General features: G+C 38.2%; 79 protein-coding genes, 5 tRNA genes and 1 pseudogene (1 of these 85 running past the window's edge). 2 read left to right on the forward strand and 83 right to left on the reverse strand.

Features of this window, described 5'->3' with window-relative positions; genetic code table 11:
* Positions 1-143: 143 nt before the first annotated feature.
* The 28 genes from AB5903_RS08375 to AB5903_RS08510 form a co-directional block, all read right to left on the reverse strand.
* Complete coding sequence (locus AB5903_RS08375) at positions 144-1,115, reverse strand: hypothetical protein (protein WP_272710892.1); 972 nt, start codon at positions 1,113-1,115, stop codon at positions 144-146.
* Between the two features lie 12 nt (positions 1,116-1,127).
* Positions 1,128-1,484, reverse strand: coding sequence for a hypothetical protein (locus AB5903_RS08380; RefSeq protein ID WP_272710893.1), 357 nt, complete (start codon positions 1,482-1,484; stop codon positions 1,128-1,130).
* 65 nt (positions 1,485-1,549) lie between these two features.
* Positions 1,550-1,909 carry a hypothetical protein gene (locus AB5903_RS08385; RefSeq protein WP_272710894.1) on the reverse strand — a complete coding sequence of 120 codons (360 nt, stop codon included), beginning with the start codon at positions 1,907-1,909 and terminating at the stop codon, positions 1,550-1,552.
* Between the two features lie 104 nt (positions 1,910-2,013).
* Positions 2,014-2,850 carry a hypothetical protein gene (locus tag AB5903_RS08390; RefSeq protein WP_272710895.1) on the reverse strand — a complete coding sequence of 279 codons (837 nt, stop codon included), beginning with the start codon at positions 2,848-2,850 and terminating at the stop codon, positions 2,014-2,016.
* Positions 2,851-2,912: 62 nt separating this feature from the next.
* Positions 2,913-3,839 carry a hypothetical protein gene (locus AB5903_RS08395; protein ID WP_368117762.1) on the reverse strand — a complete coding sequence of 309 codons (927 nt, stop codon included), beginning with the start codon at positions 3,837-3,839 and terminating at the stop codon, positions 2,913-2,915.
* Positions 3,840-3,861: 22 nt separating this feature from the next.
* Positions 3,862-4,029 (reverse strand): hypothetical protein, encoded by a 168-nt coding sequence (locus AB5903_RS08400; protein ID WP_272710898.1) that lies wholly within the window; start codon positions 4,027-4,029, stop codon positions 3,862-3,864.
* Positions 4,030-4,224: 195 nt separating this feature from the next.
* Entirely contained in the window at positions 4,225-4,599 is a 375-nt protein-coding gene (locus AB5903_RS08405; protein ID WP_272710899.1) for a hypothetical protein, read from the reverse strand.
* 257 nt (positions 4,600-4,856) lie between these two features.
* A complete protein-coding gene (locus AB5903_RS08410) occupies positions 4,857-5,555 on the reverse strand; it encodes a hypothetical protein (protein ID WP_272710900.1) in 699 nt (232 codons plus the stop codon).
* Between the two features lie 24 nt (positions 5,556-5,579).
* Positions 5,580-6,449 (reverse strand): AraC family transcriptional regulator, encoded by an 870-nt coding sequence (locus AB5903_RS08415; RefSeq protein ID WP_272710901.1) that lies wholly within the window; start codon positions 6,447-6,449, stop codon positions 5,580-5,582.
* A gap of 12 nt (positions 6,450-6,461) precedes the next feature.
* Positions 6,462-7,595: an energy transducer TonB gene (locus AB5903_RS08420; RefSeq protein WP_224200162.1), complete on the reverse strand. Its 1,134-nt coding sequence runs from the start codon at positions 7,593-7,595 to the stop codon at positions 6,462-6,464.
* Positions 7,592-8,563 carry a hypothetical protein gene (locus AB5903_RS08425; protein ID WP_368117763.1) on the reverse strand — a complete coding sequence of 324 codons (972 nt, stop codon included), beginning with the start codon at positions 8,561-8,563 and terminating at the stop codon, positions 7,592-7,594. The genes AB5903_RS08420 and AB5903_RS08425 overlap by 4 nt, the downstream gene beginning before the upstream one ends.
* Complete coding sequence (locus tag AB5903_RS08430; RefSeq protein WP_368117764.1) at positions 8,509-10,023, reverse strand: energy transducer TonB; 1,515 nt, start codon at positions 10,021-10,023, stop codon at positions 8,509-8,511. Before AB5903_RS08430 ends, AB5903_RS08425 begins: the two co-directional genes overlap by 55 nt.
* Positions 10,024-10,121: 98 nt before the next feature.
* The gene (locus AB5903_RS08435; RefSeq protein WP_272710904.1) at positions 10,122-12,131 is read right to left on the reverse strand and encodes an energy transducer TonB; all 2,010 of its coding nucleotides are present in this window, start codon (positions 12,129-12,131) and stop codon (positions 10,122-10,124) included.
* 1,147 nt (positions 12,132-13,278) lie between these two features.
* The gene (locus AB5903_RS08440; protein WP_368117765.1) at positions 13,279-13,638 is read right to left on the reverse strand and encodes a hypothetical protein; all 360 of its coding nucleotides are present in this window, start codon (positions 13,636-13,638) and stop codon (positions 13,279-13,281) included.
* Positions 13,639-13,917: 279 nt separating this feature from the next.
* Entirely contained in the window at positions 13,918-14,394 is a 477-nt protein-coding gene (locus AB5903_RS08445; RefSeq protein WP_368117766.1) for a hypothetical protein, read from the reverse strand.
* Between the two features lie 36 nt (positions 14,395-14,430).
* A complete protein-coding gene (locus AB5903_RS08450; protein WP_368117767.1) occupies positions 14,431-14,622 on the reverse strand; it encodes a hypothetical protein in 192 nt (63 codons plus the stop codon).
* A gap of 248 nt (positions 14,623-14,870) precedes the next feature.
* Complete coding sequence (locus AB5903_RS08455; protein ID WP_368117768.1) at positions 14,871-15,578, reverse strand: DUF2829 domain-containing protein; 708 nt, start codon at positions 15,576-15,578, stop codon at positions 14,871-14,873.
* A gap of 11 nt (positions 15,579-15,589) precedes the next feature.
* Positions 15,590-15,949 (reverse strand): hypothetical protein, encoded by a 360-nt coding sequence (locus AB5903_RS08460; RefSeq protein ID WP_368117769.1) that lies wholly within the window; start codon positions 15,947-15,949, stop codon positions 15,590-15,592.
* Positions 15,950-16,050: 101 nt separating this feature from the next.
* Positions 16,051-16,123, reverse strand: a tRNA-Asp gene (locus tag AB5903_RS08465).
* 357 nt (positions 16,124-16,480) lie between these two features.
* A tRNA-Cys gene (locus AB5903_RS08470) sits at positions 16,481-16,551 on the reverse strand.
* An 83-nt stretch (positions 16,552-16,634) separates the two neighbouring features.
* Positions 16,635-16,706, reverse strand: a tRNA-Asn gene (locus AB5903_RS08475).
* Between the two features lie 675 nt (positions 16,707-17,381).
* Positions 17,382-17,455 (reverse strand) — tRNA-Val (locus AB5903_RS08480).
* A 68-nt stretch (positions 17,456-17,523) separates the two neighbouring features.
* A tRNA-Ile gene (locus tag AB5903_RS08485) sits at positions 17,524-17,597 on the reverse strand.
* A gap of 47 nt (positions 17,598-17,644) precedes the next feature.
* Positions 17,645-18,436, reverse strand: coding sequence for a hypothetical protein (locus AB5903_RS08490; RefSeq protein ID WP_272198685.1), 792 nt, complete (start codon positions 18,434-18,436; stop codon positions 17,645-17,647).
* A 421-nt stretch (positions 18,437-18,857) separates the two neighbouring features.
* Positions 18,858-19,256, reverse strand: a complete 399-nt coding sequence (locus AB5903_RS08495) for a ribonuclease H (RefSeq protein WP_368117770.1) — start codon at positions 19,254-19,256, stop codon at positions 18,858-18,860.
* 193 nt (positions 19,257-19,449) lie between these two features.
* On the reverse strand, positions 19,450-19,986 hold the full coding sequence (locus AB5903_RS08500; RefSeq protein WP_272198687.1) for a hypothetical protein: 537 nt from the start codon (positions 19,984-19,986) through the stop codon (positions 19,450-19,452).
* Positions 19,987-20,207: 221 nt separating this feature from the next.
* Positions 20,208-20,525, reverse strand: coding sequence for a DNA mismatch repair protein MutS (locus tag AB5903_RS08505; protein WP_272198688.1), 318 nt, complete (start codon positions 20,523-20,525; stop codon positions 20,208-20,210).
* 363 nt (positions 20,526-20,888) lie between these two features.
* A complete protein-coding gene (locus AB5903_RS08510; RefSeq protein WP_368117771.1) occupies positions 20,889-21,212 on the reverse strand; it encodes a hypothetical protein in 324 nt (107 codons plus the stop codon).
* A gap of 396 nt (positions 21,213-21,608) precedes the next feature.
* Between AB5903_RS08510 and AB5903_RS08515 the strand changes: the two genes are divergently transcribed.
* The gene (locus AB5903_RS08515) at positions 21,609-21,782 is read left to right on the forward strand and encodes a hypothetical protein (RefSeq protein ID WP_272198690.1); all 174 of its coding nucleotides are present in this window, start codon (positions 21,609-21,611) and stop codon (positions 21,780-21,782) included.
* A 185-nt stretch (positions 21,783-21,967) separates the two neighbouring features.
* Here AB5903_RS08515 and AB5903_RS08520 read toward each other — a convergent pair whose 3' ends face one another.
* The 49 genes from AB5903_RS08520 to AB5903_RS08760 all read right to left on the reverse strand — a co-directional run bounded on the left by AB5903_RS08520 (position 21,968) and on the right by AB5903_RS08760 (position 48,496).
* Complete coding sequence (locus tag AB5903_RS08520) at positions 21,968-22,222, reverse strand: hypothetical protein (RefSeq protein ID WP_368117772.1); 255 nt, start codon at positions 22,220-22,222, stop codon at positions 21,968-21,970.
* A gap of 89 nt (positions 22,223-22,311) precedes the next feature.
* Positions 22,312-22,554, reverse strand: coding sequence for a hypothetical protein (locus AB5903_RS08525; RefSeq protein WP_060386642.1), 243 nt, complete (start codon positions 22,552-22,554; stop codon positions 22,312-22,314).
* A gap of 43 nt (positions 22,555-22,597) precedes the next feature.
* Positions 22,598-23,020, reverse strand: a complete 423-nt coding sequence (locus AB5903_RS08530) for a hypothetical protein (RefSeq protein ID WP_060386643.1) — start codon at positions 23,018-23,020, stop codon at positions 22,598-22,600.
* 14 nt (positions 23,021-23,034) lie between these two features.
* Entirely contained in the window at positions 23,035-23,493 is a 459-nt protein-coding gene (locus AB5903_RS08535) for a helix-turn-helix transcriptional regulator (RefSeq protein WP_082709346.1), read from the reverse strand.
* Positions 23,468-24,016, reverse strand: coding sequence for a hypothetical protein (locus AB5903_RS08540; RefSeq protein ID WP_060386645.1), 549 nt, complete (start codon positions 24,014-24,016; stop codon positions 23,468-23,470). Before AB5903_RS08540 ends, AB5903_RS08535 begins: the two co-directional genes overlap by 26 nt.
* A 192-nt stretch (positions 24,017-24,208) precedes the next feature.
* Entirely contained in the window at positions 24,209-24,862 is a 654-nt protein-coding gene (locus AB5903_RS08545) for a hypothetical protein (protein ID WP_368117773.1), read from the reverse strand.
* A gap of 312 nt (positions 24,863-25,174) precedes the next feature.
* A complete protein-coding gene (locus tag AB5903_RS08550; RefSeq protein ID WP_368117774.1) occupies positions 25,175-25,606 on the reverse strand; it encodes a helix-turn-helix domain-containing protein in 432 nt (143 codons plus the stop codon).
* 62 nt (positions 25,607-25,668) lie between these two features.
* Positions 25,669-25,908 carry a hypothetical protein gene (locus AB5903_RS08555; RefSeq protein ID WP_195639717.1) on the reverse strand — a complete coding sequence of 80 codons (240 nt, stop codon included), beginning with the start codon at positions 25,906-25,908 and terminating at the stop codon, positions 25,669-25,671.
* 35 nt (positions 25,909-25,943) lie between these two features.
* A complete protein-coding gene (locus tag AB5903_RS08560) occupies positions 25,944-26,447 on the reverse strand; it encodes an HAD domain-containing protein (protein ID WP_368117775.1) in 504 nt (167 codons plus the stop codon).
* Positions 26,428-27,108: a hypothetical protein gene (locus tag AB5903_RS08565; protein ID WP_368117776.1), complete on the reverse strand. Its 681-nt coding sequence runs from the start codon at positions 27,106-27,108 to the stop codon at positions 26,428-26,430. The genes AB5903_RS08560 and AB5903_RS08565 overlap by 20 nt, the downstream gene beginning before the upstream one ends.
* On the reverse strand, positions 27,086-27,349 hold the full coding sequence (locus AB5903_RS08570) for a hypothetical protein (RefSeq protein WP_368117777.1): 264 nt from the start codon (positions 27,347-27,349) through the stop codon (positions 27,086-27,088). The genes AB5903_RS08565 and AB5903_RS08570 overlap by 23 nt, the downstream gene beginning before the upstream one ends.
* A gap of 210 nt (positions 27,350-27,559) precedes the next feature.
* Positions 27,560-27,886 (reverse strand): hypothetical protein, encoded by a 327-nt coding sequence (locus AB5903_RS08575; protein ID WP_195639720.1) that lies wholly within the window; start codon positions 27,884-27,886, stop codon positions 27,560-27,562.
* Between the two features lie 2 nt (positions 27,887-27,888).
* A complete protein-coding gene (locus tag AB5903_RS08580) occupies positions 27,889-28,347 on the reverse strand; it encodes a hypothetical protein (RefSeq protein WP_368117778.1) in 459 nt (152 codons plus the stop codon).
* On the reverse strand, positions 28,344-28,616 hold the full coding sequence (locus AB5903_RS08585) for a hypothetical protein (protein WP_368117779.1): 273 nt from the start codon (positions 28,614-28,616) through the stop codon (positions 28,344-28,346). Before AB5903_RS08585 ends, AB5903_RS08580 begins: the two co-directional genes overlap by 4 nt.
* A 146-nt stretch (positions 28,617-28,762) precedes the next feature.
* The gene (locus AB5903_RS08590) at positions 28,763-28,966 is read right to left on the reverse strand and encodes a hypothetical protein (protein ID WP_306541418.1); all 204 of its coding nucleotides are present in this window, start codon (positions 28,964-28,966) and stop codon (positions 28,763-28,765) included.
* A 258-nt stretch (positions 28,967-29,224) separates the two neighbouring features.
* Complete coding sequence (locus AB5903_RS08595; protein WP_342979364.1) at positions 29,225-29,416, reverse strand: hypothetical protein; 192 nt, start codon at positions 29,414-29,416, stop codon at positions 29,225-29,227.
* A 2-nt stretch (positions 29,417-29,418) separates the two neighbouring features.
* A complete protein-coding gene (locus AB5903_RS08600; RefSeq protein WP_368117780.1) occupies positions 29,419-29,757 on the reverse strand; it encodes a hypothetical protein in 339 nt (112 codons plus the stop codon).
* A complete protein-coding gene (locus AB5903_RS08605) occupies positions 29,757-30,161 on the reverse strand; it encodes a hypothetical protein (RefSeq protein WP_368117781.1) in 405 nt (134 codons plus the stop codon). The genes AB5903_RS08600 and AB5903_RS08605 overlap by 1 nt, the downstream gene beginning before the upstream one ends.
* A gap of 246 nt (positions 30,162-30,407) precedes the next feature.
* The gene (locus AB5903_RS08610) at positions 30,408-30,632 is read right to left on the reverse strand and encodes a hypothetical protein (RefSeq protein WP_060386660.1); all 225 of its coding nucleotides are present in this window, start codon (positions 30,630-30,632) and stop codon (positions 30,408-30,410) included.
* A gap of 12 nt (positions 30,633-30,644) precedes the next feature.
* Positions 30,645-32,345, reverse strand: coding sequence for a DNA cytosine methyltransferase (locus tag AB5903_RS08615; RefSeq protein WP_368117782.1), 1,701 nt, complete (start codon positions 32,343-32,345; stop codon positions 30,645-30,647).
* Entirely contained in the window at positions 32,342-32,968 is a 627-nt protein-coding gene (locus AB5903_RS08620; protein ID WP_368117783.1) for a hypothetical protein, read from the reverse strand. Before AB5903_RS08620 ends, AB5903_RS08615 begins: the two co-directional genes overlap by 4 nt.
* Positions 32,969-32,974: 6 nt before the next feature.
* Positions 32,975-33,232 (reverse strand): hypothetical protein, encoded by a 258-nt coding sequence (locus tag AB5903_RS08625; protein WP_368117784.1) that lies wholly within the window; start codon positions 33,230-33,232, stop codon positions 32,975-32,977.
* A gap of 12 nt (positions 33,233-33,244) precedes the next feature.
* Complete coding sequence (locus tag AB5903_RS08630) at positions 33,245-33,511, reverse strand: hypothetical protein (protein ID WP_195526340.1); 267 nt, start codon at positions 33,509-33,511, stop codon at positions 33,245-33,247.
* On the reverse strand, positions 33,508-33,816 hold the full coding sequence (locus AB5903_RS08635) for a helix-turn-helix domain-containing protein (protein ID WP_060386662.1): 309 nt from the start codon (positions 33,814-33,816) through the stop codon (positions 33,508-33,510). The genes AB5903_RS08630 and AB5903_RS08635 overlap by 4 nt, the downstream gene beginning before the upstream one ends.
* 117 nt (positions 33,817-33,933) lie before the next feature.
* Positions 33,934-34,107, reverse strand: coding sequence for a hypothetical protein (locus AB5903_RS08640; RefSeq protein WP_165593236.1), 174 nt, complete (start codon positions 34,105-34,107; stop codon positions 33,934-33,936).
* 1 nt (position 34,108) lies between these two features.
* Complete coding sequence (locus AB5903_RS08645) at positions 34,109-34,477, reverse strand: hypothetical protein (protein WP_060386664.1); 369 nt, start codon at positions 34,475-34,477, stop codon at positions 34,109-34,111.
* A 14-nt stretch (positions 34,478-34,491) separates the two neighbouring features.
* Entirely contained in the window at positions 34,492-35,637 is a 1,146-nt protein-coding gene (locus AB5903_RS08650) for a hypothetical protein (protein ID WP_368117785.1), read from the reverse strand.
* A gap of 9 nt (positions 35,638-35,646) precedes the next feature.
* A complete protein-coding gene (locus tag AB5903_RS08655) occupies positions 35,647-36,633 on the reverse strand; it encodes a ubiquitin carboxyl-hydrolase (RefSeq protein WP_368117786.1) in 987 nt (328 codons plus the stop codon).
* 31 nt (positions 36,634-36,664) lie between these two features.
* Positions 36,665-37,123: a hypothetical protein gene (locus tag AB5903_RS08660; protein WP_368117787.1), complete on the reverse strand. Its 459-nt coding sequence runs from the start codon at positions 37,121-37,123 to the stop codon at positions 36,665-36,667.
* Between the two features lie 985 nt (positions 37,124-38,108).
* The gene (locus AB5903_RS08665; protein WP_368117788.1) at positions 38,109-39,377 is read right to left on the reverse strand and encodes a reverse transcriptase domain-containing protein; all 1,269 of its coding nucleotides are present in this window, start codon (positions 39,375-39,377) and stop codon (positions 38,109-38,111) included.
* Entirely contained in the window at positions 39,374-39,697 is a 324-nt protein-coding gene (locus AB5903_RS08670; protein ID WP_368117789.1) for a hypothetical protein, read from the reverse strand. Before AB5903_RS08670 ends, AB5903_RS08665 begins: the two co-directional genes overlap by 4 nt.
* On the reverse strand, positions 39,687-40,298 hold the full coding sequence (locus tag AB5903_RS08675; protein ID WP_368117790.1) for a hypothetical protein: 612 nt from the start codon (positions 40,296-40,298) through the stop codon (positions 39,687-39,689). The genes AB5903_RS08670 and AB5903_RS08675 overlap by 11 nt, the downstream gene beginning before the upstream one ends.
* 174 nt (positions 40,299-40,472) lie before the next feature.
* Positions 40,473-41,738: a hypothetical protein gene (locus tag AB5903_RS08680; RefSeq protein WP_368117791.1), complete on the reverse strand. Its 1,266-nt coding sequence runs from the start codon at positions 41,736-41,738 to the stop codon at positions 40,473-40,475.
* A gap of 31 nt (positions 41,739-41,769) precedes the next feature.
* Entirely contained in the window at positions 41,770-42,015 is a 246-nt protein-coding gene (locus AB5903_RS08685; protein ID WP_060386534.1) for a hypothetical protein, read from the reverse strand.
* Between the two features lie 26 nt (positions 42,016-42,041).
* The gene (locus AB5903_RS08690; RefSeq protein WP_368117792.1) at positions 42,042-42,728 is read right to left on the reverse strand and encodes a hypothetical protein; all 687 of its coding nucleotides are present in this window, start codon (positions 42,726-42,728) and stop codon (positions 42,042-42,044) included.
* A 10-nt stretch (positions 42,729-42,738) separates the two neighbouring features.
* Positions 42,739-43,014 (reverse strand): hypothetical protein, encoded by a 276-nt coding sequence (locus tag AB5903_RS08695; RefSeq protein WP_060386532.1) that lies wholly within the window; start codon positions 43,012-43,014, stop codon positions 42,739-42,741.
* 18 nt (positions 43,015-43,032) lie between these two features.
* Positions 43,033-43,491: a hypothetical protein gene (locus tag AB5903_RS08700; RefSeq protein WP_368117793.1), complete on the reverse strand. Its 459-nt coding sequence runs from the start codon at positions 43,489-43,491 to the stop codon at positions 43,033-43,035.
* 4 nt (positions 43,492-43,495) lie between these two features.
* Positions 43,496-43,726, reverse strand: a complete 231-nt coding sequence (locus tag AB5903_RS08705; RefSeq protein WP_368117794.1) for a hypothetical protein — start codon at positions 43,724-43,726, stop codon at positions 43,496-43,498.
* Positions 43,723-44,100, reverse strand: coding sequence for a hypothetical protein (locus AB5903_RS08710; protein WP_306541393.1), 378 nt, complete (start codon positions 44,098-44,100; stop codon positions 43,723-43,725). Before AB5903_RS08710 ends, AB5903_RS08705 begins: the two co-directional genes overlap by 4 nt.
* Before the next feature lie 223 nt (positions 44,101-44,323).
* Positions 44,324-44,776: a hypothetical protein gene (locus AB5903_RS08715; protein ID WP_195639731.1), complete on the reverse strand. Its 453-nt coding sequence runs from the start codon at positions 44,774-44,776 to the stop codon at positions 44,324-44,326.
* A complete protein-coding gene (locus AB5903_RS08720; RefSeq protein WP_195639732.1) occupies positions 44,773-45,090 on the reverse strand; it encodes a hypothetical protein in 318 nt (105 codons plus the stop codon). Before AB5903_RS08720 ends, AB5903_RS08715 begins: the two co-directional genes overlap by 4 nt.
* Before the next feature lie 11 nt (positions 45,091-45,101).
* Positions 45,102-45,779 carry a DUF4120 family protein gene (locus AB5903_RS08725; protein ID WP_368117795.1) on the reverse strand — a complete coding sequence of 226 codons (678 nt, stop codon included), beginning with the start codon at positions 45,777-45,779 and terminating at the stop codon, positions 45,102-45,104.
* A 6-nt stretch (positions 45,780-45,785) separates the two neighbouring features.
* Positions 45,786-45,968: a hypothetical protein gene (locus AB5903_RS08730; protein WP_306541396.1), complete on the reverse strand. Its 183-nt coding sequence runs from the start codon at positions 45,966-45,968 to the stop codon at positions 45,786-45,788.
* A 2-nt stretch (positions 45,969-45,970) separates the two neighbouring features.
* Positions 45,971-46,234, reverse strand: a complete 264-nt coding sequence (locus AB5903_RS08735; RefSeq protein ID WP_060386525.1) for a hypothetical protein — start codon at positions 46,232-46,234, stop codon at positions 45,971-45,973.
* A 9-nt stretch (positions 46,235-46,243) separates the two neighbouring features.
* The gene (locus AB5903_RS08740) at positions 46,244-46,498 is read right to left on the reverse strand and encodes a hypothetical protein (RefSeq protein ID WP_195526353.1); all 255 of its coding nucleotides are present in this window, start codon (positions 46,496-46,498) and stop codon (positions 46,244-46,246) included.
* Positions 46,498-46,746 carry a hypothetical protein gene (locus tag AB5903_RS08745; RefSeq protein WP_195526354.1) on the reverse strand — a complete coding sequence of 83 codons (249 nt, stop codon included), beginning with the start codon at positions 46,744-46,746 and terminating at the stop codon, positions 46,498-46,500. Before AB5903_RS08745 ends, AB5903_RS08740 begins: the two co-directional genes overlap by 1 nt.
* A gap of 156 nt (positions 46,747-46,902) precedes the next feature.
* Positions 46,903-47,037, reverse strand: a complete 135-nt coding sequence (locus AB5903_RS08750; RefSeq protein ID WP_368117796.1) for a hypothetical protein — start codon at positions 47,035-47,037, stop codon at positions 46,903-46,905.
* 95 nt (positions 47,038-47,132) lie between these two features.
* On the reverse strand, positions 47,133-47,666 hold the full coding sequence (locus tag AB5903_RS08755; protein WP_195526355.1) for a hypothetical protein: 534 nt from the start codon (positions 47,664-47,666) through the stop codon (positions 47,133-47,135).
* 203 nt (positions 47,667-47,869) lie between these two features.
* Complete coding sequence (locus AB5903_RS08760) at positions 47,870-48,496, reverse strand: hypothetical protein (RefSeq protein WP_195526356.1); 627 nt, start codon at positions 48,494-48,496, stop codon at positions 47,870-47,872.
* A 1,866-nt stretch (positions 48,497-50,362) separates the two neighbouring features.
* On the opposite strand from AB5903_RS08760, the gene AB5903_RS08765 reads away from it, so the two are divergent.
* Entirely contained in the window at positions 50,363-51,274 is a 912-nt protein-coding gene (locus AB5903_RS08765; RefSeq protein ID WP_195526358.1) for a hypothetical protein, read from the forward strand.
* Between the two features lie 148 nt (positions 51,275-51,422).
* On the opposite strand, the gene AB5903_RS08770 is transcribed toward AB5903_RS08765, so the two are convergent.
* The 6 genes and pseudogenes from AB5903_RS08770 to AB5903_RS08795 all read right to left on the reverse strand — a co-directional run.
* Positions 51,423-52,580, reverse strand: a complete 1,158-nt coding sequence (locus AB5903_RS08770; RefSeq protein WP_368117800.1) for a hypothetical protein — start codon at positions 52,578-52,580, stop codon at positions 51,423-51,425.
* 171 nt (positions 52,581-52,751) lie between these two features.
* A pseudogene (locus tag AB5903_RS08775) lies at positions 52,752-52,973 on the reverse strand (helix-turn-helix domain-containing protein); the annotation flags it as partial.
* The gene (locus tag AB5903_RS08780; RefSeq protein WP_195526360.1) at positions 52,970-53,158 is read right to left on the reverse strand and encodes a hypothetical protein; all 189 of its coding nucleotides are present in this window, start codon (positions 53,156-53,158) and stop codon (positions 52,970-52,972) included. The pseudogene AB5903_RS08775 and the gene AB5903_RS08780, both read right to left, overlap by 4 nt.
* A 35-nt stretch (positions 53,159-53,193) precedes the next feature.
* On the reverse strand, positions 53,194-53,379 hold the full coding sequence (locus AB5903_RS08785) for a hypothetical protein (protein WP_229127135.1): 186 nt from the start codon (positions 53,377-53,379) through the stop codon (positions 53,194-53,196).
* Positions 53,379-54,113 carry a DUF2400 family protein gene (locus AB5903_RS08790; protein ID WP_368117797.1) on the reverse strand — a complete coding sequence of 245 codons (735 nt, stop codon included), beginning with the start codon at positions 54,111-54,113 and terminating at the stop codon, positions 53,379-53,381. The genes AB5903_RS08785 and AB5903_RS08790 overlap by 1 nt, the downstream gene beginning before the upstream one ends.
* A 15-nt stretch (positions 54,114-54,128) precedes the next feature.
* Positions 54,129-54,269, reverse strand: partial view of a hypothetical protein gene (locus AB5903_RS08795; protein ID WP_060386516.1) — the final stretch only. Its footprint extends 447 nt past the window's final position; the window shows 141 of its 588 coding nt (coding positions 448-588); the start codon falls outside the window, past its right edge; the stop codon is at positions 54,129-54,131.

Below are 54,269 nucleotides of genomic sequence, written 5' to 3' on the forward strand. Positions count from 1 at the left end.
TTATTCTTTTATAATGTTAATATAACAACACCAAAGGTGTAAACAAGAGTCTTTTATTTTGTTTTATTTTATCTTTATTCATTTTCCTGTTGCGAAATATAATCGAGTCATACAGTTTTTTGTCATTCTTACATTATTTCTCTCTAATATAGCTCCACTAATTCATCACTGCCTTGTGGCATATAAAGGAGGATGAACTTATATGCTGTAACAGTACGCTCTTCAGGTGATAGTCTTTTCTCCTCCTCTGTGTCATAGAAACCAATCCGTAAAACATCATCGAGCTCAAATTTTCTTCTTAGATAAACCAATTTTCCATTTCCACAAACGACCATCTCATAATTTTGTATTGGTTCTGCAATCCAATCTATAGGATTGCATAAAAAACGGAATAAATAGTCTGAATCGATATATACTTTCTCCAAAGCCTCTTTTCCCAAATAATTCATATCCGTCAAAACCCATGTACTGGCAAGGCGCATTTTATTATACTCATAACAATTTCCATCAATCATCATTTGACGCACCATATTGTAATGGGCAAGAACCTTCTCTTCCAAATCGGGTATTGTCCGCAAATCCGTTGCTTCTGCAAGTATTCTTTTATGGTTAAAGGGGAGTGTGGCATTGAAGCTTATGGAATCAGTGTAGAGCGGGATTTTTTTCATCCCAATATCTGTCGGAGTGTCTAATTCCACCAATGTTTCAGGCATACCAACCAGTTTTTCTTTATAATGCACAACCTTAATATTTACACCGGCATCTTTGGTGACTTCCGTTTCTCCCGTTCGAGGATAGACCTGTATACTTACGGTATGTTTACCGCTTCCTAATAGCAAATCATTGATAGGATATAGCATAGACTCACCTTTGTCTTCTACAAAATGATACCCCACCGGAATGTCATTTACCCTGACAAGCAGTCTGCATCCTGTCTTGTTTACCTGTAGATAGTAGGCAGGTTTCTCCGGGTAGGTCTTCACCATTCCTAATCTCTCCTGTATCAGTTCTTCCATTTTCTTTATTTCCTGTTTCATATCTTTTTCTGTTTTTACTTGTGCATAGCTGTTGAAGCTGATTGTTGCAATGAGCAGGGCAAGAATCATTGATTTCATATTATTTTCATATTATTTTCTGTTTTCTTTTATCGTGTCATTGCTTGTTTCTACTTTCAATCGCTCATTTAAAATGGCTCTGTCTGTTGCATTGCTTATTTTTCGGGGTATTGACCGGGTATCTTCTATGTATTCTTCTACCACTTCGCCGAACACCTTGTACATATAAGACAGCACAATCAGTATAGCCAATACTGCCAATATCTTTTTTATCGGGTTATAGCGTCTAAACAGGAATATGACAAGTGCGGAGAGGATATAGGATATATACAGACCGGCCGTGTAGCGTGTCCTGATACTGTATTCATTGGCGAGTTCACGTATCTCTGCTTGCGTGTCCCATGCCTCGTCTGCATATTGGTACAGCAATACTTTTTGTATATATATCAGGCTGTCCTTGCTTGTTGTCGGTTGTGATGCGCAGGTAAGTTCTACTAGACATACTCCTTCTTCATTTGGGGATAGACGAACCAGTCGCAATAATAGACCATAGCGGACAGCGGAATGACAAGCAGTAGCCCGGCTGCCAGTTTACGGACAAATTCTTTCCATGTCTGTACTTTCAGTTTGTTAAAGGCGAACAAGGCGGCAATTCCTATGCTGTATGCTACCGAAGCCGTAAAAGCCGTTACTCCCAGTATGAAGAAGTATTTCAAAGCCTTGTATGTTTCCAAAACATCAAACACATTGTATTCGATTTTGTGGAATTTATCAACAAGCACAACAAAAGAGCATACAAACATAATGGCGAGCGTAATGATAAAATATTTGCTCAATTTCTTCAATATATCCATAATATCTTCAAAGGTTTAATTGTTATTTTATAGTTTCCGAATAAAGTTACTTATTTCATTGAATTGCAGTAATATATCCTATATTTTCCGTTTGATTTTTGTTTTTATTCCACATCTACATTTATGTACTTTTCATATTCAGGACCTTCGTACGGTGGGTCACCAGAACCTCGTGAGTTAATGGCAATATCAAAGTTTTCAATGTCATTACCATCTTCAGACTTCCTGATTCTATAGGTATAATATTCTTCTCTGCGGTGTATAGGCGCTTTGGTGTAGTCCCAGTCATACAAGTCACAGTAATAAAGCAGAGGGAACGGATTGTTATTGAATTTCAGGTTTGTTTTTTTCAGAAAATCATCCATGTGCATACCTCTGCCCAAAACTGCTCCACCGACAATCATTTTACCCGTAAAATACTGACGTGGGCAACGGTTCTTTAGCCATTTTAGGTCTTCATCGGTTATAAACCTGCTTAATTCTATATTCCAGTTAATCATTATTCTGCTTACAGGGGCACTGTCTTTTCCGCTTTCATCGTCTGATACCATAATGATTCCCATAGAATCCCATATAAATATTCCGGGTTCCGCAAGACGTTCGTAATGTCCGAATATCTCACACGGTTCTCCTATTGTTATTCCCGGCATGAACGGCTTGCCGTTGTAGGTCATTGTCGTATCTGTAAATACAAACAGGTGCTCCATATTCACCCCCTCTTTTTCGTAGTCTATAGGCGGTTCCTCCGGCAGATGTTCTTCCAAAAATCGGTCTGTCTTGGCCATCAGCGTATCTACTTTGCCCAGAATGTTATCGATGCTTCCCATCGCCTTTTCGTGGTTGTAGCTGCACCCTGTACACGAGCTGAGCGCGGACATACAAAGAAGTCCGAACAAAAAGGCTACGACTGCCGGAGCGGGTATGAATGGATGCTTGTTCATATTATTGTGATTTATAGTTTTACATTTACATATACATTCCAACATTATATTATGAGCTATATTTACCAAATATTAAAATATTCCATTTCTTCCTGTTGTGGCTTTTCCCTGTTCTTGAATTTCTCAAGTTCTGCCTTATCTACTACTTCTTCCTCCATATAGCGATGTATGAAGCGTGCAAGGCGCAAGGCTTCGTCGGTGCGGCCCGGCATCACGGAGATTCCATGCGGTAGTCCTGAGGGATTATAGATTTTCACCTCGTCAATCTTGCTTTTCATGTCGTGGTAATATGAAAGCTCCGCTTGGTCGTAGGGAATGATCTCTGTCTTGTTCATCAGCAGACTGCCGGGAATGGTTACGGTTTTGGCAGTACGGTCGAAGACAATGCGTTGCCGGGGATTCAGCAAGGCATAGGCCATTCCCCATGCCAATATAACGCCCATTTCTGCAAAAAGCAATGCGGAGCCGTAATCTTCTGGCGGAACAGTAGAGTCTGATAGGAATGACCAATAGATGAAAAGGCCAAACATGAAGGAAAATAATAGAAAAACGAGGATTCTTCCACTCGTGCTGTCGTTGTCGATAATGATTTGCCGGTCATCTACCCGGACCAGACATTCCGGTGGTATCGGGCAGGTAGCATCATCGTGCGTCAGTTCTCTGTATATCAGTTCTCCGCCCCGCCACAGCCAGTGTCCGTCGTTCTTCATCGGTATTTGGATGCTGAGGTTATAGGCGGGTCTGCAGAGTAGCCGCAGAAGCAGCCAGCATGCACCATTGAGGACCGCCAGCCCAACCGCCACATTGGCTGCGGTGAGCGGAATGTCGCTAACTATGATGAATAATATCAGCACGCTGAATCCCAGAAGAGCACCCGCTATGATGGCATGGTTTTTCCATTTGTATCGCTTTACCATGCTTCGATACTGTCTGTCATGGATGGTCTCTTCGTGGTGTCGCTTCTTATCGCTGTTTCTGTTCTGTTTCATGATTTTTGCTGTGAAGTTAATGTCAGTAAGTATAGCAAATATCGCCTTTTGCCACGCCCTGTGTGCGGACAAAGCGGTCGTACCATTCGCCGTCGAACACAAAAAAATAGCCTTCGGTACGGTTTCTGCGCTTGCCTTCACGTATTTCGACGGTGTTGTCTTCTTCATGATAGACTCTTTCGAGCTTCAATTCATTGTGCTCGTCAGTTTCGTGTATGGCAAACGTCAGCGTCCGGTCTTTCAGCTTCCATTTGTAAAGGCGGCAGGGGAACCACTCTCCGTCTCCCTGCTCAGGCTCTCCGTAACGCTTGGTGAGAAGGGTGATGAAACGGTCGCAGTCTTCCTTTGTGATGTTGCGATTACAGCCGCCGGCCGCGGCGATGCGTCATCCGTCGAGCGTAACGGCAAAATTGGCTGTGCTGAACGTATGCCCGCCCATGCTAAGAAGTTCGTCGGCATCGCAGGAACCCATCTGGCTATAAGTAATCCAAAAGGGATTACCATAAAAGTCTATGCAGGTTTCTTTTTGATATAGATATCCATCCTCTCCGTCCTTGGTGCTGGGGGTGGGCACCTGATACCAATCCTCTCCCCACTCGGTGCTTATATAGCGGTCGGGAAAAATGTCCGTAATGGGGGTAGAGAAATCGAAATCGTCGAGTTCGATTGTCTTTTCACCCAAAGGGCCGGGGCGTTGGTCGCAGCCGCCCAAACATGATGCACTGATAAATCCCATAATGATGAATGTTTTTAGCTTCATTTCTGTTGAATTTTAATTTACTTGATATATTTTACCTCATCCGTTTCACTGTCACATAGAATGCTTTTTTAATGGCTTGTTATCTATTTGTAATACAGCAAATATGGAAAATGATTCTTCAGTATGCTTATAGATGGATTTTTTTTCACCGGAATGTGTTGTAGAATATGTTTGAACATGCTTTCTCGCGGTGTTCTCGTATCCCACATTTTTGCCATTTTCATGTGATTTAAAATTAGCTTATTATAGCCTGTTTCTTATCTCTTGAATATTTTCTTCTTCCATTTTTGCAACTCTATTGTTGCTTCAATGTAAGGACCATTTACTTTGATGAGTAAATCTTCAAATTCTTTTTTTGCCCGGAAGAGCTTTACGATGTCCTCGCCTTCCATGAACAGTCCGATATATTCGTCATCCAGCTTCCAAAGATACACGGGTATGTTCTTGCCCTTTGATACCATCGAGTTTATCAGAATCTTTTTAAGTTCGTCTTTACCTGTTTCTGCTTTCTTCAGGGCAGGTTTGCCATATTTCTGTCTAACAGCCTTTACCAGTTCCTTGAAGCTTGTTTTGTTCATCTTCGTTTCGCAGGCCATCGATATTAATTTGCCTTGTGCATTGGTTACTAAATTCAGTTTCCCGAAGTCGGTATCACAAAAAGTTGCTTTCCTGGTAACGAGACTGTCCATACTTATATAATGTATTAAAATCAGATATCTCTCAGAAAACGAAACGTTCATGTTTTGTGTGTATTTCACATAGCGATAGTTTACTTCTTTGCTGGTCTCTTTGGGATTATCGAAATCAATATATGGAGAACATAAACGTTCCACATCGATGTCATAGTCCGGGTTATCCATGTTGATAATCTGTTTGTCTGATTGTGCATGGGTTGTTGCGCTGGATAAGCATAAAAATGCTGTCAGTCCCATAATGATAAGTGTTTTAATTTTCATATTCGTTCATTTTATAATAAATGGTCAGCTCCTGTTTCTTCGGATATTCACCGGGGTATCACCGAGATTCCGCTTGCAGAAATCAGACAGGTAAGACTGGTTCGCAAAGCCGCATTGTTCGGCAATCTCCGGTAATGGAAGGTGTGTAGTCCTCAACAGTTTCAGCACCTGCTCGGCACGTTTTTGCCGAAGCCACTGGGCTACCGGACAGTTAAACAATCTCAGGAATGTCCGACGGAAGGTAACGGTGCTGTTTGTTCCGCATAGTTCCGCCAGTTCTTCTGCTGTCTTCGCTTCAGTATGGCATTCCATCACTTTCTGAATGAAAGAATGGTCGGTATGGATACCGAGCAGTTCTTCCGCTTGCAAAATGATTTTACGGTTGATATGTTCGTAGGAGGCATCGAGCAGTTTGAATGATACCTCAATGCCTTCTGCCGGCTCGGAAGTGGAAGGCATTCCGCATTGTATTCTCGCTTCGCGGAAGTAGTAGAGCATTCTGTGATAGATGGCTTCCAGATGTTCTTCACGATGCCTTTGTAGCAATCGGCATAAGGTCAGTAACTCTTCTACGCGGCAATAATGCGTGTACCATATTTGCAAACGCATGACATAGCGGGTGGATTCTGCTTCACCGGCAGTCATGAACAGCTCCAGCCATCTCTCAAAGTCTGGCTGTTCATGGCTAATTGCTTCGGGAAGCCCGTTCATCCATCCGGCAATCATATTCATGAATTCCATGTCCGATGCAAAGGGACGCAGTTGCCGCTCTCTTCTCTCCTCCGGCATATCCTTGGATATGGTCACACAAAGCATACGCAAACGTGCTTCCTGGGGATCGTCCGGTTGCAGGCGTGAAAGGAGATAACCGCTTATTGAAAAGCCTTTGTCCATAGCAGAGAAAATTTATCGGTTTTCAAACCTGAGGGCCACCGTCATGCGGAATGCCACGGGTTTTCCGTTTTGGGTGGCAGGTATAAATTCGGGAAGTCGTTGGATGGTATATAGTGCTGCAACTTCCAGTTCGGACGATGTGGTCTCCCGGTTTTCCACCTTGGCATCCTTCGCTTTGCCGTCCTTTCCCACTGTAAAGGATACGCTTACATTCCCTTCGGGATTTCCCTGGTTCCCGAGGCCGGCATTATAGGCCATCCAATGGCGCACGGCAAGCCTGAAATCCGGGAATTTCGCGAACGGTCCTTCCTTGAACTTGGGAAGTTCTCCGTCCGGGATGTTCATATATCCTTTGGTGGTGTCAGGGACAAGATCTTCCTCTGTAAACAGCTCGCCGGTGTCGTATACGCCTGCTGCCGGATTGATTTCCATGCTCCGGACATCTGATGAGAGATCATTGAAATTGCACCAGTTACCGACGCTGATGCAGTCGATGAACGGATCATATTTCGTCTTTGTCACCATCAGGCACACTTCATACCAGGTGTGTGGCTGGCTGCCTCCGCCGACAATTTTCCGTTCTCCCTTTTCGTTCTCTTCAAGGTAAATCACGGCATCCTTGTGCTCCGGATTCGGCTTGCGTACATATAGTTGGATAGTCCGGTCATTCACATGCCATCCATAATTCCGATATCCGAAATACTCTTCTGTGACAAAGCATTGGGGACCGTACTTTCCTGCAATGGCATATAGCAGCGAATCCACTGCCGCCGCTCCGTCCAGCCTTCCCAGTGCCAGAATGCCGATCAGTTTTCCTGATTTGTCCGCCACCATGCCGGTATACGGGAATTCAAATTTCCCGAAGCGGGCAAGAACCTCTCCGTAATTTGTTTCTACCGAGCTGTATTCCTGAATGACCGCCTTTTTGCCTTCCTGGGTTTTACATTTCACTTTTTTCTTCATGAAATAGCGGAATGATTCGTCATAATCCCCGTCGTATAGCCTTGCCTTGGAATAATACTTGTCCACGTTCATTCCGAACACCACATTTTCCAAATCGTATGCACCCTCACCCCAGTATTGAGGCTGTGCGGCACTGATGCCGCAAAAGAAACTCAAGATTCCCATGATAAAAATCGTTTTCATGCTTTGCAATTTTTTGTTAATATTGATATACTGTATTCGAAACGGCTGGATGAACCTCCGCCTCCGGACGATCCTCCTCCGAAACTGCCTCCGCTACCGCCTGAGCCTCCCGAACGTCTGGAAGAGGTGCTGATTTTCGGTATTGTATAGCCTACAATGTATTCGGCATCGCAATGCATACATCGATGGCGAGCCTCCATCAGTCCTTCTGATAAAGTGGTGGCTTTAATAATAGTCCGATATTTTTCTTCCTTGTGCAGCGTCATGTACCTACAGGAGGGGCAGCATTCATAGCCGTCCTTTTCAAGCGGTATCCGGATTTTCACCTCTTCGCTGCAAGCGGAGCACCGGTAGATGCGGATGTATGCCGTCTTCAGTCCTGTTTCTTTGCGTTCGCTTTCAGTCAGCCGTTTCGTATCCTTTACCAACTCGTGCAAAGGAATCTCCCGGAGGGTTTCCCGGTTGCATTTCGGACATGTCCGGCTGCGCCTGAGGGTCTTTTGTTTCTGTATGCCGAAGTACCAGCAGGCAATACCCAGAATGGCGGGCCACACCGGTACCAGCCAGCACAGTCCGAGCAGGGTACGTACAGTAAAGGGGTTTCGGGTCGCCAGCAAGGTCAGAGCGGCCTCCGTCCCTTCGTCTTTTGGCGTCATCCTGCTTACTGCCGATTTCCATACCAGCCAGTTTATAAGTATCAGCATCAGGGCAAACACGATAAAGACCGGGGAAGGGGTGGTACGCCGGAACTTTTTTATCCATGCTTCCGGAGGTGCTGCCTGATAGTCACTTCCGTACAGACCTGCCGCCAGACAGCCTAATGGCTCTTTGGAGTCCTGCTTCCTTCTCCAAATAATCAGCCCAGTTATCAGGACCTGTAGTACAATCAGGACATATCCTTCCATGGCTTCATTCAGTAAAAGATGACCGGAAGCGAAGCGACAAAGGAGATAGCTTTTCCCTTCCATGTCGCCGGGACATACTTTATGCCGTAGAGGCAGTCGCAGACCGCTTTTTCCAATAGCGGGTGGGGATCTCCGTTTATTTTTACGTTGCTGGCAACGCCATCAGCCCCGATGGTTATTTCCGCCATCATTCTTCCTGTAATTCCTTGCTCGACTGCCTCTTCCGGCTTCCTGAGCAATTGTGTCAAGACCATGTTCCATTCGTCCGGCATTCCTGTCTGCGGGTTGATGGGCTTGGCTGGCTGGAAATCAGGACTGAAATAATCCACTTCCTCCATCTCTTCCGGTTCGGCCTGCTTTTTATTGTCCGGTGATTTTTCGGTGCACAACCATTCGATAAGTTCGTTGCATCGTTCGCGGTTGATTATTAACCGGGATGCTTCGCCTTCCAATGGGACAAATACGGTTATCTCTGCAATTTTCCGTCTCTTTTCGACCGGCATGTAGAGCAGCAGGCTGTCCCCCTGCAAGGCAATCCTGTAGTGTTTTCCCGTCACTCCTGCATCATCCGTACCGGTATCTTCTTCTGAAACTTCGTCTTCCATAAAGTATTTCAGGGTCTCTTCCAGGTTGTTAGGGTCGATGCCATTTTCTTTCAACCACTCTTCAAACGTGATTTTCCTTGTACTATTTTTCAGAATCTTGTCCAAATCTCCTGTTGTGGCTGTTGAAGAGGACGGCTCGTACCAGTTCCCGTCCCTGTGATAGAGGCGCTTCATGCCTTTCAGTTTGTCGAGAGTCTCTGCGTCTGCGGAAATGATGAAGCCGTTGTTGTCAACCTTTTCTATGGAAAAAGTCTTGCTGCCCCAAGTCACCTGCACCGGTTTGTCTCCAAAATCCTTTATGGGCACTGTGATGCGGTCGTATTCCTGAGGCATATAGAAAGACAAGGAGATGTGTCCGCCTGCAATTTCCTGATAAGGAACAGTCAGTGGTATCTGTAATCCGAACCATATATTCAACATGTCTTTGTTCTTGGCATAGTCGCCGCCCTCAAGCAAATAGATGTCTTTTTCCGGGTGTATATAGGCCGGTTTGCCCTGCTTATCCGTCAGATGAAGCTGCAAATCAGTCTCCAGGTCGAAGAAAAGTTCTTTGCAGAACCCCGTGAAGTTCCCGTTCTCATCCTCGTGATAATACTTTTCCCACAGGCCGGATCCTTGTCGACCACCGAAATATGAAGATACATTTTCTTCTTTACCCCTTAGCATGAGGTTGCAGAAGATAGGAGAATCCTTGTCCGGCTCTATGAATGCCTTGTCAAAGCACATGAATAGTCTTGACAGACTCTTTTTAAAGCTCTTGTGCTTGAATTTGTCCGCCCATTTTTCCCAAGGGAGCATATCCTGTTTGAACTCTTGGTTTTCTGCCAATGAATCAAGCCCGCTGAATGCCGTCCCTGTCTCGAACTGATAGAACACTTCAAGTTGCTCCATGGCCTCTTTTTTCTCTTCTTCTGTCATCTTCTTTTTGTTTTGTGCCTATGCTCCCAGTACGAGACATGCAAGCAGGACGGTTGATAATATTCTTCTCATGATGAATGGTGGTATTGTGTTTATAATCAAAATAATACCGGAATAACTGCGACGGATGCGACGCATTCTCCGTCATATTTTGCCGGCATGAACCTCATGCGGTAAATGCAATCCGTTACAGTTTCGCTCAAAGCCGGATGCGGCGAACTTGTAATTTCCACTTTGCTGACAGCACCATCGGCCTCAATTACCACCGTAGCCATCACCTTGCCCGTAATGTTCTGCCCGACAACTTCCTGTGGGAGCGTAATCATCTGCGACAGTTCGGCGCTCCACTCGCTTGATGTGCCTGTCGTGATATGTAGCGGAATGGCAGGCTGGAATCCGTTTTCAGACAAGTCTATTGTTTCCGTGTCTTTCTCATACAAATGCCAGTCAATGGCATTGCGCCCCTTAGTCAGTGTCCGGGCATATTCGACTCCCATTTTCAAATGTCCCTCCAGATAATCCCTGAAACCTTCAAGCACCCGGTCCTTATCAAGCCGCAATCCGCTGGCCGTTTGTTTTTCAGGAATATCCCACTCGGCACCGGCCCTGTATATTTCAACGGCGTCCATTCCGTTCATAAAGACATAACCATAAACTACGTCTTGTCTGTATGCTTTGTTCAATTCTGCTTTGATGGCTTTGTTCATAAGACATATCGAGTCGCAGTCCTGACGCAGAATCGCATTTTTAAAACATCCTGTTATAGTCATGGCACTTCTCAGTCCGTCTTCAAAAGCGGAAATGATAGCAGGACGGTTTCCCAGGGAAAGGAGCATTGCATCAAACTCCTTTCTATGAGTTTCTCCTATAAACCATTTATATTCCATGATCCAGTTAGCTTGTGCTACGCCTACGGCATACGAAATCATATCGTTAGGTGCCAGCAAGGCATTTCGTTCATCAGGTGTGAGCCTCATGTTGTCTTTCAGTTTGCGGATTCCGTCCGGAGCGGCAGGGGAGTCAAATTTTGCAATTGCCGAAGCCAGGGCTTCCGATTGGGTGATGTCATTGCTTGCTGTGGCGGAATCTATCCACTCTGGAAGAATAAGGGCATCGTCGGCATGCTCTTGACACAGGAAATAAGGTCTGTTGTGATTTGCGATGTCGTAATAGCGTTCTTTCTCTTTGCATAAAAAAGAAAACCATTTATCGGATAAGGTGTCATAGTGCCGGGACATCTCATTTTCAGAAGTGATATGCTTCCTTACCTGTTTCAGCACATCGGAAATTGCGGCGTCGATATAATCCAGTTCCGGATAGGGATTTGTTGAGTATGCTCCCATAAGGGCTCCGGTGCGGAAGCAGACCCTTTCCATTCCGATACTCTCTGCGATGCCCTGCAATTGTTTCCGGAGCGAGGAGAAGTTTTTTAGAACGATTTCTTTCCAATGCTTTACGCCAAAGTCATAGCCGGCGTGGATATACGGAGCGTACTCTTTTCTGTAAGTTTTCACCTTGACGGATTTCCGGGCGAGCCTATCATAGGCGGTGGTATAGCATAAACTGTACACGATAGGATCCAGTACATCAATTGTGTCTCCCGGTTGGGGGAATTGTACCTTGGGTGTCGCTTTCTTTTCAATCGCCATATTCCATACCGTATCCTTTGTCACCTTTATATCAGGCTCCTCTTCGGTTATCAGGTTCGTATTCTGAGCTCCGGCTGACAATACCATGCCTGAGAACAATGCTATGAATGCCGTTTTTTTCACAGCAACTTTTACAGGATAAGACACCTTCATATCATTCCAAAAGTGATTGTATAATTTATATATTGCGAGAATCTGATTATTCAAGATAGAGAATAGAAAAGGAAAGTAGGAAAACGCTTGGTTAGCAAAGGTAGAGTTCGGCAAACGCAAAATAGTGAAAAGCCATCCTTTCATGGCTATGAATCCGACCGATGCCTTTTGCCGGTAGTAAGAGCCGGGGTTCGTCAGATAATTTTTCTTCTCCCAATCACAGGGGTTGGGAATAAAGCCGGTTTTGACTTTCGGTGGCGGACTGTCACCCCAAGCATTTTTTATTATGGCAATTACGTTTTTCATAATCTTATCCGTTTTTTCTGCGTAAAAATAGCCAGATCCTACGCATGGTTTCTTATGAATGCTGATAAGTTTTACGGATTTCTATTCATTCATGACCAATTATCCGACAATTATCCAACACACATGGATTCCATTATTGAAAATCAACATTTCGGACTGACCCCATTTTCGCCACCGGACTTGAATGCCACACTATCTAACAAGAAAGTGTGGAGCCGGTTTACTTATTTGTATTAGAGGTTCTGGTAAAACCCGGAAGCAAATAAATGAAAACAGTACCCCACACCTATATCGCATGTCATTCGCATACGGATACATGTGACAAGTGTTACTGCTCAGCCCTGCTTCCATTTTGAAATTTACCAGATTTCTAATACAAGGTGTTAGCGAAACACATCAACTATATATGTCTGTCGTTTGCACGACTCTACAAAGATAGTCTGTTTTTCGATATAGCAGCAATTCGGGTACTGTTATTTTTCAAAGTTAGGGATTTTTTTATTTGTGCTTTTACGTTTTCTGTTTAATTTTCCGTAAAACTGCTCATTCTTTATAAGTATATTCCTATCGGATTACTTTCATGATTTCCTGATCCAGAAATACTCTGTGATGCTCAACCATGTTGTTCCAGAATATTTTCACTGCATATTATAAGTGAACTAACGTGAAACTGATAAGCAAAGCTGTTTTTATAATATAGTAAAATTACATTTTGTTTAGTCGGAATTTATAAAATATCATGAAAGATAAACGGTTTTCAGTAAGTTCTATGTTTTGTAGGGATTCATAAAAGAAAAAGCTCCAAAAATCATTGATTTTTGGAGCTTTTTCTTCAATTTACTTTTTTTATTCGTACACCCTCAGGGTCGTGCACGATATTGATATTCAGCATATTATACACTTGGTATCATTTTGGTAGCACATTCCAAAATTCCAATTTATCTACATTTTCAATCATAAGTTAATAAATGTAGGATAGACTCACTTGTTTATATCGCAAAGATAAGAATAAATCCGCGCTTTTATGGAATTTTATCTCTTTTTATTTGCGGCCCTTCGTGCTGACCTGTTTTTATACGGTCCATGAATATCAGAATATGTATGTCTGGCAAACTCCAATGTGCTGTAACACCATTTTCTCAGTTTTTTAAATATTTTCATCTGAATTGGGTAATTGAGTTATTTGAATGATTTGTTGCAATTGCTCGTTAGTCAATCTGTCAGGCTGAATTTCTTTGAATTGTCGTACTAAATTCGCCCGCATCACTTTTTGCTGATGCTGATTTAATAATTCGGGAGTAAGTACTTCTATATTGCTATAATTATATCTTTCAGCAGGCGTTTTATTGCCATCGCTTTTACGAAACTTTGTGTTATTACATATAATCAAAGTTGGGGTCACACGGTCTACAGTATATATTGTAGAAAAATAATTGCTCCTAAAATATACCTTGTCTCCAGGCTGTATATCATAAAGAGACTGTTTTATATCATTGTTCTTTTCCATTGCTGATTTTATAAATGATTTATAATACTTACAAATGATTTAGAAGTTATTATTGTGACATAAGCCACCATATCAATTTGATTTTTATTCGTTTCCTTTTGCAAAATCTTTCATTTCTTCCTCGTTTATCTGAGAGAAGTTTGCAACCCAAAGACGCGCTTTTACTCTAATATAATCATGCTCATCATCTGAGATTTACCATTGTTTCTTTTAGCTATATAAGCAGACTTCCAGCCGGTCACAATAACAGTGTCTTGCAATTCTTTTTGTGCCATTTCTCTAATTTTTGTTTGTTAATACTTCGATGATTGGCTTTTCATTGAAAAGAAATACGGTTTCACAATCCCAGCAATGTAAAGAATATGGATAAGAGCAGCATGTCTCCATCATTCCACGAACTGTAAGCCAAATGCCATCATACATTTTTACTAATTGCCCCCAGTTGATACAAAACAGTCCATATTGATCAAGTTCCATGATATGTGGATGTACCATTTTTCGTATCAAATCATCCAAACTATCAATGATAAGTAATCGACTTGTGTCTACCTTCAATCTAAAACTCTTTTCAAGCTGCCATACATTGAAATCTTCACTTAAACACCATTTTCTCCAACTGTATTCCGAATCTATTGGTGACGTCCATAAACCTCCACTTTTGGGCTTAGGAAATCCGTGAATCGGATTTTCGCAAATTGAGTATATGGGTTCAAGATGATCATTCCCACAATGTTCTACTTCGATAATTTGTTGCATAATTACTTCGGGTTATAAATTTCATATTTTATTTGATTATGATAAAAACATATAGCCCAATTGAACTCTATCTGCTTCCTCTTTCGTATTGAACATAAGTGTGCTCTCACACTCATGCCCATAGCAAACTGCTTTCACCTTGAGCCACCATTTGAAATTGCCACTGCCATAATCATGGTAATATGGTTTTCCTATAATCTCGGTTACATAATGCTCTAATACATTCATGACCATGTACATTTATATCTCCGAATAATCGTTTCAAGAATGTTTTTGTCCTTGTATGAATATCCTCCCCAGTGGTTTTCGTAATCATGCCCAGCACTATGGAATCCAGCCCATAAATCCTTGGGATAGCGAAAGTTCCATATCAAGAAAATAATATAGTACAACACTATTACGGCTCCCTCTAAAAGAGTAAAAGCTACTACGATTATAAACCATAGTAGCTTGTGAATCTTTAAATACTTCATACATCAACAAACAATTTCCCAGTCTTCTGCAAATACATCACTGATAGACGGAACCCATGAATCAGCACGTCCAGTATTCTCATTGTAGATAAGACACTGGCTTGTATAGTCAATGAATCCCTTGCCTTTCAGAATAAGGTCTTTTGCTGATTGCGGAAGAGATTGCATCTTAGGGACAATGTCACTTTCTATATGAGCCGGAACCTGTTTGAATACCATTAATCCTTTCCCGTTCCAACCGCTTCTACGAATTGAATAACCTGCTTTGAGAGCCATAATAGCCATACCAAAATTCATCTTTATTACTTTTGCACCATCAGAACCTTGCATACGCTGTATGCGAGTATCAAGAAGCCGTATATAGTCGAACATAGTACAGCACTGCATTTCCAGTAAACACTTGTTGTACATATCATTAACGACTTCATCCATTTTACCTGAATCAATGAAAGCGGCTAACTTTACATATCTTCCATTGAGTTCTTTGGCTTCTATCTGCATACGGTCAACTGGTGTATCAGCAACCATATATGCCTTTTCAAACACATCTTTAGGCGACCAGCTTTCGTATCCGTCTTCATAACGAACATGATAACCTTCATCGTCAAAATTTTCCGTTGACGGCTTTTCTCTAAGAAGATGTTTTCCCCACGCATCACCTCTTGTCATAGGTTCTGCTTCAATCTGTTTTGTTCCAATGTACTTTTTCATTTTTCTAAATTTTAATTGAAAATTGAGCCGAAAATATCATCGTCTTGCAATAATTTTCGTCCAGAATAATCCTGTCGACCACAAGCGTTTCTGAGCAAATCCGCTTTGCCTGCATCTCTCATTGCGATTCGTAACATGGTAATCATCTTTGCTAAATCACGTTGACAAATGTCACTCCACAGGACATATATATCAGTTCCATATATGCCAAGATCATCCAGATCTTTAATATATTCAAAACTGTTTCCGTATGGATAGACGGAACCTCCTTCTTTGATTAATAAGCAGCAAGCGTTCATTGCCCCAGGGTTTCCTTCGCTTAATTTTGCTACAACGCTTGTTAAATTATCATACATTGTAATTTTACCCATAATTTTATATATTAAGTTTAGAAAGTAGCTGATGCTTAATCAAAAATAGATTTATTTTTATCTTCCTCCATGCAGTAGTTGGTTGCATGGTTGTATTTTTGCAGTGCATACGAGAATCGAACTCGTGTTCTCTACAGTGACAGTGTAGCGTTCTAACCACTGAACTAATGCACTATAATGGTGGATCAACTGTAACCACCATGACCGGATAAGTGTTTGTACTGGGGTTTCCAGCAATTGCACAGGGGCCGGCTTCCACTTAACCCTAAACAGTTTTTCTTCAAAATGGCAGTTTATCGCAAATTTCACTTACCTTTGCAGGCAATATGACTAAACCTACTGGTAAGTCGAATCATTTTAGTAAAGAGCGAAGAGATAACATAGTTGCAATCTGCGTTGTCCTTCAGACAGTTATAACTGTCATGTCTCTTTTGGTTCAACTTTGCGAATAGTCGCAGTCATTTTGATTTCACAACCATACCCACTATGGTTGTTATCTTTGGGGGAGTCATTGCAGCTCCCCATTTTTAGAGGTTCATGCAGGAATCGAACCTGCGTTCATGGTTTTGCAGACCATTGCCTTACCACTTGGCTAATGAACCAGATAGCTGGAAGTTTCACAACTTCACAGCTTCACGGAAAGAAAAATAAGCTAATCCAATAACAATCTTCTATTCGTCAAATGCGCCCTTAGATGGATTTGAACCACCGACCTGATGATTAACAGTCATCCGCTCTGCCACTGAGCTATAAGAGCAAATGATGTCTTTATCTCCCTGACCGACCCATCCCCCCTTTCGGCGATGGTGGAGGAATCGAACACTCCCATAAAGACATCTGACATACCGATTCTGCCAACAGCTCGGTATCACACTCCTGGACCAACGATTCCAGACAGGGCTTAGTTTACTTGCATATCGACTTGTCTCAGCATAACCTGCATGTTCGTTCCCTTGTACTTCGGGCTTGTTGCACTCGGCAATGGAGTTGAACCATTCTTTTCTGCTCGAAAGGCAGATGTCCTTTCCGATAGACGAGCCGAGTAAATTGCCGGATTTTCACCGGCTTTTGACTAAAAGTCTTAACTTTGCAACCGCAATGGAAACGTTGTTGAATATAACCTTGCCAATCTGCTCATTGGCGTGGCTTATAAAGGAGATAAGGCTCCTTATAGCCGAGGTTAAGGGTCGCCGTTAAACCCAGTCAAAAATAACGGTCGTATCTTGCAGCATCACCTTCGTGGCCGGTCACACAACTTGGTACCATTGTGGGTAGCGAAAATCTGCAAGAACGAAACATTTGATTTGAGGAATAAAGGCAATGTGCAACGGTGACCGGTTCGTTTACAGTTGTTTCCATGAAGTTATATGAAAACTTCATAGCACATTGCTTCCTCTTTTTTTCAAAATGTCAAAGAACGTTGTAAACCGTGTGTTCTGGGATGGACTTGAACCACCGACTTCGACAGTGTCAGTGTCGCATTCTAACCTGCTGAATTACCAGAACAACACCCCAACGCATTTCACAACGAATTGGGGGAAGAATACTACTACTACTAAATAACCTATGTGGTGTGGACCGGAAGAGAATTGAACTCTTGACCTTCAAATTATGAGTTTGCTGCTCTGACCAACTGAGCTACCGGTCCTTTAAATCCGCTTCCTTGGTATTTGTTATTTAAGGAAGCGGATATTGTTAATTGGTTATTTTAAGAAATTCTGGAGTCACCCCGTATAAAGGTGTTTTCCCATCCCATTTATCAATAAACTGTTTGTATAGAATTTCCTTTGTCAACCCCTTTGAGGCAATAAGAGCCTGCTCTGTCTTTAACCTTTCCAATTCGTTTTGCTTTTTCTGCTCTTCGATTTTTTGATCTATGACAGAGATATTAGTATTAACCTCGTTTCTATTATCAATTTTTTCTCTTACTCGATCGCTAAATTCTAATTGAGCTGAAAATGATTTTAAATCCAAGCCACGGTCTCTAAATTCTGTTCTAACAATATCCTCCAGTTTCTTTTCAAAAGCTAAAGAGCCGCCATCAGCCATAAGCGTATCGGTTTTATATTTTCGGCTTTCTTCTTTAATAAGGTCATAAATGCGCGGTTCAAGAATGTTATCCTCTAAAGATCTCATAAATCCATCCCCGTTTCCGATATGCTTATTATCAAATACAACATCAATCGCTTTGTCTTTAATAACTCTATATGAATATAGAGGGGTAGCGTTGAACTCTGTGTTATCGGCCGCTTTTAACGTTACTGATTTCTGAAATCCGCCACGTTGTTCAAACAACGGCACCTGAAACAATTCGGTTCCCCATTCCCATGTAGATACCTTCCCAGACACAATCTTAAAATCCTCCTTACCATCTTTACCATAGTTCTCCATTAGAACTCCGGCATAGTTAGGAGCGACACGTTCACAGGATGAAAAAATTACAGCTGCCATAAAAGCAACCAACATACACTTAATCTTTGTCTTCATGTTTTTTGATAATTAATTTAATGATGTTAATAACTGGATAGCAAACCCCAAAACATATAGCAATTCCCAACCAAGCGTTAATATGGTTGAATACCCTATTGCCAACGAATAAGATAGCTATCATAAAAAAGAATTGTTCTACATACTTTTTCATCGTATATTAATTTGATATATTTCAAAGAACTCTTATTGACTTATGTCATTGTGCCGCAAACAGGAGTTGAACCTGCACTATCTTTTTTCAATTTCTTAATGTCTGTCTTATTGGAAGACACGTGTGCTTTGGTTCTCCGCATTTAATTCTACCAAGGACTCAACCAATTGTCTTAAATTGGCAATAATACTTGCTCTTTCGTCTATAAGCTGTTCTTTCATTGTATAATAATTTAATTGTTAGCTGCTTATGATTGGCAACACAGTTTTATTTATTCCCAAAATCAGCTGGGGTTTCTCCCCATTCTTTGTTATTCCAGTGCCGGACCTCAATTGTATCAACATCCCATGCAAGAATTTTAAGAAATATCTCGGCTTTCTGAAGTTCTTTACATTTCTTCTTGGATGCCGTTTTCTTGTTTTGGAACCAAGTTATTGCTGTTATACTATCTGTATAGATAATTTTGGGGGAATAATCGTTTTCAATAATGTATTTCGCCGCTTCAACAACGCCTAAGAACTCTCCAATATTCACCGTTTTGTTTCCCAGGTTCTGATAAAAGATCCGTTGTCCGGTTCGCAAATCTATTCCTTGATACTCTGTTGTCTTATTTTTTACAGAATGAGCTGCATCTGTAGCTATTCCTTCTATTGGGATTCTTATCATATCCTACCAATATTGAGACGGAGTGGGAATAAGAGCTACAGTACCATTTATCATTGTTGGTCTCATCTCCACTGTCGAATTAATCCAAAATTTGCAAGGGTATTCGCCATCCACTTTAGCAAGATTAACTGTACTGTAATACGATTTACGTCCTTGTGCCTTTATACATGCTTTTTTCCGCTTTCGTGGTAATTTAGGCTTTTGTTGTTTTATAAGCTTTATTTGTGGGGACATAGTGACCGTCATTTTGAAACACAGTTAACACAATATTGGCTGCTTTACGAAAATCTTCAATAACCAGCAAAAGGTTTTTAATGTCTTTCCGCTTTGCCAGTTGCTTTATAACACCGCTAATGGTACGAATAGAAAACCTTTCACCGTCCATAGGGTCATATATTATGGTTTTGTTCCCAAATTTTACTTCTACTTTATATATGGCGTTTTTAACAACCGTAGAAGTTATCTTGGCTTCAAAAGCATGTGGCTCTGCTGCAACAACAATGAATCCGCGTCTATTATTTGTCATTGGAATCATTTGCACATCATATAATACATCTGGTTCGATTACTGCCTCCAGTTCACGTGATGCAATACATACACATTTGGGTTCTTCGGAATCTTCTCTCACACCTTTTATTTTACCGGTCTTAGTATTGATAGAGATAAATCCCACCCAAGACCCAGAAACGGTTGATTTAGTAAATTTCAACTTTGTTTTTATTCTGTCCATATTGCTATGATATTAGTTTGCATATAAAAGCCTCGCCAACTATAAGACGACGAGGCAAAGGTAATATTTTGTTTTTGAAAATATAATCAATTTAGAATGTATTTTATATTTAAAATATTGTAATACAGATATTTAAATTAAACGAAAACTAAATAATTTAATCAATATAAATAACTATATTTCAGAGAATTGGAAAAATCTTTATTAGTATATCGAAAATCTCAATAATCCATGATTTCATCTTCTAAAATACGTTTCACTTTTGGGATTGAAAATTCTCCTTTTTCATTACGGTATTCTACAATTTTAACTGGAATACCAATGTGTACAAGAAGCGGCAGAGAGTTTTCAAGAGCATCCTCTGGAAAAGCGCAATATTTTATGCCCGCTCTATAGCTTACAGGAAGGTTAAGGGGATTGCTTAATCGAATAGCATCCTCTTCATAAGCTTCAAAACAAGATTGGTTATGAAATAATACCAAACTATTTGCGCATTCTTCTTTATAGAATTTATACGCTTCAATGTACAGATTGTCCATAAAATTATAATTTAATTTGATTAGAAATGCACCTGTCACATATACCGTTATTCCGGATAAATTTTATTTTAGATAATTGGGAGCCACATTGCTGACAATAATATGTACGCTTGGGTTTAAATTTAATTGCATATAAAATTTGACGTTTGTTTACATCATATATGCCGGCAAGATTTTCAAGGATCTGATTATGTGTAAACTTGTTTGTTTTTACCAATTTCCAATAATCGTGCCGGATTAGTTTGTCTCTTGCTTCCTTTAAATTCAATAAATTCTTGTCTCTCAATATAACAATGTAAGGGTAGGGGACATTAGTTATATCGGCAATCTTTTGAGCATACAAGTCGTAAATCTGTACAGTACTCATTTTTCTATTATTATTTTAGTTTGAAGTGTTATAGCTTTAGAATTTTCTATTTCACGTATAAGATTAAAGGAATCTTCCAATAAAGCCAACATGATACGGTTACTCTCCTCATGTGTCATAGTCTTCCAGTTAATTTGCAATTGTTTGGCTATGTCTTTGGCCGGTTTATAAAACTTATTTGTTTTTGGAATATCTGTGACATTATATATTTCGCTTTGTTTTTGATCGAATAATAAACTACTTAATTCATAATAACGAAAAAATGCCTCCAAAGTCTTCTTCTTGTCTGGAGGTGTAATGGATAATTTGTTTTTTGGCATATTTATAAATAATTATACGCGATTTTCAGCAATTTATGTAATTTTCAACTAACATGGTAAGATTAGTCATGCAGGTTCCCTTTTAGTAGCAAACCTTGTCGACGCATTTGAAATATCATGGATCAATTATGCTATTTTGATTTATGATATTATTTCAGTTGCCATCGCAAGGTTTACAGAACTAATCAAAAAGAAGTCAAAAAGACTTTGTAAATTGACGAATTTTATCTGCATTACCGGAGAACATATCTTCGGCCTTTTTAAGTAATAGTTGGGATAGGGTAGGGGTAGTTGAGAAAACCAAGTAATTTTTTGAAAAATAATTATACACAATTATATTCAATTGTCAATAAATAGCAGTACCTTTACTTTCTCAATTAATAAACATTTATCATTATGAATATAGAAATTGGAGACATCGTACAAATTGTCAATACAATTGATCCAATCAAGATGGTTGTTATAGACAAAAAGGACAACGAGTATTTAACCGCAGTGTACTGGAGTAATACCCAAGGAGCATATCTAACAATAACAGGAAATATAAATGCTTTCGTGAAAATAGATTAACAGGTCCATTGCTTTTTATAATAAAATATAGGAACACAAAAGAAGCGTATCTCTACAACAATATACGAAGGATTGCTGTCCCTATATTTTTTTGCTTCAATAATAGCTTTCATATAATAAAATTTTAGTCTATAATAAATAACGTTCACTAACTACGGAAGGAACTTCTTAAAATCGTCTAACCATTAAATAGATACAATTCCAGATACCAAAGTATTAATGTTGACAATTACTGGTTTGGAGTTGTCTGTATGGAACAAATCTATAAGAATATCGCCAAGAGTTTCTTTTATTGTTGATTTAAGAAAATCTTTAATTTTGCAGTCTTCTGTTCCATTTCCTTTAATGACAATCGTTTCTGCTAATTTTTCGATATTGAGAATAAACATTTGAGATGAATCATTTTCATCTTTTATTATTGCTACACTTTGGTATTCCATTTTCCTATCGTTTTCTATAGAATAGGAAAATGGAAGAGGGGAGGGTTATGCTTTTATTGAAAAATATATTTAGACATAAAAAAGAGCGGCTATTCAGCCGCCCCTTCTACAAATTCCTTTAACCGATACAGCCGGTCAATAGCTGGGTTATAAAACGCATCTGGATAATGCTGTTTAATGTCGTTTATGTTCGCCCGGACATATAGAGATGTGTCGTAGATATGTTCGGATTCTGATAATATTACTTCTTTCGGTAACTGTGCTGTTTCCGCCCAGTACACGATTGCTTTGACGGATTCCTCGTCATATGCGTATTTACTTTCTTCCGCCATAATGATTTATTATTTGAAATTATCACCTTTGCTTTATCAATGATTATTCAGCTATATAGTCTTTTGTAATAATATCATTAAAAAATATAGGTGGTAAGATATAACCAGACAACTTTGTGCCTAATGTTTTTAAATGTATTATCCCTCTAAGTGAGCCATAATTCAAAGAAGCAAATTGTACTAAAATATTAGTCGGGAATATTATATGCCCTTCGCTGTCAGTAATTCCACTTATAGAATCTGGGTGTATCAAGAAATAACTGTCAATGACAGCCCTCATCAGTGGAGACTCCACATTGGAAAATGTCACTGTAATTTTACTACAAAGCACATGTTGGGGTTTATCATACTTAAACTGCGCCTCTGTTTGTACTTGAATTTCACCATGTTCATCCTTCATGTTTTCTTCAAACATGGCAAACTGTTCCAATTCCATTTTAGCGTATCTGTACATCACATCTTTCATAATATTCAAATGTTTTATGCGGCATTTTTAATGGAGGAATATTCTGTAACCGTAGTGACAGACTCATATTTATCTTTTTCTCCACCAAAACTAAAGCTGTTTATATCATAAGATAAAATAGAGACTTTACACTCATACGGGCGATGAATAGAAATTAGGTTTTCACCTATAGCTGATTGCACACGGCAAATCGTTTCAAGTGTAAGGTTCTCATTGCCCTTCAGTAATTTTCCGATATAAGCGGGAGACACATCAAGCATATCAGCAAATGCTCTTTGTGTAATCCCCTCTTTGCGTAGATGGTATCGGATTGCAAGCGCTATCATTCGAGACATCCGTAACCAATCCCTGTTTTTCTCCAGTTCCTCGGATTTCCTTATGACTTCTTGTGAACGGTCCTTTGCCAACTCATTCAGTTTTTCAAAATTAAATGCCATAGTTATTCTTTTAATTAGTAAATTCATTTTCTTCATATATGCCGTAACACTTTAACCATGCCCTAACCTTGTCTATATTTTGGATAATATGGTCTTTTAGATACGGCGATTCTTGTATCGTTTTACACAGTTTAATACCCCCTCCTACAATAATATATCTGTTTGCTCCCATTTTTATAGCATATAGCCGGATGAAAGAGGGGGATTCGGTACCGTAAGACTTCATTGGTGCATATTCAAATTCAAATTTATATTTCCCATCCAAAAATTTAAAGTGAGAATCAAAATCCGGTTTGTTTTTTTCTTTTGCGTTGAAATATAACTTGCGAAACAAGATTTCCAAATCATCTGCTTCTTCGGATACCTGATAAGCAGCGGCTTCTGGTTCGCAAACGGCAGACCAAACTTTTGATTTCAGATGTTCTTTATTTTTTTCAAAGAAATCTACGACTACATCCAAATCTCTCCAATTTTCAAACAGCCGTTCAAATTCATTGACATCTTCGTCATCATATTTAATACTATAAATATATGGAGGGTATATTTTTTCTATTTCCACGATATTTCTATGCTTGAATTAAACGATACTTTTTACAAAAATAGTGTTGGCAATCGTATTATCCAAATATATTAGATAATAAATAAACCTATGGGTTAATATTTAACACAAATGTGATACCCCAAAAGAATTCAAATAAACGAACGTTTTTTTATTTTGTTCTATGGTATTAAAACGAAATATATTTATCCGTTATACCTTAGTCAGCAACTTGAAGTCTTCAGCAGATATTCTGTTGATTGAGACAAGCCATTCAAGATAAGAAATGTCATCTTTAATATCACGAAATTTTTTCCCTTTATATTTTCCAAAATCAATTATTTTGTCTGCAATAGGTATATCTTCTTGTTTTTCAACACCTGGATATAATTGTTTAAGCTCTTCAAAGTCAATTTTAAAAAGCCTGTCCGTTGCTTCTAACCAATGAAGATATTGGCAATCTACTTTGTAGATGTCACCAAAAGATTTACCCTTATATTTACCAAACATAAGTATATCACTCGCTTTGTGAATAGGGAATATTTCATCAAGCGATACACCTGGAACATCAATCAGAACCCATTCCCCACACCCAGCACAAGGTATTTCTTCATCTTTGATATTTGGATAACATTCTTGCCTATATGTGTCATCAGGCTTACCGTTCACAAAACATTTACCATAAGCCTTACCATATTTGCCGTGTGGCTTTACTATTTCAACTAAGAAAGTCCGATCTTTGTTTGGGTCAATACGTCTTTCTTCGCTGGCGGAGCGTACCAGCCCCACCTCACATCGTTTAACTAAAAATGGAGTTCGTTTTCCTATATTGTAATAAATATTGAAAATATTATCGTGTGGATACATGTCTTCTTTTTTCAGGTATTGATAGGTCTGGTATTTTATCGCTTAGCAAAGGCCATAGAAATGGCGTAAATAATAACACAAATTAGCCCTACAGCCAAGAAAAAATCAGATAATAATTCATAGTGTTCGTTGTGCATATATAAAAGAAAATAAGTAAGTAGACAGGATAACAATATACAAATACAATATCTTTTCCATGAAACATGTTGGTCTTTTTCTTTTTCTAAAGAAAACCCACACATAATAGCAATACAAAGTTCTGCCACCATCCATATGATAATACAAATAAACGTAACCATCAGTTCTCCTTTTTTAAAGTTTTAATGAAATGCCAGAATGCTCATTATTTTCTATTTTAATATCATAACCTAAAACATCCACAATTTTAAGTAAAGTATCTATACTTATAATTGTAGCTTTTCTTTCGACATTAGCAATTGTAAGGGGGGCACATTCAATTTTTTTTGCTAAAGCGCGTTGAGATAAAGAATGTGCTTTTCTGACATCGACCAACCATAATAATAAGCTTTCATAATTAGCTATGGTAACTTTATCTATCTGAATATGTGAATTGATTGCTTGCAAATATTCCATTACTTTTTTTAAATTGAAATTATGCTCACCTTTTTCAAAACGCCTCAATGAAGGTAATAACATTTTCATATTAAACGAAATATCAGAAATCCTTATGCCAGATTCTTGCTTAGCCTTTGCCATTAATGCACAAAATTCTTTTCGATCCATGATTTTTATTTTTTGATATTACGGCAAAAATAGGTGTTATATTTGAAGTACACAAATACTTATCATTTTTTCTTCACAATTTCCCTTTCCACAAAATCAATCACCACATTTATCTTCCCTATGCAGTCATCGGTCAAGTCAATATACTCCTGCATTTTTTCTCCTCTGGAAGACATTTGAAGCCCATCCGATAAGGAGTCATAGGCATCCTGTTCCTCGTTTAAGATGTCCTCCAGCTCCCCTTTGGCATCTTCCAGTAAATTTATGACATCGTTGAATCTACCTTTTCTTTCTTTGTTCATTGATTATATACATTATTATGAAATAACTACCTTTCTCATTGGTTCAATATTTTAATAGCTTGCTCAACATCATCTTCCGACAAACCCAATAGGGTATCAGTCTTTACAAAGTGTTCAGCTTGTTCAAGAAGCATATCGCTATCATCATCCAGTATCACGTAGTTAAAATCAACCCCAATCTCTTTATAGTTCCAATTTTTTCCATTTTCAGAGTGGATATGGGTGTCGATCCATTGTTTTATCTCAACTCCACGAGGAATGCTAAGATGAATACCTTGCATAATATAGGCATACGCTCTTATAGTTACTCCTACAATTCTATCAGCGTATGGAAATGGAAACGGGACTGAATGTCTTATGGTTGTTAATTCTTCTTTTGTATCTTCTACCGTGTTTCTTCTCCAAGACGAAGAAATAACAATTTTGGCATCCGTAGCATCTATAATCTTACCAAGTAAATCACACGCATCCTTATCAAGTGCATAATGTGACTTTTCCGTGGAAATCACTCCATCTATATCAAGAAATATGATTTTCATGTTCAATGTTTTTTATGTAATCAACTAATTCAAATTCGTAAACAAATACATAGGGATTAGATTCCCATGTTCCTTTGCCGGAGACTTTATCTATGAGGGCGGCAAAGGCTTCACGAGGAGTGCAATAAGGTTGAATATCTCCTTTATAATAATAAGCATCCATAAAATGTGTATCTGCACTTCCGCATTGTCCTTTATAAATTCCTTCTTTCAAGCAATCTTTATCGGAGATGTCTTGCAACCGTTCTATCTTGATGTCGGTAATGCGGATATGATGGGGCATGAGGTCAGCACGGACAAACATTTTATTTTTCCAACCGGGTGCGAATTTAGTTTTAGTATAAAATCCTATTCCGTCCCTATCATTAAGTGCAATTTCGGGATTCATCCCTAAACTTTCATAACATTGTGCAATGGCAAAAACTCCACTAACCTTGTACTTCGGCTGAATAAACATTGGAACAAAGTCATTACAGTCCTTATCATATACAAGAATCTCAAAAAGGGGGCTAACATCATCTGATTCAGTAATCCTAAAACATCCAGCAGGATTTTCTTGATATGCTTTCGGACACTTAATGATTCTTCTTGTCTGCGTCTTCCGACCATCCAATACAGCCTGGGTTAGACTGTATTTATCATTGAACATTATCTTCTTCATTGTATCTTTCTTTTAACTCTTTCAAAACAATCTCCATGCCTTCATTCAATCCTTTCTTGTAGCCTGATATATGCTCACCTATGTTGTAAACCAAGCATCCTGCAACGATAAGAATAACTCCTACAGTCCTATGCCAATAGAGAAAGGATACACTGAACGGTGAGAATGTCAGTCGGAAGTGACCGATGAATAATGCTGATATGATGAGTATCGCAAGAGAAAATATTAGGTTTGCTTTCATAATTATATACTCTTATTCGTTAATCATTAAACAAATCAACAGCTTTCGCAACCCAATACCATATCACGAAATAAAAAGCGTATTTGGCTAATCTTTCGCAAGCTTGTGAAGGCTCTATCCCGGCAATGAAATTCCATGTATTATACTCATATACGCAAATTAGATATGATATAATGATAGGAACCAGTATATATATAAATCTTCTCATAATCATATATGTTTTAATGCTTCTTCTATCCCGGCTTCCAGTGCTTCCTCGTAAGATTTATAAATTTTATCAACTTCTGTTTCAGAAAGAAAATCATAATCCTCTATATCGTAAAGTCGATAATACCATCGTCCATATTGATTAAAATCAACAGCTATATGAATAGAATGATTTTCACGCAGCCACTTTTGGGCGATAGATTGAGGTGGAACAGATAAGTATTTATAACAATGATGCAAAGTAGAAACATTTATAAAATATTTTCTTTGCTGGAAACCTTTCTCTTTCAGCAGCTTCGCAGTCTCTAATGTTACAAGTTCTTCGGTCATAACTATAAAAATAATGCGGTTGTTGAAACAATAGTCATAATGAAAAAGATTAATGCAATACATTTCCATATTTTTGCAGTAGCCTCCAAACCGTGTTTCTGCTTGTCAAACTCGCTTATTGCGTAATTCAAAGCCTCGTCTTTCAGTCCTTTAAACTTGTCGTTCAAAGCCTCTGTTATATCGTCTGCAATAACATACTTCACCTTCTCTAACACAGATTCAGGATAACCTCTCTCATCATAATTTATTTCATACAACAAGTCGTGGTGAAAAAGATAAGGTATATCGTTTACTTTATAGGAAAGTTTGATGCCGCTTTCTTTGACATATTTCAAAAACCTTTCTTCGGCAATCTCATTTATCTTTTCCTGGTTAAATTCTGACTCCTTCTTTATCTCATTAAAATATTCCTCGTCAACAATCACACAATTGTTTTCAAGTTTCATCACATGTGCTTTCATTCTTTTTCTTTAAAGTGTTCAATCAGTTCGTTTACGGTAGCCTTGTGAATGGCGTCCAAATTCACGTCAATATCATTAACCCAATAAGTAGAGAACTTGATTTCAGGACACAGAATCCATTTATTCCCATCCGTAAACCATTGGTATTTATCTGTATCGTCCCTCAATGCGGCTATAGCCAAGAAAAGTTCCTCATTCATTCCACAATCAATAAGACTATCTATTTTTTCAAGATCATCTGTATCATCATCGTCCAATGAATAAACCATATTAGCTCCAAATATACAAGTGCATAAATTGTAGTATAAATTACGCCAACCTACATATGGATTACAATAGTAACCAAATTCTTCTAATCTATTTCTAATATTAGCAGTATTTTTACGTATGAAACACGGTGTTGTAAATCCCATAGTTATTCCTCCTTATCTATCTTAATATCTGTTACTTTGCCACAATTGATAAAATAATCATCATGACCCGCGCCAAACATATCACAAATAAGATAATCGCTATTATCGCATTTATTCCGTAACGAACATTTTAAACAATAATCATGTTTCGCTTCCTTCAATTCATGTAGCACTCCGTCTATTATTATTCCGTTCTTTATTTCCATGATTATTTTCTCCTATGCGTTTTACGGTTTTTATTCTTCTTCCTGCGTTTCGCAATCTGCTTATTTGTACACCTATCATATTTTGGGCGATATTTTTTCATTTTGGGTGCATCACACGGTTCTAAAGGAGAAATATCACTATATGGATTGTAAATCTTATAATAAGTATTTTCGTTCCACGAAATTTCATTCTGCATATTTATCCCTCCTTCTTTTTAAGGCTTATATCAACTGATAACCTATCGGAAATTTCCATGATTACAACGTTAAGATTATATTGGTTTTTATATGCTCTATGGGGGAAACAGCTAACGCAGATTTATCCTTTTCTCTGCATATATAAAACATGTTGCTGACTTTTAAACCCGTTTCGGTTTCAAGTTTTTCCAGAATATGAGCTATCTCCATTTCGGCTTTCGCTTTCTTGTTTTTTGCTTCTTCTATATCCATGGTTATTTCCCTTTCAATTCATTAATTAGCACATCGGCGCAAGCAATAGCAAATTGAGCAACAGCTTTAGGTACTGTATGTATCTCGTTTTCTTTATATGTTGCTTCGGAACAGGCATAACCAACTTCTTCTTCATCGCTTAGTATTCCTTGCATGGCAGCTTTCGCCAGTTCGTAACGCCTCTGTTCCCAATCAATATTATCAGACCTTTCTTGAAGTATTTCAACCTCATCAAAACTTAATTCAATAGGACTCCCGTAACTATCACACTTATCAAGTGTGACACGTGCGTAATCAGAAATATTGATAATTTCTCCAGTCTCTTTTATTCTCGCTTTCATTATTTACCCTCCTTTTCAACATATCCGTTTTTAATACACCAGCACAGCATCTCATAGGCTGAATTAATAAGTTCCTTACTCTCTGTCAGGTTTAATATAGAACGCGAATAAGGCTCCATATATAAACATGTTCCGCTATTTGCAAGCTTCTGTAAGGTTAGTACATGTGTGCCAATAAAACAAGGCAGCTTATCGAGAATGTCCTGCAAAGTGTAAGTGGGAATTATTTCCCAAAATGCACTATCTCGTTTTTGATTAATTACATCTTCATATATTTCAAGTTCCCATTTTGCATTTTTATAAGACAGAGCGTAACACCAACACATGCTTCCATCGCTTGTATCCAGCCCAAGCTCCTGCAAATGTTTCATCTGTTTGACTGATAATACTTGTTTTGATTTCATAGTTTAGTCCTCCGTTTCTGTTTCAAAAGTGTTGTATTCAATATCAGCATTACTAACGCATTTGGGCATGTTCTTATCCCGTTCTTCCTTACTCAAATAAAGAAATATATCTTCGTCTGGATTGGAAGAATAACTATTTCCGTTCCAGACTGTTCTAATTATTCCATATATCTTCATATTCAATCTCCTTTCTCTTTAATCCGTTCCCGATTGCTTTCCGAAACACACATCTTGCACCATGATTCCTTAATGTGATACACTTTTTAGATCTTCGTTTGTAGCAATTCCTTTTAAGACAGTTCCTCCTACTTCAACACGATAAAAGTAAGAAGGGTGAATATTGTTATCTGAATCTTCAGAAAATGACGGGTACACTTTCTTTATTCGACCAATTTTTCCAACCATTTCTGGTTGCAGATCATTGGATACAATTTTCACATTATCTCCAACACTAAATTTTAAATTTTCCATGTTATTATTAAATTATACAACTTTACGTTGCGTTGTTACTAATATTTTACATAACGCCTCACAAAGAACTCGTGCCATATTTACTTCTACAGCATTGCCTATATATTTCTTTTGTTCAGCCTGGGTGCCAACAAGAACATAATCGTCAGGAAATCCCATGATCTTTTTTAATTCTGAAATCTTCAGCATACGCATCTTAATATCCATGATACCATACATGGCCATAAATTCTTTTATCTTCTTCATAGGCTCGGTATCATCGTCATATATTTGATAAATCAAGCATCCGTCTACGGGAACAATAAAAGATGGCAGTTCACAATCACCAGACGCTTCAACAAGATATGGTGGCATTTTATCCATCCTTGCTATCAATGTAAAACAAGGTTTATCTACAGAACCTCCTGGAGATGAATATTGGGGGTTCAGTAAATAATGCCATTTGTGATTAGCTGTAATGCGGCCCACCGATTTATCTGCTGATGCAGGTTTGCTATTACCATATTGCCGGTCTATAAAAATAGGGCACACAATCCGTTGTTTGGGAATTGTAGTAACAGCTGAACATGGCTTGTTTATACTGCCATGTTGCCCGCCACCAGAATAATAGTTCATAAAAAATGAAGAAATAAGACCAAACCTATCTTTTGTGGTAACAGTTGGGGCCGGTTCTTCAACCGACTTGTTAAACCCATTTCCATAATGAACTGATATAAAAATATGATGGTCTTTAGTTGTAATAGCGCCCGCTGGCTGTTCCACACTTATATTTTTGCTCATTGGTTCTCCACTGTATGCTTTAGACAAGAAGTTTACATGAGATATACCTAATCTGTTTTGAGTAGCTACAGTTGGGCATGGGTGTTCTATATCGGGTGCTACATATTTCCCAGCTTGATTCATTGAATTGTATTTGATAAGAAATGCCTCTTTTCCTCCCGCAACAAATTTTATTAAACCAGCATAAATACGATTCAATGACGCATCTACCAATGGTTTTTTTCTTCCAAAAATACTTTTTCCTTCATCTTTAAGATCAAGCACTTCTTTTACTGGATTCCATTGTCGCTTATTTGTTTCAGGAGCTTTAGAATGTGTTGGTTTCGGAAATACAATTGGTAAGCCCTTGGTGGCAAATATCCCAAAAAAACGTTTCCGAGATGTATATGCACCATAATCAGCAGCATTAAGGATTTGATAATCATAATCATAACCGTAAGACCGCACTTTAGCAACCCATTTTAAATAAGATTTTCCCTTATCTTTACTAATAGGTTTCCCATATTCATCTAAATCACCCCAGCTCATAAACTCTTCAACATTCTCAATTTGGATATAGTCTGGATGAATGGCTTCGATATATCTAAAAAGATTTTCAGCAAGTGTTCTACTATCAGCATCTCGTGGTTGACCACCTTTAGCTTTACTAAAATTTGTACATTCCAATGAGGCCCATAAAACTATTAATGCTTCAGGATATTCAGCTCTGCATTTTTGTAGGTGGGAAACTAAAGGAGATAAATTCAGTGTACGAATATCTTCTGTAAAATGAAGAGCGTCCGGATGATTAGCAGCATGACTTGCAATCGCATTTTTATCATGATTTACACATGCTATTACCTTAGCGCATTGTTCGTTCTCTAAACGGGCTTTTTCAACTCCTGTACTGGTTCCACCAGCACCACAAAATAAATCTATATAAAGTAATTTCATTGCTTCTCTAAGTATTCTACAATATCTTTGTCGGGCATATTAAAAATCTCTTCATCCAAATAAAAATAAATCTGGTTATCTACGGTTTCCGCTTCTCGTGTGCTCCAATTCCCCATATCATCTAATAATTGTTGGCTTAAACGTTCTACAGACACAATCACTTCTTGTTCATCAGATGTTCCTTCAAATATAACCACTGTCTTTGTCGGATAATAAGCTCCGTTCCAATCAATATAGTCTGGGGGCTGGCAGAATATTCTACGAATAATTGGCCACAAGTTTTCTGATTGAAAATCGGAATTTTGTATATGCCAGTAGCATTCCCAGTATGTAAATCCTGTACAACGTATCATTTGTTGGATTACTGTATCAGAAGCCCCATTACTTATAGCATTTTGAAGTGCGCACCAGCATCCTTGATCGAACCCTGTTAATTTTGGGGTTAATTCGCTGGCCTTTACTTGAATATTTCCTCTTTTATCAGGAAAAATTAAAGAAACAGGCGTATCATCTTCAACCGGATGAGGAACAGAGACACACACTTGCATAACTTTCTGCTCGCCACTGTTTACAGGATGCCATATAACCTCCGCACCTATATTGACAAAATAATATTTATTCATATTCAATTATATAAAGGATTTACTTAGCGAATCTAACAGTTGTTTTAAAGGCTGTTTGTCGTCTTCATTCTTAGCTGTTAATAATTTAACTTCTCTGTCAGCTAATTGATAAAATTCATCTTTTTCAGCATAATTCATAGCTTTTATATACAATTCAAAAGCGTCTTCAATAGACATACCATCTGCCGAAATATTAGCTAACAGCTCTCCCATACACACTTCGCTTTGTGTGTATTGTTCTATAATCTTTTCAAATGTTTCCATACATGATTTATTTTAGAACCACACTAATAATCTTGGAGTCTTCCAATAAAAATTGAATACTGGGAATATCTCTTTAAGTGTAGTGGTTATTTTTCCTGTAATATTTTTCACATGTCTAATTCGCAAATGATTAGCTGTTACTGCATAGTCTATTCCTTGTTGTAGCCCTATTTGCGAAAGAAGCGATTTCAAGAATACTTTTATATGTTGCTTTGCGCCAGTAATTGAACGATAGCCAAAATCAATGTTAGCTACACGCTTGATACGCTTGCGTCTCATTTATTTTTCAGCTTGTTATTAAACTTGATCTTTCCATTTTTATATAAATCAATTTTCTTTTTACGATATTTTCGTTTTAACTCAGTCCAATATTCAGTTGGATATTGTTTGTAAGTCTTGCGTGTAGGGGGAGATAGTATAGATTGTATAAGCCGTTTGCTTACATTAAACATTGCGGCCAACTTTCTTTGACTATATCCTTCACGGGCCAAAATCTGAATGGCCTGGCGTTGTTCTGGGGACAACTTAGCGCGGCCATCAAACCTGGTTCCTGCCAATTTTATGTCTTCTATTTTTAACGGCATTTTATCGCAGCTTTAATTTGAATAGATTTTGTTTACTTGTATGGTGTGAATAGTTGTCCACTTTAACTGTATATTAACATAAAGGTTGTTCCTGTTTTATACAAGAACAACCTTTCTTCATGGTCGGTTATATCGTAACCCATCTGTATGGACAAACCATTTTTTTAAACTTCCATCAGGCTTTAGTACCTTTTCTATATCAATTGTTAACCAATGGATAGCTCCCTCTCCAGATTTAATTTCAAAATAGGTGGGGTGTCTCCAATAATCAATCGTCTTTTTATGTCCCATATTAATCATCGTTTATTGCTACAGATTTTACTTTGTCTGTAACAGGCATGTATTCTATAAGATATGCAAGATGTCCGGTGGCAATATACTCCAGCTCGATATGTTGCTTGTTGCCCCATTCTTTATCGTAAGCCAACAAGTTGATATGTCCATTATTCAGCCGTGCTTCATAAACCACAACGTCCATGGGGCCTTCATCCGTATTGACCATGATTGTAGGTGGTTCGTATAATAATTCCTCATTGTTATCGTCGTCAACCCAAACAAATTTGCCACCATGAGCTTGCAATGCTAATACCAGTTCTTCCGCTTCCATTTTTCTAATTTTGTCACACATGGCACTAAAATCAGAATGCTTAATATATTCCATTATAATTCAATGTTTTATGACCTACAAACACAAATATATTCTCCAGCTATCTTATAACTTTTGTATTCACCATCCCAATGATTTAAAACAGAACACCAGCCGTCTATGGAAATTATAGAATCCAACCAGTCTTCCAAAGAATCTATTGTATTTTGGGCCGCAACCGCCTCACGCCAAAAATATTCATACTCATCATTATTATGTACTATGTCACTGGCTAATTGTTCTAACTCTTCTTCTGTACCTATATAATATTCCGTCCCATTTGCTTGATATAAGCAGTCGCCATTCGATTGAAATGTATCATCTAAATCACCAAATGTCAATTGCAAATGAATCCCAAGAGCTACAAACCGTTTAGCTTCCTCTTCATCACAATCACGCATTTCCATAACTTTTTCAACAATATCTTTTGTAGCTTCAAAATTACCACTCATGTCAAAATCGCCTGGAACAGCGAAGCTTTGAGACAAATCTTCTTCTTCTTTTTGTAATACTTCGCACAAATCATCTATTCTTTTGCATATATCTTCTGGAATGGGCAAGTAAAGCCAATCAGTTCCATATTTGTAACCTTTGTTGATATACAGCCCTCTGATCGCCAGAAAAATGTATTTTACATACAAGTCATTGGCATCATGTCTGATTCGTTTAGGGTTAAGCCCAAGAATATATTCGATAGGATTACCATCTGCATATCTTGAAATCACTCCCCTCAATGTAGGCATGTGTTCGGGTTGTACTTGATAAAACTTACACATGATATTGAATGATGTGGCATCAAACTGTTTACGGAAATTTTCATCGTATCCGGAAAAGATTTTGATGAATTCATCAAAATCTTTTTTATATTGTTCTCCATGAAGATATTTCTCTTGTGCTCTGGTTCCACTTGCTATACTACCACAATGGTATTTATTCCAAAAATCAAGCAAGTCTTTTTGTCCAGGTGTTCTTGGTGTTATCCTGCCATAACATTGACCCCAGCTGCCGCAACCTTCAGCACACACTGATACTTCAAAGTGTTCTACAAATTCTTCCAAAGTGTCAATGTTTCGTTTTGTACAAGGGTCTACCTCACGGACTTCAAATGTAATACCCCAACGGTTCATGTCGTTGTCACGAATTGTGACTGAACGAGTATATGCTTTTGTTTTCATTGCTGTTATTTATTTACGCCATTCTCTAATTTTATTGGCTACATCAATATTATTATCATCTAACATCTTTTTCAATACCCCAATCAAACGCCAGCCCTCTTTTTTATATTCCTCTGCTTTTTTATTCAAGAAGGAAAGAGCATTGTTTTTACTCAATTGTTTGCCGAAATCGTTGACAACAAAGCAATTATGAAAACGAATCATATTTTGCATTGTGAAGAAAGCCCCAGAGCCTTTATAAGCGTCTATCCACACAGCACTCTGAATGGTGTCATGAGGCATCTTGATACGTAAGCCATTGAATTTTTTAACTGCTTTCCATAAACTATGGGGATCAAACGCATTTTGCATTTCAAATATGGCACGATACAACGGTCTAAGTACTTTTGCATCAAAATCCTCTACGAAAATATTTTTACCACAGATACGTTTATATGGAATCCCTTTGCATTTTCTTTGTTTTAATCCTTCAAATCTCTTGTTGAGTTTTTTTACATAGTCGTTTGCCATATCCAATGCCACTTCCTTATTGAACCAACGATTGCGGTCTCTAAAATTATCAGAATCTGAATATGACGACATTTTGTATTGGGCGTACAATTCATTAATCAACATCTTCCATTGATATTCATACCCCATACTGCGAATTACTTCTGTAAACCCCATAGGCTTACGATAACCGGAAGAAGGAGTTGTGATGTAAATCATACGAAACATTTGTGCCATCACCCAGCGTCTAAATAGGTGACGATTAGGAATTGTCCCCTGATGTGTAATATTCTGGAATATGGCATCATTATCTTCCAATATGCTGATGACACCATTTTGTACCGAAGCGACAAAATCCGACCCATCGGCCCCCTGCATTGCAAAAAGATTGCTAACATCAATGCCCGCTTTTTTCAAAGCTTCAATACGCTCTTTTGCTTTAGGCTGATTAGCTGTAATTGTAAACTCGGTACCACACTCAGGGCATTCAAATTTTAATTGTTTCATAATATGTTTTGTTTTAATTATTGCTTGATATTTATTTTTCTACTGCGATCCAATCTTTCAATATTACGAGATCAAGATCTCTGCTGCTTTGCCAGAACCATTTCCCCATTTTGTTGTCATTCCAGTCAATTCCTAAGATTATCTGGCAAAGAATATATAATTCCAGTTCAATTTGAGCTTTGTCTCTGCCTGTTCCAAACAGCATATCCTCATCTTCCAAATCCTTTTCAGATAAAGCCTTAAAATATTTCTTCTTTTTATATTCGCTTATCTCGGATGGAACAGAATGTTTGTATCGGTCATACAATAGCTCTACATTAGACAAGAAATCATCAATGGATGTGCATGGTTCTATCCCCAAACTTCCTTCATATTGAGAGTTGCGTATAATATATTTACCGTTAAGTTTAAGGCTTCGTGTTTTGAAGTCTATTTTAAATTTTGATCCCTGTTCTACTGACTGTAAGGATTTCTGATAGATATTCTCCATAATTCTCGCTTTGATAAAATTACACTCAGATATTCAACACATTTCTATAAATGACTGATATACTCATCTTATCGTGACGGCAGCAAGGTTTATGAAACCGTAGATGCCGTCACAGTTGATAGATGATTATTAAATGCAATACCTTTGTGTAAACAAGGTTGTGTTACCTGATAAAAAATAGTCTTCATTTAGTGCAACACATTTCTTTAGTATATTGATATATATTGGAGGCCCGTATTACGTCGTCATACAATTGGATGACGACGTAGCAAGGATGCACATACAATATGTTGAATTACTAAATTTTAGACTATCACCTTGTGTTAGGTCAACTATAATTCTCAAAACAATTGGCGCATCTCTTTATTAATTCGATTAAAATCTGGTGTAAATCAGGATGGGCCAGGAGCCATCGGTGACCAGGTCCACCCTGAGTGAAACCAGTTTATATAAATAATGTTTCTTGAATTACAACTTATGCGCTAAATAACCGCCCTCATAATACCGATACATTACTTTACCAATTAGATGTAATCCGGTTGGATTATCCTGGACCTGACAGATATAATCTTCAGGTCCAGGATTAATTGCTACCGGAGTAGTGAATAAATGTATTCCTTGGGTAGCTTTCAGTGTATTCTTAAACTTGTTTGCTATACTACTTCAATAAAAATCCTCATAGCAATTGACACATTTCTTTACTTTTCTTGATATAATCCAGATAATTTAACTCTGAGCTCGTCCTGAAGGCCATAGGCCTTCGAGGTGAGACTCGGAGTTAATATATAATCTGGATATTGAATACGTGCTCCTTGGATTTTTTGTATTGTGCTATAATGTAAATACCAGGCAAAAGGCACATTTCTTTATTTGTTAGATATGTACAGGTTATCACTGAGGCGCCTCAACGAGGCGCCTAATGTGTATAAGACCTGTATATTGAATTATTGTCCCATATTTACTACATTGTGTGCTCAATTTGTAATCACAGTGTTGCCACTAAGGTATTGTATACAGCCCGTCTAATTAATATGGCGTTTTGCATACAGCCAATCGTAAAATACCCTTCAATATTCTTTGTTTTTGATTTGTTTCGATTTGCTTTAACATTTCTACCGATACCTCTGACAATACATCCGTTTGGTTTATCTCTAACATATCCCAAACCGCCAACTTTATGTTTCCCCGTCTCAACAGCTCTCAGACAATCCATAACGAATTTATTTAATTCATTAATATCAGTTCTAACATTGCATACTGGGAGGATTTGCGTTGCCCAGCTGTATTCTCCATTGCCTTTATACAAGAATTGATTGACATGTCTTACCGCATCCGTTAAGGTAATTCCCCGTTTCTTTATAGTCCGTGACTCTATCTCTTTTTGGAATGTTTTGAGTCGGGTGGGGGAGAGGGAAATCATGCTTCCCTTGATGCTAAAACCTAAGAATTTAAACCAACGGTCCACAGTCAGATATTCCACCTTCTTTGGATTCAACTTCATGGACATTTCCGCCAATCTCTTTTGTAAGACGATCATAGCCTTTTCATAGTCCGGTCCAACAAACAGCATATCGTCCGAATACCTGACATAAAATCCGTCCATTTGCGACAGTTCATTGTCCAAATCGTATAACAATACGTTTGCCAGCCAACTTGCCACCGCACACCCTTGTTTAAGGGATTGGTATTTTTCGTGAAGTTCGTTGTTCTCATCGAAATATAACCCACAATGATAATACTTTCTTAATACATCAATCAATGAGGAGTGTCCGTGTTTTGCCTCCACCTTATCAAAAGCCGCATCTATAAACTGAATGGGAACACTGTCGAAATACTTGCTCAGATCAGACTTCCATCCTACATGACTATTACTTTTCATACCAACGATTGTGTGGCTTACTTCCAGAACTACTTTGCCACAACCGATACCTGTTTGATAAGATTTGCAAGCGGGATGAATCATCTCCGGCATCAAATCAAATAACAAATCGTTCGCAATGCTTAGAATTATTCTATCAATAGGCTCATTAACATACACAGTGCGAAATTCTCCGTTATCTTTTGGGATTTGTGCCGTGTGTGGTGGCGTTATCTGATATTTACCACTTAACATAGCTTCCGCCATACGAATACGGGTGGATTCTTCCGTGAGTTTGATAAGCTCACTCTTCCGAATATCCTTCAGAACGCCTTTCTCAATTGCTTTTGTCCATCTATCAATGTCGAAGAACATTGTAAGAATCTTATCTTTCATTTTATATCTCCTTTCTTTTTGAGTTGTTCCTTATATCTCCTGTGCTCACGAATTGTTGCTGCCCATTCTGCTTTTGTAGGTTTGTATCGCCCTTCTGCTTTACGTTGTTTTAAACTCTCTTTATTTTTCAAATATTTGTCTGGGCAACAAATAAATTGAATAAGACGCTTGCTCACTCCAAATATTTTGGCCAATTTAGAGTAACTGATTAATTGCTTTTCTCTCAACCATTTTATATATTCTTTTTGGTCTGAAGTGAGCTTTATTCGTCTGTCATATTGGGTTCCAACGATACGAATCTTTTCTGATTTATATGGCATCGTTTTGAGGAAACATTAAATCATCGTGCAGGTTATTGGGACACCGTTCATCAAACCAATGCCAGACATCTAACTTTGATGTTCCGGTTAAGAAGTTAAGAAAGTCCTTTTCAATCTCGTCATCATTGTTGACCGGAATATCCCCAAACATTTCCCATAATTCTGAAAGAGTGCATAATTCTACATGCTCTTCACAAATATTACACCAGCAATCTTCTTCCTCAACTGAATCATTATATCTGATTTCATCTGTGTTTGGATTTACCCATGCTCTTTCTTCAACATTATTACTTCCACATTTTGGGCAATACAATGCGTCTAATGACTTTTTCTTTTCTGCCCCCTTCTTCTTGAAGGATATATCAAATTGTCGGAGATTTGAAAGTTCAGTAAGAACCATTTCTGTTACAAAAGCCTTCATTTTATATATTTGTTCATCAGAAGATGTGCTCCATATATTAGCCGCAGCTTGTACTGCATTTTGCATGGAAAAACAAATTTGAGTCCAGTCATCGTACTCTTTTTTATCTTCAAGGATTTCATGGATTAGTTTTTTGGCTTTCTCAATGTACTCTTGATGGAATGATTTTGATGTTTTCATATAATAACTTCACAATTAATTTACTTTATTATATCATTCTATTTCAGCAGCATTTGTTTCACGGTACAGCATATATTATTCCCATACGTAATTATTAAAACGATGCGCACTTCGCTTCTCTCACGGCTTTTAGTACGGCAATAACACTACCTTTGATGCGGCTGGAATAAATTGTTATTTCATTTTCACTGCCTCTCCATTCACTAAAGAATAGAAAGTATTCTCTTTGATTGACTTACCATCCACTTTGAATGCTTTGACTGAGATGATAGGATAAGTGTTCCCGTCCCATTCTCCACGTTCAGTAAGCACAATCCAGCATCCTAATGCTCCCCTTGCCTTGCAATCCTTTCCAGCAGCAAGGGCTATGCTTTCTTTGCCGGTAGCTGATGCAGTGCCTTGGTAGCCGGTAGCTGATGCAGCGCCACAGTTGCCAGTAGCTGATGCAGCGCCTTGGTTGCCGGTAACTGATGCAGCGCCTTGGTTGCCGGTAGCTGATGCAGCGCTATAGTGGCCGGTAGCTGATGCAGCGCCACAGTTGCCAGTAGCTGATGCAGCGCCACAGTTGCCAGTAGCTGATGCAGCGCCTTGGTAGCCGGTAGCTGATGCAGCGCCACAGTTGCCAGTAGCTGATGCAGCGCCTTGGTAGCCGGTAGCTGATGCAGCGCCTTGGTAGCCGGTAGCTGATGCAGCGCCTTGGTAGCCGGTAGCAATATTTTCCTTTATCCACTTACATTTGCTGAAAGTGAACTTGATTGCCGCATCAACAATACTTTTAATACTTAACTCTGCTCCTATGTGGATTTTTGAGCAAGCAATTTTGGTATCATCTGTATCAACATCCATATCCCCACTTCCCTCAACTTCATGGAACTTGTTCATACCAATGTTTGCAGGGGGATAATAGCCAAATACATCTAAGGGATGAAGACAGTAATGGAAACCATTACTACAAGCGCTTATATCACCTTGTTCTTCGTAATCTTTTCCCTCTTCATATTTAAAATCCCTGCAAGTCATATCAGGATTGAAGCCCTTGAACCCTTTTATTTTACTGAATTCTTCCGGGATAGTAACATTATCAGGAAGGTTTGCCCTGAGAACCATATATGCCATATAATTTGTATCAAACCCCGCTATTCCCGTCCCAATGGCAGTAAGAAGAAACTCTTTTTCAGGATGTTTGTTGGCAAAATTCCGTAAGTTACCCAAATAGGTTATCAATTCTTCTTCCGTGACTTTCTCCATATCTTTATCCAGCGTAGGAATAGCATAGGATTGCCCTTGTAATCCTTCGGCTTGTCCCATGATTGCACCGAATTTCTCAACTGCTAACCTGGCTGCTCCACCGGCATGGTTGCCGTTCATGTTGCTGCCAAACACGAATACCTGATTCTCTTTAAGTTCCTGAATATTTTCAGGAGTAAATTTCTTTTTCATATTTATATTGTTTTAATTGGTTTCATCATAGCTAATCAATATAAAAATCAACCTCATATGTCTTTGCAGGCAATCCAAACTGAGGATGTGTATTAAATTCGTTGCAGTCTTCCCAATGAATATCCATATAGTACCCTCCACCAATTACATTCTCCTGGAAGTCTTTGATTTGGGCAATGTCTTCATCTGTCAAGCCATATTCATCCGAATTTATCCCATATTCCAACGGACACAAGGCCCAGTCAGGAATATTATATGTTCCCTTTAAACGTGGCATAATTATATCTTGTATTTATATTTGAACTAAACTGCATTGTACACTCTTCCGTCTTCATAATACAGTCTGTCTTCATATTGGTTATTATGCAATGCTTCCCGGATTGCATCTTCATCATTGGCCCAATACTTATATTCTTCATGCCAGCATCTGAAAAAACTATCATAACATTGTTCTATTAAGTCTGTAAGCGAGAAATTATCTGGATAACTACACCAAGTTTTATAATATTTGATGATAGGTTCAAGTAAGTAGAAATCGTAACACAAGCCTGTTAGTGGACAATCATTACCTACAGATTTGATAATACGGCTTCGTCTGTATTTGTAAGTGTATTTTTCATTTATATATTTGCCTAAAAAATAATATTTGCCTTGTGTAATATATGGTATAATATTATTATCGACATATCGGAACAGCAACTTACCACACAAATTCTCTGCATAAATATCCTTATCACAATCAACAGGACATTCAAACATTAAACTGTCACTATATTTTAAATTAAAGTTATATCCACAATAACCAACCTCCCAACCACAAAGCATGGTATCTGTCAATTTCGTGAAAGCATCTAAAGACTTTACATAATCTGAACCGCAAACCTCCATACACTGATCCATTATATTCCAGCGTTCACGCTCAACAATTTCTTTTTGTACCTCTTCCGACAATTCATCAAAAGTATATAGTTGTAATGCTATTATTTTCATATTAGATGTATTACAATTCTTCTTGCTTAATGAAATATTTTATACCATGCCCACGTTGAGAATCACAGTTATAGTACTGGAAGTCTTTCACATGGTCATCAAACTCACGACCAATGGACGATAGCCCATCTTTATGGATTGGACAAGGCTTTTTCCACGCATTCGGTAGGCGCATCATGTCCTGAATCAGGTATATAGTTTTGCCTTCATTATATTTGACACGTGCTTTGGTTTTGTTGATCCGGATATAGGTTACTCCTTTTTCTTGGTATTCTTCGTGCATCATTTTTGATTACTTCTAAGGTCATTGATTTTCAAATTCAACATACAAAGTTTCGGATATTTCATTCTGAAAGTTATAAGAGATTCCCCATGTCCCAAAAGTTTCAAATAACCAATCAACAAGAAAGTTACGGTCATCGTTAGCCAGTTTGCTGTCTTCATTGTCATCCAGTCTGGCAATCATGGCATTTACAAGAGTCACATCGTATGTAACCTTTCCATAGATATGATAAGGATAGTCATAATCAATATTATTGAAATTACCACATAATCTATGGTCCGGCTTGTGCAGATATTCCTTCATATTTGAATTAAACCGCCAAGCCATTTCGTAGCTCTCTTCTTCCAGAAGCTCATCTGAAAAGCTCTCCATGATAAAAACTTTATTTTCATCATCAATCATGCTTTCACGCGCATCTTTAAGAACTTGGTAAAGGCGTGCTGCCATGTTATCAATATTTATATACCTCTTTTCTTCCATTTTACTACTTTATTTGAAGTTGGATATTATTACCATAAGAATACATCATTACAGAAGCCCCACAAGGAGCGTTTTTACCAGTATGAAAACATTTCACACCTATTTCACGAAGTTTTTGAAAGGCATCAAAAGACTGGTTTTCGTTTGGAAAATGTAATTCAATGGAATTGCTGACATCTACATGATGTACTTGCAAAGAGAGTGTGTGCTTGTTATTTGAAACTATAACATTCATGATTCCTCATCTATTTCTTGATAATATTGCTTATATCTTTCATGTGCTCTAAATGTTTCTGCAATGGTTTCAGAAAGGCAGGTGAACTTCAAAGGTGTTATTCTGGCAAAGTATACAATCCCATTAGTAGGGTAGCAGGTATTTGTCACTATCCTGTCCGGGTTGCCAAATAAGCCATGAACCTTGAAACGGTCATCGTCTCTTACTTGAAAATGCTTTGACAATGTTTTTAATGTTTCGTTGCCAGCCCTAACAGCTTCTTCCAAACTATCAAATATGCCTATAGTGATTATCTTTTTACATGATGTTGCCGGACAAATGCCAGATGGCCTGTCGTTGTAACGAAATTCAATTGTTAACAGCTCTTTTTGCATATTCCCTTTTTTATTTTTGTTTATGAATAGTTTTTGATGGTGTCCATAGTTGTCCACTTTTTAAAGATTAACTCGCTTTAACTTTAAAGAAAAGGCGCAACCAGAATCAACCTATTCTGATCGCGCCACCCTTCAAACATAAAACGTGTCGAATAACACACATGGAAACAACTAATTAAATGCAGCGCTCCGGGAATCGAACCCGGGTTTTCACCATAACGCTTTACTCATACTTACGATACTCTTTTACTTTTTCAATATCGTTCATATTACTCCACCAGTCCGAGAAATCATCGTATACCAAATCTTCATCCAATACATATTCCCCGTCCTCATCCCGATAGATATAATCATTCCTGTCTAAATTTGCAATGTCAATCATTTCATTTGCATTTAAAATACAGTTGAACCAATCTTCTGCATCTTGTACATCAGATTCAGTAACTCCAGCATCAAAGTATTCTTCGCTCTTGTAACCAAGCCAATTCGCAATAGTATCAAATTCAAACCAGAAAAAATCATTCACTTCAGTTTCAGTCCACCCATTTCCGGGGGTAATATCCTCCATCATGGATTCAATTTCATCCAGTTGTTCATCCGTACATTTTTCAGCCCGGTCCTTACCACCGCTCCAAAATTGAAAGTTCCGAAGTGGTATTTCTGATATTATAGTCATAAGCCATTTGTTTTTATAAGTTTCCTTGCAACCAGTCCCACTCGAAGCAAGTATTTGTACCAGATTCTTTCATCAGAAATATTATTCTGGGAAGCGACACTGTAGCCGCATTGGATATTCAACTCTCGCACGTCATAAGGAGAAACAAGCATGCCGCCATATTGCGCCAGGTTATAATCCGGTTCTTTGGGAAATGCTTTTATATATTGCCTAATAATCTGAAGGGCCTCTTGCTTGTCCGTCCCTTTAGACAATAGTTGAAGCTCAATAGTCTTCATAACAGCATTGAGCTTGGGATTAATCGAGTAGTTCATGTTGCATTTATTTATGTATGAATGTTCCAACGTTTTTCAGTCGCATTTGGAGACATAATAATTCCGCCGCAAATTTTATGTTCTCCATTTACCACCTCAGAAAATCCAAAACTGTTTTTGGCAAAATCGCCATATATTTCAATATGTTGGTCAACAGCATATCTATCCCATTTTTGTAGTCTTTTCAGGCAATCCTCAAAACTTGAATCTTGCAACTCCGAGGCAATATTCTTAACCTCTTTTACACGCTCCGATATTTCAGGGGACATTTTTAATTTTAATGGAGTATTTATAACAGCGTACTCTTCTGGATATTGAACGGAAAGTTGCTGTATCCGGCTTCCCCAAATATTATTGAATATTGAAATAATCTTATATTTGGATACTTTTTGAAGATGTGCTCCATCCCAATAAAAATACTTGTTGGTATTGCAATCGGGCCAATAGACAATATTCGATATGTTTGCGAGTGGTTCTTTCATAACAGCAAACCGAATGCTCTCTAATGAAAAAAGTTTTTCCATGCTTGGACCAATAAAGCATAGACTTGTTCCACCATCTCTCACCAACCAAAAGAATGGCTCATTTGTATTTTCAAGTTCTTTCAAATCATATTTCTCAAAATCAGATATGCAAAAGCGAGTATCATACAACTCTTTTCGCATTTGTTCTATAACTTCCGCTATCATACTTCCTCATGTTTTGTTTTCTACCTGCACCAACTTTCCGGTATATCCGCGATATTCAAGCAACGTCATAATCAGATTGTCCGGAACATCTCTCAGGCGCTTATAATTTTCCGTTAATATTTCAAGGAGATATTCTTCGTTTTGCCCCTGCAATAAATTGTCCAGCTCCCAGCCATGACTTGTGTACATAACTATACATTTATAACTTTGGAATAGCGCAGTTCTCCGGTATATCCACGCCTGCGCAACTCAGCAAACAGCATATTGTCTTCAAAATCGGACATCTTTAACGTAGCCTTTACACCTTGCTGGGTGACACCACCGGAAGAGTTCTCCCGCAATTTTTTGCGGCATGATTTACACTTGTTGTCATGCCCATCTTTAATGGATTTGTTTTTGCCAAATTCCGATAGCGGAAGTTCTTTTCCGCAAGCCTTACATTTCTTTGTTTCCATGCTCTTGAATTATTTGATATATTGTTCCAATTCGCGTTCATACGCCTGTTCTTCCGCCACTTCCTCTACTACAGAGTCCCCCTTGCTAACCCAGAAATCAGCAAGTACACCAATATCCGTACATTCCGGACGCTCCTCTATTATTCTTTCTCTGATTTCAACTGGGATAGAGTCAACTATATTGCAGACATATTCAAGCCTACATGCCCGGAATACCAGGCACACCACCACCAGTCCGAACGCTATCTTTAAATACCGTACCATTATCTTGTCTTTCTCCGGTCATACAATTCCAATGCACGCTTCACCAGCAAGTCCTGGTTATCTTCACTCAGATTTGCGAAAAATTCTTCGGCAGCACCAAACCCCTGGTGCTTTGAACTGTACTGGCACCATTTGTTCCAAAGATGCCGCCACCCGCAACCGGAACGGGCAAAAGCCGTTTCACATTCCTGTTCGCACCAACAGTTCCACATATAGTAGAAAAAGCTGGCTACATCATTCTTTTCCATCGTCTTTACGCTTAATGTATGTTTAAAAATATCATTGAAACACAAGAAATCAGAAGGCAACCTGCTACCGCAATTCTATAAAATTGGCTACCGATTGCAGTAGCCACCTTTATGTACTTTTTTCGCTTGTATACCACAATATGCCTTTTCATGCAACTACGCTTTAAATAAGTCATATATATTCTTTCTTCTTACAGTAACATTTTGTGATTTAGGCAAATAGAATGTCATATTTACACCAAAGGTTGAAATAATTTTTGCGCTTGTTCTTGGTATTCTTACTCGTTTCATATCTTATTGTTTTTAAGGGTTTATAATCAGATACAAAAATGGCACGCACCGTTATTTACTCCAGCACATGCCATGTTTACAAAATTCGTCCTTGATTAAATGTCAATCCTAAATTGTATAAATCTATTTATGTTTTTAGGCTCCATCTTGTCTATACGCTCTCCAGGAAAACTTATATATTTCCCTATATCATAATGACTGTTTGCCTTACCACCACGTTTGGGCGATGGGGTAGTCCGCCCTTCTTTAAACAGACGGCTAATCCGCTTTTCTTCATAAAGGTTTTGTTCGCTTTTGAGCATTTTCCTATATTCGACATTCTTTAAGCGTTTTGCCTTTTTCCGGTTTTTAGCACCGATTTGTTCTGGAGTGCGAAGCCACATATTACCGTCAGAGGTTACGACTACGCACGCTCCAAAATTCGCCACCATCTTACGTCTTTGATATGGTGTGTCAGGCATCACAAAACCAGTAGGAGAATAGATGTGTCCTAAACCATAAGCGCTAAATATTTTTTGCGCTTTAGTTATATCCATGTGTAAGTTATATGCAAAACGAACATACCAATCGCTGCCAAAGTCGCTACTATTGTTTACGCTTTGGCACAATAAATCTGCTAATTTGGGCATTTGAATAAAGTTTTTGATTTGTTGATGCTGAGGGAGTCGAACCCTCTTGCGCTTATACTTTCATACGTTCGCCATCCTTCACTTTCAGGGGGCTTAATGCGGTTACTGGCATCGTTACCACGCTTTCCGACACTTTCTCAGTGTAGCACCAAATAAAGTGCGGACACATCACTATCAACGATATGTCCGCACCAAATTACATATTATGCAGCCGCCTTTTCTTCTTTTACAGTTTTAGAAGATACTTTCTTTGTAGCCGCTTCCGCCGCCTTTTCTTCTTTTTCCGTACTATTAGCGGCAGCACCTAAAGCGGCATCCAAATTCTTTACATAGTCCATTTGCTCGATTGTCGCGGTTACAAACGCATTCAATGCGCTTACAACACTATCCTCAGACCAATCCAAGCCTTGTTCCACAACAAGTTTGTAAATAGGCATTCCCTTTGTGATACGGACCACATCGCGCAGCTTGTTCGTATCTTTTTCGCTGTCCCTTACAGACAACCCTGAACCCGGAATGATTTTGCCATCCTTGTCAGTAACCATCGCTACATGGCACGACAATGCCGGAATTAATTTGTTGCTCACACGTTTCTTACTTGTCTGTGCCGCTTCTGACGAGTTTAACCTTGTCGCTTCACGCATTGATACAAGCACGGCTTTCGTCAATGCACGGATAACCGAAAACTTGTCAGTGTTTCTAACCTTTGCGGTTATGTTATACATTACACCGTTTTCGTTTACGAGTACCAAACTACGAGCCATTAATTTTGCACCAGCTACTACATTACCGTTCACGAGTTCAAACGAAGTTTTTACAAAGTTTTCCATAATTTACAGTTTTGAAATTAGACAATTAGTTTATAAAATCGTAGTGGACCGCAAATTCGCTTTGCGCATAACGTACCATTACGTACGCTTTAGGTACAATGCACTCTACAAGTACACAGTACGCCCACTGAATTTTACAAACTTGTTGTAAAACTTGTTTAAATTCAGTGCTTTTGTTTGTAGGATTGAACGTACTAACTACATCACCAATTAAAACTAATTGACAAACAGTTATTTATACCACTTTTGCAATTTTATGGTACTTTCGCTTTTTGGTTTCCGTTTCTTATAACTGATACTATTGCTAAACAATTCGCTAAACCTGTATAATACAAGTTATTACGGCGAACTTTGCGGATAAAATTGCATAAACTATTTAATAGCTAAATAACAACTTATCTAACCATTAAATAAACTCATTTAGATAATTTACGCCCGTTTATCTACCTTTGTATCTGGATAACGTTTTCATTTAGCTATCAATTACTAACAACTTACTTGCAGATAGTTTTTTGCTTGCTTTTTACTTGCTTTTCGCTTACTCATTACATTTATACGACAAATGTATATTACTTTCGGCTTTTCGCTTTCAATTGTTCGCAAATACTTGTTTGCTTTCGTTTGCTTTCAGTAACTAAACTACTAACTATTATCCTAACTATTTGAAAATCTTGCTTTCAAATAGCCGTAAACAAATACATACTTTGATAGTTTCGCACTTTCACAGTTATAAAACCTACTTTCAACAAGTCAAAGAACACGCATTTAAAAACCTTTGTTTCTTTTCCTCCTTTTACAAACTGGAGGCGGTCTAAATGAACGGCTTTAGGTTTGCCGTTAACCTTTGCAATTATTGCTTAAAGTCCTGGATGTGGTAAGCTCTGTACTGTTATGTAGCGTATCAGATTAAACCACAATAACAAATATTGCTAAACTCAATACAGAGTAAACAGAACTTTAAAAAACACCGTCAAGTAGTGCTTGTCTTAACTTGACGATGCAAAGATATGCGTTTATTTTGAAGTACGCAAATAAATAAGCAATAAAATAGTATTTTAAGCGGGGATAGTTTATAAATAACTGATTATCAGCAATGTATAAATATGTATTTCTTTTCGTTTGTATAATATACTATAAATCAATATATTAACCACTTCAACACACGTATGTGTGCGCGTGGTTCTTAAAGTGACAAAGCGATATGCACACACATACACACGCGCGCACATAAGAAACTGCCTTATACCTGGACAAAAGAACGGGAACAATACATACAAAAAGAATACAAATTTGTAATGATTACAATTTATTGATACCTGGGGGTAATCTGCCCGAACGAACGAGATAAACGTATAATGTTTCACTTTTGCATGAAAGTGAAACATGTAATATGTTATAACTCAGTATGTTTGCCGTGAAAATACGAAAAAAAATAAGGCAGAGCACCCACGTTTTGGTGCGGATACCATATATATAATCCGTCCCATTTTTTCAATCTGATTTTCTTAAAAATATTTTACACAATCAAGAGCTGGCACTCTTCCAGAAATCACTATTCAATACAATATATTTGCTCCTTAAATTCTCATACCTCATCACTAATATATTGAATCTGGAGAGCGCTATTTTGCAACATCCATTATATTAACCCATTACATACCGTTTTAATGTATTTATAAGCCGTCCAAATCTAATATATCCAATCTCAGATTTATATAAAGATTCGATATATTAATTTCCGAAATTTTTTCCGACCCCCATTTTTCAGTCTCATTTTATGGCATTTAAAGCAATTTTTTATATACCGCTGAGGTTCATCAAAAAAATCATAGTATATTTGCCAACAAATGATTTTTAATCCAAAGTATGAAGACAAAAAAGCAGGTTGAACATTTTCTGAGAAAGAGAAAATATAGGTCAGAGATGGACTTTAAAGGGATAAGCTCATATTGTAGGGGAGAATTCAATATCAAGCTGCATGTTCCTTCCAGTTATTCAGATGATCCGGAGTCTCTTGATTACGCAACTTTTGCTGATTGGTTTGATAACGGTTTTGGCGCTGGAGATGCGGTAAAATGGGGGGAAACTGTGGGGCTAATTCAAGAGGGGAATGTACATACCGCTATAATGTGCCTCAGAATGGACGGAAACACGCCTATTTTTAATCAAATATCCGTTCCTGTGCAAGATATTACCCATGCTGATGAAAGTGTCTTAAATCGCCTCTATTCGATTCTTTCTGAAAACGGGAAGGAATTTGGAAATCCCTTTTTCCTAATAAGCGATAAATATATCCCCAAATCATGTGAATTGATAACCTTCCATAACCACAGTACGGGACAGGAAGGGTGCGGAGTGTTACGGCTTATAGACAAATCAACTGGAGATGTCGTTATGTACTGCTATGCTGTCAAAGGGGAACCGGTAAGATACAGCATGAACGAATATCTGGGGAAAGTAGATGATTTTTCATTTTCAGCTTTCAAGCCGGCAGATTATCAAAGAAAATTCCTGGAAGTGGAGTTGGCCAAGGTCGGAAAGACATGGAACCATTTCCTGAAGCGGATAGAGCCTTTAAACATGAAAGCTGAAAAAGGGGAGAGGTACTGGTATATTACCGACAAGATGAGCGTTGCTTCAGATACGGAAAAAGGAACCGTCACCAGTCATAAGCGCTATCTGGCAGGAAACTATTTCCGAAAAGAGGAAGATGCAGTCAGGATATTATCTGAGGAAATGGAAATCAGAAGAAATTTTTTGGCCGAGCCTGGAAGATAGAAGAAAGGGGGGCTGGAAGTTTCCCTTTCTCCCTTCCCCTTCTTTCTTCTTCCCCCTTAGAACCCCTATTATTAATTAACCCTATCCTATAATCCTTTCCCTGAACGAGCTTCGCTCGTTATGTATTTTTTAAATATAATTAAATCAATTAAGAGAGCGCCTTTGCCATTTTCCTGTTATAGACATCTTCCACATCGCTTGCTTGATTTGCCCGCACATTGTAGTTTATTATTTTTTCCACTGAGAGCTGCTGCGGATGTAACTTGACCATACTCTTCTGCGGAAGTTCTTTCCACAATGTCTTCAGTTCCTCTACCGGTATACCTGATTCCTGAGAAAAACGTTCCAGTAACTCTTCATACACCATTTTGGTTACTTCTGATGGGCGTGGCTGTTGCTTGTTTTCCCTTTCTTTCACAAACTCGATCATAAGCCATATCGCGTATTCGGCATCAGTCAGCATGCCAACGTCTTTTTGTCCCACTTCCACAAGTGACTCGATGAACATAAACCTGGAAAGCCTGTCCTCAGCTCCTTTGCGTTTTATTTTCCTGGAAGTGGGCAGGGGAGTGGTTATATCTTTTATCTTGCTGGGAGTGATGTAGCATACAATCTCTCCATTTTTCATTTCAAGCTCGAATCCAAAAATATTCTTCATGTCCTGCTCTGAAAGAGAGAAAGCCGGGTTGTCCGTTTTCAAATCATTCCAGGCACGATAAAGAATATCTTTGAAATATTCGGCTGGAATATAATTATCCGCTGAGTCTTCATCGTATTGCAAATATCCCCAAACTTGTCTTACTGCCATATCAAAATCCGTATCGGCAAAATCAGGATTTTCTAAAATAGTTTCAAAATTGGAATAAGAAATTTCTGGAAGAGACAAGTCACGAGAATTAAACCATTCAAGGATTTTTTTATTTGCCTCTTTATTTAACTCACTTCGTTCGTTATTGTTTTCTTTTTCTTTTTCTTTTTCTTTATTCTCTATATATATCTTATTCTGTTGTTCAATATGAGCGCACCCCTGCTCATATTGAGCGCACCCTCGTTCATATTGAGCGGACCCCTGCTCATATTGAACACACCCCTGCTCATATTGAGCGAGGTTAGGTTGTTTGTAATCTATATTTTCCGATAGTTTTTCTATACTCTCATCTTTTTCCTCATCTATTTGAGGGGGTCCGCTCATATTGAGCGAGGGTGTGTTCATATTGAGCGAGGGTGTGTTCATATTGAGCGAGGGTGTGTTCATATTGAGCGAAGTGTGTGGATATTGACGAACTACATCGTTCAATATATCCATAGGTATCGCAGAAATTGGACGTACCTCGCCATTTACGCACAAGCCTCGCAAATACACCCACCCTTTATCCGATATTTGCGAACTTATTTTATGTATAGCCTGTATCTCATCCCAATTTATAAAGAATGTGCATAGTGTCCCTTTGTTCTGAAAACAACCAATGAGATTGAGTTTCTTTAATGTTTCTATGGCACGCCGTATCGAACTGACAGAAGTTCCCATAACCTCCGCCAATTCTTTATTGGAGATAGTACATGTCGTCTTGTTCTCATTTGTATAACCTCTTCGTAGCAGATGGAACAAAACCATAAAACCGTCACTGGATGTCAGTGTGGCCATTGCGTATGGTATACATTTCCAGTGGTTGCTGAATTTATCAGAAAATGTACTCATTTGCTTGTTTCATCTTTTATGTAAAAACTAATAATCTTCCCTTTAACCATCTGTTTGGTGAGTCGAAAACCAATCTGTTTCGCAAACCGCCCTACACGTTGATTGTTGGCTTCATACGGAAACTTTTCCGCATAATACGCTTTCATTTCCCCTACAGACACTTTATTTTTGTTTTCTATTTTCATAATCTTTTGTTTTTTATTGGTTGTACATTAATTTATTATTTGTCATCATTTGAATGCGGCATATCATTTTGCTGACACAGATTGGGCTGATTCTGGTTGAGTAGTTCATCACATGTTTTTCTAAAAGGACAATCTTTACAAGCGGTATTTTGTGCTGCTATAATTGTTACGGCAACAATGAATATTGTGGCCAATATAATAATAAGCAATGTTGTAATCATTATTTAAAGTTTTGAGTCGTTAGTATAAAATCATATTTCAAAGGATCTTTTATATCCCATTGGCGATAGACATGAGTCAATTCCATGACCGCCTTCCAGCTTTCTTTGGGATAGGATATAAACCCTATCCGTTGTGCCTGTTGCGCAACATGGGGGGACATAATGGCATACAAATTTTCTGGTTTAATGAAATCAGTCTGCCATAATCCCAAATCTATCTCATCCTGGCGAACCATCCAGCGCAACAACATATTAATACGCATACAAGCAGAGTTTCTGTACGGACTACCAAGACGCGCTGGCTCATACAAATTACATAATGATATTAGTAAATCATCGAATGTAATAGAGTGCTTTTTGAGGTATTCTTTGACAGATGAATTCCTACTATAAAAACGCCTCAACAGATGACACACTTCCTTGAATGCCTTTCCAGTAAGTGTACGATAAATATTCAATTCGTCTGGAATGTCATAAAAATCACCAAATTTGATATAATAATACGGTTTCCACTCACATTGGCTCATCAATACATTAGCTGCATATATTATACTATTGGGTTGTCCCCACGAAACCATAGCTATAAGCATTGCACATATTTCAATATCAGCAATAGAACTATCTGGAACACGTTGTATCTTATGTAACATTTGAATGGGATCGTTTGATACAAACCATTTATAGTCAAAAGTCTCCCACATTTGATCCAATTCGTCTTTTAATAATGATTTCATAATCGTCATGTCTGATTAAATAATGGTTTTCAATTCATTTACGTTTATAAATGATGGGCATTTCTCACTGCCAATAATATGATTGGCCGGAACTTTATTAAAGGGACCGTCTCTTTCACATTCTAAATTATACCTAAGACAATGGTATCTATCCCA

Origin of the sequence: Bacteroides sp. 2201st1_D9_2201SCRN_220225 (assembly GCF_040928965.1) — a bacterium.
GTDB lineage: Bacteria > Bacteroidota > Bacteroidia > Bacteroidales > Bacteroidaceae > Bacteroides > Bacteroides stercoris.

Bases quoted from the DNA above. Each gene is read 5' to 3' on its own strand.
- AB5903_RS08745 (WP_195526354.1), bottom strand. From the start codon at position 46,746: ATGGAAAAGAATGATGTAGCCAGCTTTTTCTACTATATGTGGAACTGT.
- AB5903_RS08375 (WP_272710892.1), bottom strand. From the start codon at position 1,115: ATGAAATCAATGATTCTTGCCCTGCTCATTGCAACAATCAGCTTCAAC.
- AB5903_RS08655 (WP_368117786.1), bottom strand. From the start codon at position 36,633: ATGAAACAATTAAAATTTGAATGCCCTGAGTGTGGTACCGAGTTTACA.
- AB5903_RS08770 (WP_368117800.1), bottom strand. From the start codon at position 52,580: ATGGATATATTGAACGATGTAGTTCGTCAATATCCACACACTTCGCTC.
- AB5903_RS08640 (WP_165593236.1), bottom strand. From the start codon at position 34,107: ATGGGACATAAAAAGACGATTGATTATTGGAGACACCCCACCTATTTT.
- AB5903_RS08450 (WP_368117767.1), bottom strand. From the start codon at position 14,622: ATGAATGTATTAGAGCATTATGTAACCGAGATTATAGGAAAACCATAT.
- AB5903_RS08650 (WP_368117785.1), bottom strand. From the start codon at position 35,637: ATGAAAACAAAAGCATATACTCGTTCAGTCACAATTCGTGACAACGAC.
- AB5903_RS08415 (WP_272710901.1), bottom strand. From the start codon at position 6,449: ATGGACAAAGGCTTTTCAATAAGCGGTTATCTCCTTTCACGCCTGCAA.
- AB5903_RS08780 (WP_195526360.1), bottom strand. From the start codon at position 53,158: ATGAAAATAGAAAACAAAAATAAAGTGTCTGTAGGGGAAATGAAAGCG.
- AB5903_RS08750 (WP_368117796.1), bottom strand. From the start codon at position 47,037: ATGAAACGAGTAAGAATACCAAGAACAAGCGCAAAAATTATTTCAACC.
- AB5903_RS08455 (WP_368117768.1), bottom strand. From the start codon at position 15,578: ATGAAAAAGTACATTGGAACAAAACAGATTGAAGCAGAACCTATGACA.
- AB5903_RS08690 (WP_368117792.1), bottom strand. From the start codon at position 42,728: ATGAAAATAATAGCATTACAACTATATACTTTTGATGAATTGTCGGAA.
- AB5903_RS08660 (WP_368117787.1), bottom strand. From the start codon at position 37,123: ATGGAGAATATCTATCAGAAATCCTTACAGTCAGTAGAACAGGGATCA.
- AB5903_RS08525 (WP_060386642.1), bottom strand. From the start codon at position 22,554: ATGGCGGAAGAAAGTAAATACGCATATGACGAGGAATCCGTCAAAGCA.
- AB5903_RS08735 (WP_060386525.1), bottom strand. From the start codon at position 46,234: ATGGAAACAAAGAAATGTAAGGCTTGCGGAAAAGAACTTCCGCTATCG.
- AB5903_RS08395 (WP_368117762.1), bottom strand. From the start codon at position 3,839: ATGAAACAGAACAGAAACAGCGATAAGAAGCGACACCACGAAGAGACC.
- AB5903_RS08680 (WP_368117791.1), bottom strand. From the start codon at position 41,738: ATGAAAAAGAAATTTACTCCTGAAAATATTCAGGAACTTAAAGAGAAT.
- AB5903_RS08605 (WP_368117781.1), bottom strand. From the start codon at position 30,161: ATGAAATCAAAACAAGTATTATCAGTCAAACAGATGAAACATTTGCAG.
- AB5903_RS08595 (WP_342979364.1), bottom strand. From the start codon at position 29,416: ATGGATATAGAAGAAGCAAAAAACAAGAAAGCGAAAGCCGAAATGGAG.
- AB5903_RS08785 (WP_229127135.1), bottom strand. From the start codon at position 53,379: ATGATTACAACATTGCTTATTATTATATTGGCCACAATATTCATTGTT.
- AB5903_RS08535 (WP_082709346.1), bottom strand. From the start codon at position 23,493: ATGAAGAAAATGAATTTACTAATTAAAAGAATAACTATGGCATTTAAT.
- AB5903_RS08520 (WP_368117772.1), bottom strand. From the start codon at position 22,222: ATGGAATACCAAAGTGTAGCAATAATAAAAGATGAAAATGATTCATCT.
- AB5903_RS08530 (WP_060386643.1), bottom strand. From the start codon at position 23,020: ATGAAAGATGTGATGTACAGATACGCTAAAATGGAATTGGAACAGTTT.
- AB5903_RS08630 (WP_195526340.1), bottom strand. From the start codon at position 33,511: ATGAGACGCAAGCGTATCAAGCGTGTAGCTAACATTGATTTTGGCTAT.
- AB5903_RS08405 (WP_272710899.1), bottom strand. From the start codon at position 4,599: ATGAAGCTAAAAACATTCATCATTATGGGATTTATCAGTGCATCATGT.
- AB5903_RS08435 (WP_272710904.1), bottom strand. From the start codon at position 12,131: ATGAAAAACGTAATTGCCATAATAAAAAATGCTTGGGGTGACAGTCCG.
- AB5903_RS08575 (WP_195639720.1), bottom strand. From the start codon at position 27,886: ATGACCGAAGAACTTGTAACATTAGAGACTGCGAAGCTGCTGAAAGAG.
- AB5903_RS08390 (WP_272710895.1), bottom strand. From the start codon at position 2,850: ATGAACAAGCATCCATTCATACCCGCTCCGGCAGTCGTAGCCTTTTTG.
- AB5903_RS08675 (WP_368117790.1), bottom strand. From the start codon at position 40,298: ATGAAAACATCAAAATCATTCCATCAAGAGTACATTGAGAAAGCCAAA.
- AB5903_RS08755 (WP_195526355.1), bottom strand. From the start codon at position 47,666: ATGCCCAAATTAGCAGATTTATTGTGCCAAAGCGTAAACAATAGTAGC.
- AB5903_RS08625 (WP_368117784.1), bottom strand. From the start codon at position 33,232: ATGGAAACATTTGAAAAGATTATAGAACAATACACACAAAGCGAAGTG.
- AB5903_RS08545 (WP_368117773.1), bottom strand. From the start codon at position 24,862: ATGTATCCACACGATAATATTTTCAATATTTATTACAATATAGGAAAA.
- AB5903_RS08645 (WP_060386664.1), bottom strand. From the start codon at position 34,477: ATGGAATATATTAAGCATTCTGATTTTAGTGCCATGTGTGACAAAATT.
- AB5903_RS08550 (WP_368117774.1), bottom strand. From the start codon at position 25,606: ATGGATCGAAAAGAATTTTGTGCATTAATGGCAAAGGCTAAGCAAGAA.
- AB5903_RS08490 (WP_272198685.1), bottom strand. From the start codon at position 18,436: ATGAAGACAAAGATTAAGTGTATGTTGGTTGCTTTTATGGCAGCTGTA.
- AB5903_RS08730 (WP_306541396.1), bottom strand. From the start codon at position 45,968: ATGTACACAAGTCATGGCTGGGAGCTGGACAATTTATTGCAGGGGCAA.
- AB5903_RS08610 (WP_060386660.1), bottom strand. From the start codon at position 30,632: ATGGAAAATTTAAAATTTAGTGTTGGAGATAATGTGAAAATTGTATCC.
- AB5903_RS08585 (WP_368117779.1), bottom strand. From the start codon at position 28,616: ATGGTTTATTCATTGGACGATGATGATACAGATGATCTTGAAAAAATA.
- AB5903_RS08440 (WP_368117765.1), bottom strand. From the start codon at position 13,638: ATGGAAAAGAACAATGATATAAAACAGTCTCTTTATGATATACAGCCT.
- AB5903_RS08495 (WP_368117770.1), bottom strand. From the start codon at position 19,256: ATGATAAGAATCCCAATAGAAGGAATAGCTACAGATGCAGCTCATTCT.
- AB5903_RS08700 (WP_368117793.1), bottom strand. From the start codon at position 43,491: ATGGAAGAAAAGAGGTATATAAATATTGATAACATGGCAGCACGCCTT.
- AB5903_RS08710 (WP_306541393.1), bottom strand. From the start codon at position 44,100: ATGCAAAAAGAGCTGTTAACAATTGAATTTCGTTACAACGACAGGCCA.
- AB5903_RS08430 (WP_368117764.1), bottom strand. From the start codon at position 10,023: ATGACAGAAGAAGAGAAAAAAGAGGCCATGGAGCAACTTGAAGTGTTC.
- AB5903_RS08515 (WP_272198690.1), top strand. From the start codon at position 21,609: ATGAATATAGAAATTGGAGACATCGTACAAATTGTCAATACAATTGAT.
- AB5903_RS08570 (WP_368117777.1), bottom strand. From the start codon at position 27,349: ATGAAAGCAAACCTAATATTTTCTCTTGCGATACTCATCATATCAGCA.
- AB5903_RS08385 (WP_272710894.1), bottom strand. From the start codon at position 1,909: ATGGATATATTGAAGAAATTGAGCAAATATTTTATCATTACGCTCGCC.
- AB5903_RS08685 (WP_060386534.1), bottom strand. From the start codon at position 42,015: ATGCCACGTTTAAAGGGAACATATAATATTCCTGACTGGGCCTTGTGT.
- AB5903_RS08740 (WP_195526353.1), bottom strand. From the start codon at position 46,498: ATGGTACGGTATTTAAAGATAGCGTTCGGACTGGTGGTGGTGTGCCTG.
- AB5903_RS08720 (WP_195639732.1), bottom strand. From the start codon at position 45,090: ATGAACTACTCGATTAATCCCAAGCTCAATGCTGTTATGAAGACTATT.
- AB5903_RS08505 (WP_272198688.1), bottom strand. From the start codon at position 20,525: ATGGACAATCTGTACATTGAAGCGTATAAATTCTATAAAGAAGAATGC.
- AB5903_RS08560 (WP_368117775.1), bottom strand. From the start codon at position 26,447: ATGAAAATCATATTTCTTGATATAGATGGAGTGATTTCCACGGAAAAG.
- AB5903_RS08725 (WP_368117795.1), bottom strand. From the start codon at position 45,779: ATGATAGCGGAAGTTATAGAACAAATGCGAAAAGAGTTGTATGATACT.
- AB5903_RS08615 (WP_368117782.1), bottom strand. From the start codon at position 32,345: ATGAAATTACTTTATATAGATTTATTTTGTGGTGCTGGTGGAACCAGT.
- AB5903_RS08445 (WP_368117766.1), bottom strand. From the start codon at position 14,394: ATGCAACAAATTATCGAAGTAGAACATTGTGGGAATGATCATCTTGAA.
- AB5903_RS08500 (WP_272198687.1), bottom strand. From the start codon at position 19,986: ATGGACAGAATAAAAACAAAGTTGAAATTTACTAAATCAACCGTTTCT.
- AB5903_RS08555 (WP_195639717.1), bottom strand. From the start codon at position 25,908: ATGAACAAAGAAAGAAAAGGTAGATTCAACGATGTCATAAATTTACTG.
- AB5903_RS08705 (WP_368117794.1), bottom strand. From the start codon at position 43,726: ATGAATGTTATAGTTTCAAATAACAAGCACACACTCTCTTTGCAAGTA.
- AB5903_RS08765 (WP_195526358.1), top strand. From the start codon at position 50,363: ATGAAGACAAAAAAGCAGGTTGAACATTTTCTGAGAAAGAGAAAATAT.
- AB5903_RS08715 (WP_195639731.1), bottom strand. From the start codon at position 44,776: ATGACTATAATATCAGAAATACCACTTCGGAACTTTCAATTTTGGAGC.
- AB5903_RS08790 (WP_368117797.1), bottom strand. From the start codon at position 54,113: ATGAAATCATTATTAAAAGACGAATTGGATCAAATGTGGGAGACTTTT.
- AB5903_RS08460 (WP_368117769.1), bottom strand. From the start codon at position 15,949: ATGGGTAAAATTACAATGTATGATAATTTAACAAGCGTTGTAGCAAAA.
- AB5903_RS08420 (WP_224200162.1), bottom strand. From the start codon at position 7,595: ATGAAAACGATTTTTATCATGGGAATCTTGAGTTTCTTTTGCGGCATC.
- AB5903_RS08565 (WP_368117776.1), bottom strand. From the start codon at position 27,108: ATGAAGAAGATAATGTTCAATGATAAATACAGTCTAACCCAGGCTGTA.
- AB5903_RS08665 (WP_368117788.1), bottom strand. From the start codon at position 39,377: ATGAAAGATAAGATTCTTACAATGTTCTTCGACATTGATAGATGGACA.
- AB5903_RS08695 (WP_060386532.1), bottom strand. From the start codon at position 43,014: ATGATGCACGAAGAATACCAAGAAAAAGGAGTAACCTATATCCGGATC.
- AB5903_RS08425 (WP_368117763.1), bottom strand. From the start codon at position 8,563: ATGGAAGGGAAAAGCTATCTCCTTTGTCGCTTCGCTTCCGGTCATCTT.
- AB5903_RS08590 (WP_306541418.1), bottom strand. From the start codon at position 28,966: ATGGAAATAAAGAACGGAATAATAATAGACGGAGTGCTACATGAATTG.
- AB5903_RS08760 (WP_195526356.1), bottom strand. From the start codon at position 48,496: ATGGAAAACTTTGTAAAAACTTCGTTTGAACTCGTGAACGGTAATGTA.
- AB5903_RS08510 (WP_368117771.1), bottom strand. From the start codon at position 21,212: ATGCCAAAAAACAAATTATCCATTACACCTCCAGACAAGAAGAAGACT.
- AB5903_RS08635 (WP_060386662.1), bottom strand. From the start codon at position 33,816: ATGCCGTTAAAAATAGAAGACATAAAATTGGCAGGAACCAGGTTTGAT.
- AB5903_RS08580 (WP_368117778.1), bottom strand. From the start codon at position 28,347: ATGAAAGCACATGTGATGAAACTTGAAAACAATTGTGTGATTGTTGAC.
- AB5903_RS08620 (WP_368117783.1), bottom strand. From the start codon at position 32,968: ATGAATAAATATTATTTTGTCAATATAGGTGCGGAGGTTATATGGCAT.
- AB5903_RS08600 (WP_368117780.1), bottom strand. From the start codon at position 29,757: ATGAAAGCGAGAATAAAAGAGACTGGAGAAATTATCAATATTTCTGAT.
- AB5903_RS08670 (WP_368117789.1), bottom strand. From the start codon at position 39,697: ATGCCATATAAATCAGAAAAGATTCGTATCGTTGGAACCCAATATGAC.
- AB5903_RS08410 (WP_272710900.1), bottom strand. From the start codon at position 5,555: ATGAAAATTAAAACACTTATCATTATGGGACTGACAGCATTTTTATGC.